Source organism: Enterobacter sp. MGH 37 (assembly GCF_000534515.1).
GTDB lineage: Bacteria > Pseudomonadota > Gammaproteobacteria > Enterobacterales > Enterobacteriaceae > Enterobacter > Enterobacter kobei.
On sequence record NZ_KI973205.1, the window covers coordinates 286,627 to 343,739 of the forward strand.

Here is a 57,113-nt window from a genome sequence, read left to right on the forward strand (position 1 = left end):
GCGACACATCCTGATGCACCTGCCAGCTCAGGGTCGAGTTTAGCGTGTACTCCGGAATGATCGACAGACGGTCGCCGGTCTCCTTGTTCTTACTCTGCAGCATGTAAGTGATGTTATTGGTCCAGTTGATCGTGTCGCTGACCGGCACGTTCAGGGAGCCTTCCAGCCCTTCAACCACCGCTTTCGGGACGTTTTCCCACTGGTAAATATCCGTCTGCACCTTACCGGAAGAGGTGTGGCCAATTGGCGCATAGCCCGCTTCAATCTTGTCGCGGTAGTCGTTGCGGAACCAGGTCACGCCCGCCAGCCAGCCGTCGCGTTTCCACTCCAGACCGATCTCTTTGTTGATGCTGGTTTCGGCTTTCAGATCGTCGTTGCCCATCATGTAGCAGCCGACGCCGTCGCCGCTTGCGTAGCAACCCTGGCCTTTACTGTAGAGCAGATAGTTCGGGTTGGTCTGATACAGGCTTGGCGCTTTGTAAGCCCGCGCAATACCCATCTTCAGCGTGAAGTCATCCCCCAGACCTTGCGACAGGTTAAGTGACGGGCTCCAGTTATTGCCGACGATGGTGTGGTGATCGAAGCGCAGGGCAGGGGTCAGCATGGTGCTGTCGGTCAGCTCCATGTTGTTCTCCGCAAACAGGGAGAAAATCTCCGCCGAGGTGTACGGACTACGGTCGTTGCTCATGCCCGGAATGGTGCCGCCCTGCTGGGTTTGCGTGAAGGAGGTCGAATCCTTCATGCGCTGCTGGTTCCACTCGGTGCCCAGGGTCAGATTCTGGTTAACGAGGAAATCAATCGGCAGATTGATTTCGCTGTGCAGCATCACGTCGGCCAGATCGGTGTCGGTGAATTTATCGCTGTTAAACAGACCTTCCGTCCCGCCAGCCAGCCCTTCGCCCAGGCGGGAGTTGCGGGTGTGTTCGTACTGCGCCCAGTTGCTGGTGGTAATGCCGTTATCCCAGCCGCCGTTCCAGGTCACCGCGAAGTTCTGGCGATAAATACGGTTGGTCTCTTTGCCGTAGTTTTTCTTCACCAGCGCGTTGTCGTTATTGGTGTTCTGCGTGTCGCCCGCATAAAGGTTGTTCTGGCGGCTATAGCCTGCTTCAAACTCCAGGGACTGCATGGGCGCGAAGTCCCAGCGCACGACGCCGTTGATGTCTTTATTCTCTACACCTTCACGACCTGCGGGCAGGGTGTTGGCGTAGGCGCCAGTACGGTCAGACTGATGGCCCTGGTTGATGTCCCACGCGTCGGCCTGGGTTTTGTCCAGGTTACCGAACATGCGGAAGCTGAAATCGCCGCCCAGCGGGCCGCTCAGGCTGAAGTTGGTGCGCTTAGTGGAACCTTCATCTTTATGTTCCGGCGCATTCAGGTAGGTGTTCCAGGAGCCGTGCCACTGGTCGTCGAATTTTTTGGTGATGATGTTGACCACGCCACCTGCCGCACCGTTGCCGTAGCGGGCGGCCGCCGGACCACGGATCACTTCGATGCGCTCGATCATCTCCGGCGGTACCCAGCCGGTATCGCCCCGGGTATCACGCTCGCCGCGCCAGCCCAGACGGATGGAGTTACGGCTGGTAACCGGTTTACCGTCGATCAGGATCAGGGTGTTTTCCGGGCCCATGCCGCGGATATCAATCTGACGGTTATTCCCGCGCTGGCCGCTGGTGGAGTTACCGGTGAGGTTCACGCCCGGCATGGTGCGGATGATTTCCGACACGTCGCGCGCGGGCGGGTTTTTACGGATCTCATCGGCGGTAATGGTCGACACGCCCGGCGCCTGCAAATTCTGCTCGGCGGCGGTGATCACCATCGTGTCTTCGTGCTGCGCGGAGGCGGCGTTGTCGTCTGCCATGGCGGGCAGCGCGACACCATAAATCCCTAAATTGACCAGCAAGGCCAGAGAGTGAATCTTCTTATTCATTGTACGTCCCGCTTTTATGGTTATTCATGAACGCGCTTCCCACAGCGCGGGCATTACGCTATTGCAAATGCAAATAGTTATCAATAATATTATCAATAAAATTTGTCCTGAAACAAAAAAGACTGTTAAACATGAGGTTATAAGGGTGACGGCGTTAATAACGGGCAGTGAAGCGTGGTGGCAGTCGAAAAGCGGGCCTGACTTGAAACCTGAAAACGGTAAATTTCGCGTCACGTTCTGGTGGCGCGATCCGAACGGAACGCAGACCTCGTCACCGATTAAACACGTCTGGCTCAATATCACCGGCGTGACCGATCACCATCAAAATGCCCGTCCGCAGTCCCTCAAACGCATCCCGGATACCGACGTCTGGCAGTGGCAGGGAGAGTTCAGCCCCGTGTGGCGGGGGAGCTACTGTTTTATCCCTTCCGTGAATGAAAACGATTTTGCCGACGCGGTGTTTGAAGGCGAGAGTCCGGACCGTAAGGCGCTGCGCGAAGGCTGGGGTAAACTGCTGCCGCACGCGGTTTCCGACCCGCTTAACCCGCAGAGCTGGCGCGGTGGTCGCGGTCATGCCGTTTCGGCGCTGGAAATGCCGGGCGCACCCGTTCAGCTAGGCTGGGATCGTCCTGATACGCCCCACCACGCGCCGGTCTGCATTGATTGGGAAAGCGCACGCCTGAAAAACCGCCGCCGAGTCTGGATTTTTACCACCGGGGAGGAAAACCCCGAGCGCCCGCTGGCGGTGCTGCTTGATGGCCAGTTCTGGGCCGAAAGCATGCCCGTCTGGCCCGCGCTGGCCGCGCTTACGCGTGAAGGCAAACTGCCCCCGGCGGTCTATGTCTTAATTGATGTGATTGATACCGCACACCGCAGCCGCGAGCTGCCCTGCAACCCCGATTTCTGGCTGGCGGTGCAGGAAGAACTCCTCCCACAGATACAACGCATTGCCCCCTTCAGCGACCGCGCCGACCGTACCGTGGCGGCGGGTCAGAGCTTCGGCGGCCTTTCCTCCCTTTATGCGGGCCTCAACTGGCCGCAGCGCTTTGGCTGCGTGCTCAGTCAGTCCGGTTCCTACTGGTGGCCGCACCGCGGCGCACAGCAGGAGGGGCTACTCATCGGGCAGCTTAAAGCGGGTGAAAAAACCGCACGCGGACTGCGCATCGTCCTTGAGGCCGGGCGCAACGAACCGCTTATCTTCCGCGTGAATCAGGCGATTTACGCCGAATTGCACGCGCAGCAGGTTTACTGGCGTCAGGTTGACGGCGGACACGACGCGCTTTGCTGGCGCGGTGGGCTGACGCAGGGGCTGATGACCCTCTGGCAGCCGCTTATTCAATAACGGAGTCTGTATGGAATTCAGCAATCCTTTCGATAATCCGCAGGGACAGTTTGTCATTTTGCAAAACGACCAGGGGCAGTACAGCCTGTGGCCGCAGCAGTGCGAATTGCCCGCTGGCTGGCGCGTGGTATGCGAAGCGCAGTCTCAGGACGTGTGCCAGCAGTGGCTGGCGGAACACTGGCAGACGCTTGAGCCGTCCTGTTTTGCGGGGGAAAACGCATGAGCCGTCTTCCGCTTGTCGCCGCCCAGCCGGGTATCTGGATGGCGGAGCAACTGTCCGCGCTGCCAAATGCCTGGAGCGTGGCGCACTACACTGAGCTAAAGGGCGATATCGACGCGCCGTTGCTGGCAAAAGCCATTGCTGAAGGCATGATGCAGGCCGATACCCTGCGGATGCGTTTTGCCGAAGATAACGGTGAGGTGTGGCAGTGGGTGGATGAAACCGTCATGCTGCCGGAACCGTCCATCGTTCGCGTGGACTCTCATGATGCCGCCGTGGCGCTGATGGAAGCCGATCTCAACCAGAACCTGCGCGTCGACAGCGGTCAACCGCTGGCGTTTCATCTGCTGATTCAGGTGGGGGAAGAACGCTGGTACTGGTATCAGCGTTATCATCACTTAGTGGTGGATGGCTTCAGTTTTCCGGCGATTACCCGCCAGATTACCGCCATTTATGCCGCATGGAAAAAGGGCGACCCCACGCCATCTTCTCCTTTTTCACCCTTCGCCGAGGTGGTGGAAGAGTATCAGCGCTATCGTGAAAGCGAGGCGTATGCACGCGACGGTGACTTCTGGGCAGCGCAGCGCAGAAAGCTTCCTCCTCCGGTCTCTCTTTCTTCCGTGCCGCTGCCAGGGCGCGCCGCGACAACTGACATCCTGCGCCTGAAAATCGTCGCCGACAGCAGCGCGTTTAGCCAGCTTGCGCAGGCTGCAGGGCAGGCTCAGCGTACCGATCTGGCGCTTGCGCTGGTCGCGCTGTGGCTGGGCCGCCTGACCGGGCGTCTGGACTACGCCGCCGGGTTTATCTTTATGCGCCGCATGGGCTCCGTCGCGCTGACCGCAACTGGACCGGTGCTCAACGTCCTGCCGCTTGCGGTGAATATCGATCCGCAGGAGAGCCTGCCTGGGCTGGCGCTGCGTCTGGCGAGCCAGCTGAAAAAAATGCGCCGCCATCAGCGCTACGACGCGGAGCAAATTCTCCGCGACAGCGGTAAGGCGGCGGGTGATGAAGCCCTGTTTGGCCCGGTGCTGAACGTTAAGGTGTTCGATTATCAACTGGAACTCGACGGCGTAGAGGCCATCACCCACACGCTGGCGACCGGACCGGTGAACGATCTCGAGCTGGCCTTGTTCCCGGACGAGCAGGGCGGATTAAGTATTGAAATTCTCGCCAGCAAACAGCGTTACGATGAAACAACGCTGAAGGGCCACGTCGCGCGCCTGAACGCGATGCTGGTGCAGTTTGCCGCTAACCCGGACCTGCGATGTGGGGAAGTGGAAACCGTGTCAGAGCAAGAGTACGCGCAGCTTGCGCGCATCAATGACACCGGGCTGGCGCTACCCTCCACCACGCTCGCGGAGCTGGTGGCGGAACAGGCGAGCAGGACGCCGGACGCCCCCGCGCTGGCGGATGCGCACATCGAGCTGAACTACCGCCAAATGCGCGAGCAGGTGGTCGCGCTGGCAAACCTGCTGCGTGCGCGCGGCGTGAAGCCGGGCGACAGCGTGGCGGTGGCCCTCCCGCGTTCGGTATTCCTGACGCTGGCCCTGCACGGCATTGTGGAAGCCGGCGCCGCGTGGTTACCGCTGGACACCGGTTACCCGGACGACCGCCTGCGGATGATGCTGGAGGACGCAAAGCCATCCCTGCTGATTACCACCGATGAGCAGCTTCCGCGCTTTAGCGAACTGCCCATAGCTTCGTTTAGTTACAACATGCTTTTGCCTGCTGCGGGTACTCAGCCTCTGCGCGTGGCGAAACCGGAGCAGACGGCGTACATCATTTTTACCTCGGGTTCAACCGGGCGTCCGAAAGGGGTGATGGTCGGTCATACCGCCATCGTTAACCGCCTGAAGTGGATGCAGAACCACTACCCGCTGACAGCGAATGACGTGGTGGCGCAGAAAACGCCGTGCAGCTTTGACGTCTCGGTCTGGGAGTTCTGGTGGCCGTTTATCGCCGGGGCGAAGCTGGTGATGGCCGAGCCGGACGCGCACCGGGACCCGCAGGCGATGCAGAGCTTCTTCGCCCGGTATGGCGTCACGACGACCCACTTTGTGCCGTCGATGCTGGCGGCGTTTGTCGCCTCGCTGACGCCGGAAAACGTCGACTGCTGCAGGACGCTTAAGCAGGTGTTCTGCAGCGGCGAAGCGCTGCCGACCGGGCTGTGCCGCGAGTGGGAACAGCTCACCCGTGCGCCGCTGCACAACCTCTACGGCCCGACCGAAGCGGCAGTGGACGTGAGCTGGTATCCGGCGTTTGGCCCTGAGCTGGCGGCCGTTGAAGGCAATAGCGTGCCGATTGGTTTCCCGGTGTGGAACACGGGGCTGCGCATTCTGGATGCACTGATGCGCCCGGTGCCGTTCGGCGTGGCGGGGGATCTGTATCTCACCGGCATTCAGCTGGCGCAGGGATATCTGGGGCGTCCGGATCTCACCGCCAGCCGCTTTATCGCCGACCCGTTCGCGCCGGGCGAGCGGATGTATCGCACCGGTGACGTCGCCCGCTGGCTGGATAACGGGGCGGTAGAATATCTGGGCCGCAGCGATGATCAGCTAAAAATTCGCGGCCAGCGTATTGAGCTGGGCGAAATCGACCGGGCGATGCTGTCGCTGCCGGACGTGGCGCAGGCCGTGGCGCATGCCTGCGTGTTCAACCAGGCGGCGGCAACGGGGGGCGATGCCCGCCAGCTGGTGGGATACGTTGTCTCCGAATCCGGTTTACCGCTGGATCGTGATGCGCTGCTGGAATCGCTGAAGGCGCAGCTTCCGCCGCATATGGTGCCGGTGGTGATGCTGCAACTCAGCGCGCTGCCGCTCAGCGCGAACGGCAAACTCGACCGCAAGGCGCTGCCGCTGCCGGAGTTGACCAGCAAAACCACCGGACGCGCGCCGGAAACGGACACCGAAATCGGCGTGGCGCAGGCGTTTGCCGCGCTGCTGGGTTGCGAGGTGAACGATATCGAAGCCGACTTCTTTGCCCTCGGCGGCCACTCGCTGCTGGCGATGCGGCTGGCGGCGCAGCTCAGCAGCACGTTCGCCCGCAAGGTCACGCCGGGGCAGATTATGGTCGCCTCGACGGTGAGCAAGCTCAGTGCGCTGCTGGACTTAAAAATGAACGACGAGCAGGCGCAGCGTCTGGGGTATGAAGCCGTTCTGCCGCTGCGTGAAAGCCATGGCCCGACGCTGTTCTGCTTCCATCCGGCGTCCGGTTTTGCCTGGCAGTTCAGCGTGCTGGCGCGCTACCTCAGCCCGCGCTGGTCTATCACCGGTATTCAATCTCCCCGACCGGAAGGGCCGATGCAGCAGTGTGCGGATCTGGATGGGGTGATTGATCATCACCTGAATACGCTGCGTAAGCAGCAGCCGCAGGGGCCGTATTATTTGTTCGGCTATTCCCTCGGCGGCACGCTGGCGCAGGCTATTGCCGCTCGTTTGCGCGCGCAGGGTGAAGCGGTGGCGTTCCTTGGCCTGCTGGATACCTGGCCACCGGAAACCCAGAACTGGGCGGAGAAAGAGGCCAACGGCCTCGACCCGGCAGCGCTGGCGGAAATTGAGCGCGAGCGGCAGGCGTTTATCGCCGCGCAGCAGGGGCAGGGCAGCAGCGAGCTGTTTGGCGCCATCGAGGGCAACTACGCCGATGCGGTGCGCCTGCTCACCACGGCGCACAGCGCGCGGTTTGACGGCAAAGCGACGCTGTTTGTCGCCGAGCGCACGCGCACGATGGATCCGCAGATCGCCTGGGCACCGTGGGTGGCGGAGCTTGAGGTGCATAGCCAGGATTGCGCCCACGTGGATATCATTTCGCCGCAGGCGTTTGAGAAGATTGGGCCGGTGTTGAAAGGGATATTGGGGTAACGTCAAAAGCGCCGGGTGGCGGCTACACCTTACCCGGCCTACGGATCCGTGGTTGATGTTTGTTGGGTTTGCTCCCTCTCCCTGTGGGAGAGGGCTGGGGTGAGGGCATCAAACCGCACGTTTTCCAAGCGGCACCACCAGCGGCGTTCCCGCCACCGGATCGTCAATAATCATGCAGCGCATACCGTAGATCTGCGCGATCAGATCCGGCGTCACAATCTCCTTCGGCGCGCCCTGCGCCACAATTTCACCGTCGCGCAAGGCAATCAGATGCGTCGCGTAGCGGCACGCCTGGTTCAAATCATGGAGCACCGCCGCCAGCGTAAATCCTTGGGTGCGGTTCAGCTCGCTCAGCAGCTCCAGCAGGTCAATTTGATGGCTGATATCCAGCCACGTTGTTGGCTCGTCCAGCAGCATGATGGAGGTTTCCTGCGCTAACACCATCGCAATCCACGCGCGCTGGCGCTGGCCCCCGGAAAGGGTATCGACGCTTTGTTGGGCGAGAGCGGTAATCCCCGTCGCCTGCATCGCGCGGTTTACCGCTTCATCGTCCTCTTTACGCCAGCGGGTAAACAGCGGCTGGTGCGGATAGCGCCCGCGCGAGACCAGTTCCTGCACCGTGATGTCCCCCGGCGTGGTGGCGTTTTGCGCCAGCAGCCCGATGCGCCTGGCCACCTCTTTGCTGGCGAAGCGCTGGATCTGCTCTCCGTCCAGAAACACGCTGCCCTCAACCGGGGTCATCAGGCGGCTCAGCGTGCGCAGCAAGGTTGATTTGCCGCAGCCGTTCGGGCCGATAATCGCCGTGAAGTGGCCGTCCGGAATAGCGACGGTTAAATCACGGGCAATGATTTTTTTGCCGTAGCCAAGGGTAAGGTTTTCGCCGCGCAAGCGGGTTGTTGTGTCTGTCATTTCTTGCGTGACTCCTGAACGAGCAAGACGATGAGGTAAATCCCGCCGAGGCTGACGGTTACCACGCCCACCGGCAGTTGATAAGGCATAAACAGCCGCTGGGCGCAGAGATCGGCGGCCAGCAGTAACAGCGATCCGCACAGCGCCGCCTGGGTTAATCCCCAGCGCGCGGTGCCGCTAAGACGCCGGGCGATGTGCGGGGCGACAAGCGCAATAAAGGATATCGGCCCGGCGATGGCGGTGGAGGCGGCGGTCAGTAATACGGCCACCAGCATCAGCATCAGGCGCGAGCGCTCAACGCTCACGCCCAGCGCGCAGGCGCTGTCGTCGCCCATCTCCAGCAGCCGCATGCGGCGCACCAGCAGCAGCGCGCCGATAAACATCAGCAAAATCAACGGTGCGGCGGGCCAGGTTTTGCCCCACGTCAGGCCGTTGAGTGAACCGGCATACCACAGCCCGGCGGAGATCGCGGTGTCCAGCGAGGCCTGCAGTAACAGCCAGGTGTTAAAGGCCATCAGCATGGCGCGCACGCCAATACCGATGATGATCAGGCGGAAGGTATCGATGCCGTTGCGCCAGGCAAGGAGCCAGATAACCAGCGACGTCAGAATACCGCCCGCCATCGCCGTAAAGGTGATGGCCGTCAGGTGCTGGCCGAACAGCACCATCGCCACCAGTACGCCACTCCAGGCTCCGGTATTCAGGCCCATTACGTCCGGGCTGCCGAGCGGGTTGCGCATCAGCGACTGGAAAATCGCGCCGCTGACCCCGAGCGCTGCGCCCACCAGAATCGCCATCGCCACCCGCGGCAGTCGCCATTCGGTGACCACCAGGGTGATATTGCGCGGGGCGCTGCCCGTGAGGGCGTGGAAGACCTGCACGAAATCGAGCGTGACCGCACCGCTTTGCAGGCTCCAGACCGCCAGCAGAACCGTGGCGATAACCAGCAGAGATACGCTGGTTATTAAACGACGGGACAGAACCCTCATGCGCCACCTCCGCGTCTGCGTCGTACCAGGACGATCAGCACCGGCGCGCCGATAAAGGCGCTGACCACCGAAACGCGCAGTTCGCCTGGCACCAGTAGACGGCCGAGCACATCGGCAAACAATAGCAGGGCCGGGGTGGCAAGCAAGGTGACCGGCAATGACCAGCGGTGATCGGCCCCCACCAGCCAGCGCGCCATGTGCGGCATCATCAGGCCGATAAAGGCAATCGGGCCGACCACGGCGGTCGCGCAGCCGCACAGGACGGTGATGGCGAGCAGGCCAACCAGCTGCGTGCGCGCCACGCGGTTGCCGAGTGAGGTCGCGGTGTCGCTGCCAAGACTGAGGCTGTTGAGCGCCCGGCTTAACAACAGCGCCACGGCGGCGGCGATAATGACCGGGAGCGCCACCACTTTCAGCGTGTCGAGAGTACGGATATCCAGCGAGCCGGCCTGCCAGAAGCGCAGCTGGTCGTAGACGTCCGGGTTGAGCAGGGCGATGCCGTTGGATAAGCCTTCCAGCACCGCTGCGAGCGCTACGCCAGCCAGCGTCAGGCGTACCGGGCTTAGCTGTCCGCCGCCCTGGCTGCCGGTAAACGCGACCACCAGCGAGGCGGCCAGCGCGCCGCAAAAGGCCATCACCAGTTGCTCAGAAGGTGACGTCAATCCGAACAGCGACGCGCCGAGCACGATGGCAAAGCTGGCGCCAGAGTTCACGCCGAGAATGCCGGGGTCCGCCAGCGGGTTACGGGTGAGGGTTTGCATCAGGGCCCCGGCAAGACCGAGGGCACCACCGGCCAGCAGTCCGGCGAGGGTTCGGGGCAGACGAGCGTCTAGCACGATAACGCAGTCGGCGCTCTGGCAGCTTCCGGAGAGCGCATCGACAATAACGGATGCGGGCAGGGACTTCGCGCCAACCAGCAGACTGAGTGCAATCGCAAGGATCAACAGCAGCAATAATACGGGCACGGCAATGGCGCGCACCGCAGAAGAGGAAAACGACATAGCAACATCCATGATTTGATAATGATAGTGATTATCGTTATCTATCTTATTTGGCTATGTTAGCATGTGCGCCCATGGAATGGGTAGAAATAGACTCAAGGCTTTGTCATGAATCAAAAATCCTGGCTGCTCAACCTCAGCCTGCTCAAAACGCACCCGGCGTATCGCGCCGTTTTTATCGCGCGCTTTATCTCCATTTTGTCCCTCGGGCTTCTCGGCGTGGCGGTGCCGGTCCAGATCCAGGCCATGACGCACTCCAGCTGGCTGGTGGGGTTATCGGTTACGTTAACCGGCAGCGCAATGTTTATCGGCCTGATGGTCGGCGGCGTGCTGGCGGACCGCTACGAGCGTAAAAAACTGATCCTGCTGGCGCGCGGCACCTGTGGCGTGGGCTTTATCGGGCTGTGTATTAACGCTTTGCTGCCGGAGCCGTCGCTGATGGCAATTTACGCCCTGGGGCTGTGGGACGGTTTTTTTGCCTCGCTAGGCGTGACGGCGCTGCTGGCGGCGACGCCTGCGCTGGTGGGGCGCGAGAATCTGATGCAGGCGGGGGCGATCACCATGCTCACCGTGCGCCTCGGCTCGGTGATTTCGCCGATGGTGGGTGGCCTGCTGCTGGCCACCGGCAACGTGGCGTGGAACTACGGGCTGGCGGCGGCGGGAACCTTCATTACCACGTTGACGCTGCTGCGCCTGCCGTTGCTGCCACCTCCGCCGCAGCCGCGTGAGCATCCGCTGAAGTCCCTGATGGCGGCCATTCGTTTTCTGTTCAGCAACCCGCTGATTGGCGGCATTGCGCTGCTCGGTGGCCTGCTGACCATGGCGAGCGCGGTGCGCGTGTTGTACCCGGCGCTGGCGGGCGAGTGGCAGATGAGCGCCTCGGAAATCGGTATTCTCTACGCCGCCATTCCGCTCGGCGCGGCGTGCGGCGCGTTGACCAGCGGTCATCTGGCGCAGAGCGGGCGTCCGGGGCTGATTATGCTGCTTGCTACGCTGGCCTCGTTTGTTGCCATTGGCTTCTTCAGCCTGATGCCGGTGTGGGCGCTCGGGGTGATGTGTCTGACGATCTTTGGCTGGCTGAGCGCCATCAGCTCGCTTTTACAGTACACCCTGATCCAGACCCAGACGCCGGAGGGGATGCTCGGGCGCATTAACGGTTTGTGGACCGCGCAGAACGTGACGGGGGATGCGATCGGTGCGGCGATCCTTGGCGGACTGGGAGCCGTCATGAGCCCGGTGGCCTCGGCGAGCAGCAGCGGGTTAGTGTTAGCCGTTGTTGGCGTGATTTTATTGGCGGTTTTGGTGGAGTTGCGTCGGTTCAGGCAGGAGAGTGCTCCGGTGTGATTTGCCGGGTGGCGCTTCGCTTACCGGGCCTACATTTTGCACCCGTAGGCCCGGTAAGCGAAGCGCCACCGGGCGCAGTTATTACCTGAAAATTGACTCTAAACGCTGTAACACCAACATCGCGCTGTAATAATCCAGGCGGAACGTCTCCGTTCCCAGCGCCCAGACGCGCTTGTTCTGCACAGCTGGCAGGTGCGCCAGCAGCGGGTTGGCGTAGATCGCATCCACGTCTTTCTGGTCGCCGGCAAAGACAAACAGCCCTTCGCCGTTTAGCCCCGTCGCCAGGTTTTCCCCGCCCAGCTGAATAATGTCGTGGCGTTTCCCCTGGCTTTTCGAGGTATGCAACCCGGCAGGCAGGTCCGCCAGCTTAAAGCCCAGCTGGTGCAGAAGCTTGCCCTGGGCCGATTCCGTGGTCCACAGGTTCGCCGTGTGTGCGGCGGCGGTATAGACGATGGCGTTCACTGGCTGCGGCGGCAGCGTCATCTGCTGCTTCACCTGGGCGAGCTGTTCATCAAATGCGGCAATGCGCTCGGTGGCCTGCTTTTCGTGTCCGGTCATCGTGCCCAGCTGCGTCAGCAGTTCCTGCCAGCTTTTGTCGTCGTAGTTGATGATAAGCGTGGGCGCGATGGCCGAGAGCTGATCGTACAGCGCCAGCGCCGAATCCCCGCCGGTGGCGCTGATCAAAATCAGATCCGGCATTTGGGCGGCTACCGCCTCTGCGCTGGGTTCACCAATATACAGCCGCGCAACCTTACGCTGTTTCGCAATGTCTCCCCACTGGCGCAGGAAACCCTGCGCATCCGCGACGCGGTTATTCGGCGTGGTCGCACCGCTGGCGATAACCGGCGCATCAATTGCCAGCAGGGAGCCGGTCAGGGTCACGCTGGTGGAGACAATCCGCGTCGGTTTGTGCTCAAGGGTATGAACGCCACGGCTGTCGGTGACCTGACGCGGCCAGTCGGCGGCGACCGCTGAGGTTAGTCCTAAAACAAAAAATCCTGTCAGAAGAAGGGCATTGCGGCATATGGCAAGGAGTTTCACAGAGCGGCATCCTGTTTTTATTGAAGATAATGCTTCTCATTTTCATGGTTGCCGGGGAGGGATGCAAGCGTTTGTCGAACAAGTTATTTGTCCGGCGGTTGACAGCGGGACGCTGTGGGATTAGGTTAGCCGACGAAAATATAAATGATAATCATTATTGCTTCTTTTATCGTTTGTGGAGGATGATATGGACACGTCCCTGGCTGAGGAAGTTCAGCACACCGCGACCACGCTGCCATCAGACAGCTTTTTCTTTATGTCGCCTTACCGCAATTTTACCACCTCCGGCTGTTTTGCCCGCTTCAGTGAACCCGCCGTCGGCGGCGACGATCCGGCAGGTCACTTCCAGCAAAAATTAGCCCAGGCTTTCCGGAATGCGAAAGCCAGCGGCATTGCCCATCCGGTGATGGTGGGGGCCATTCCCTTTGATACCCGCAAGCCGTCGTCGCTGTTTATTCCGCAACGCTGGCAGACCTTTTCCCGTCCTGCGCGTCAGCAATCCGCACGTTATTTCTCCGGTTCACAGGCGCTGAAGGTGCAACAACGCACCGAGATCCCTGCGCAGTCCGTGTTTGAAGAGATGGTCGCGCGTGCAGCGTTGCTCACCGCCACCCCGCGGGTGAACAAGGTGGTGTTGTCGCGCCTGATTGATATCGCGGCTGACAAAAAGCTGGACAGCGGTGCCCTGATGGAGCGCCTTATCGCCCAGAATCCGGCCAGTTTTAACTTCCACGTACCGCTGGAGGACGGGGGCGTGCTGCTCGGCGCCAGCCCGGAACTGCTGCTGCGCAAAGAGGGCGCGCACTTTAGCTCGCTGCCGCTGGCAGGCTCCGCGCGTCGTCAGCCGGACGATGTACTGGATCGCGAGGCGGGTAATAAGCTGCTGGCGTCCGAAAAAGATCGCCACGAGCACGACCTGGTCACCCAGGCGATGAAAGCGATTCTGGAACCGCGCAGCCATCACCTGACCATGCCGTCTTCTCCGCAGCTCATTACCACGCCAACGCTGTGGCACCTGGCAACGCCGGTGGAGGGCGAGGCGCGTGAAAACGAGAACGCCCTGACGCTGGCCTGCCTGCTGCACCCGACGCCTGCCCTGAGCGGCTTCCCGCATCAGGCGGCGAAAGCGCTGATTGCCGAGCTGGAACCGTTTGATCGCGAGCTGTTCGGCGGCATCGTCGGCTGGTGCGACAGCGAAGGGAACGGCGAGTGGGTGGTGACCATCCGCTGCGCGCGGCTGCATAACAATACCGTTCGCCTGTTTGCCGGCGCGGGCATTGTGCCTGCCTCCTCTCCGGTGGGCGAATGGCGTGAAACCGGTGTGAAGCTTTCCACCATGCTCAACGTGTTTGGTTTGCACTAAGGAAGACTGATGACCATTCCCTTTACCCGCTGGCCGGAGGATTTTGCCCGTCGCTACCGAGAAAAAGGCTACTGGCAGGATCTGCCGCTGACCCACATCCTGACGGACCATGCGGACAGCGATGCCGTGGCGATTATCGACGGCGATCGGCGCATCACCTATCGTCGCTTTAATCAGGCGGTGAACAACCTCGCGTCCGCACTTCAGGCGCAGGGGCTGCACCGTGGCGAGACCGCACTGGTACAGCTCGGCAACGTGGCCGAGTTCTACATGACCTTCTTTGCGCTGCTGCAAATCGGCGTCGCGCCGGTCAACGCGCTCTTTAGCCATCAGCGCAGCGAACTGAACGCCTACGCTATGCAGATCAAACCCGCCGTGCTGATTGCCGATCGCGATCACGCGTTGTTCGCGGGCGATGATTTCCTCAACACCTTCGTGGATGCGCATCGGTCGGTACGCGTCGTGCTCCTGCGCGGCGATAAGGGCGAACACGCCCTGGACGCGGCGATTGCCCGCCCGGCGGACCATTTCATCCCGAACCCGACGCCCGCCGATGAGGTGGCGTTCTTCCAGCTTTCCGGGGGGAGCACCGGCACGCCGAAACTGATCCCGCGCACGCACAACGATTACGACTACAGCATCCGCCGCAGCAACGAGATTTGCGGCATTACCGCGAAGACCCGTTATCTGAACGCGCTGCCCGCGGCGCACAACTACGCCATGAGTTCGCCGGGATCGTTAGGCGTTTTCACGGCGGGTGGCTGCGTGGTGTTAGCAAGCGACCCGAGCGCCACGCTCTGCTTCCCGTTAATTGAGCAACATCAGATCAACGTCACCTCGCTGGTGCCACCGGCGGTCAGCCTGTGGTTGCAGGCGATTGCCGACGGCGCGGGGAACGCACAGCTTAAATCTCTCAAGCTCCTGCAGGTGGGCGGTGCGCGCCTTTCCGCCACGCTTGCCGCGCGCATTCCGGCGGAAATCGGCTGTCAGCTTCAGCAGGTATTTGGCATGGCTGAAGGGCTGGTGAACTACACCGCGCTCGACGACGCCCCGGAACGCATCATCAATACCCAGGGCCGCCCGATGTGTCCGGACGACGAAGTGTGGGTGGCAGATGAACACGGCAATCCGCTGCCGCGCGGGGAAGTCGGGCGTCTGATGACGCGCGGGCCGTACACCTTCCGCGGCTATTTTAACAGCCCGGAACACAACGCCAGCGCTTTCGACGCTGAGGGTTTTTACTGCTCCGGCGATCTGATCGCCATCGACGAGCAGGGTTACATCACCGTGCAGGGGCGCGAGAAAGATCAGATCAACCGCGGCGGAGAGAAGATCGCCGCGGAAGAGATCGAAAACCTGCTGCTGCGCCATGAGTCGGTGATCCACGCCGCGCTGGTGAGCATGGAGGACAGCCTGCTGGGCGAAAAGAGCTGCGCGTATCTGGTGGTGAAAAAGCCCCTGCGCGCGGTCGAGGTGCGCCGCTTCCTTCGCGAGGAGGGCGTTGCCGAGTTTAAACTGCCGGACCGCGTGGAGAGCGTGGATGCGCTCCCGCTGACGCCGGTCGGCAAAGTCGATAAGAAACAGTTGCGCCTGTGGCTGGCTGAACGGGCACAGGGCTGAGGAACAGAGTATGGCCATTCCAAAATTAACCGCTTACGCGCTGCCGACCGCTGCAGAACTGCCAGCCAATAAAGTGAACTGGGCGTTCGAGCCAGAACGTGCCGCGCTGCTGATCCACGACATGCAGGAGTATTTCCTGAATTTCTGGGGCGAAAACAGCGCCATGATGCAACAGGTGGTGGCGAATATCGCCAGACTTCGCGCGTACTGCAAAGCGCACAATATTCCGGTGTACTACACCGCGCAGCCAAAAGAGCAGAGCGATGAGGACCGCGCCCTGCTGAACGACATGTGGGGGCCGGGCCTGACCCGCTCGCCGGACCAGCAGCGTATTGTGGCCGAACTGACGCCGGACGAAGCGGACACCGTGCTGGTGAAGTGGCGCTATAGCGCGTTCCATCGTTCGCCGCTGGAGCAGATGCTGAAAGAGACCGGCCGCAACCAGTTGCTGATTACCGGCGTGTACGCCCACATCGGCTGTATGACCACCGCGACCGATGCCTTTATGCGCGACATCAAGCCGTTCTTTATCGCCGACGCGCTGGCGGATTTCACCCGCGACGAGCACCTGATGTCCCTCAACTACGTTGCCGGGCGTTCAGGCCGCGTGGTGATGACCGACGAGCTGCTGCCGTCCATTCCGGCATCGAAAACGGCGCTGCGCGCGCTGATCCTGCCGCTGCTGGACGAGTCCGATGAGCCGATGGATGACGAAAACCTGATCGACTATGGTCTGGACTCGGTGCGCATGATGGCGCTGGCCGCCCGCTGGCGCAAAGTGCATGGCGATATCGACTTCGTGATGCTGGCCAAAAATCCTACCCTCGACGCCTGGTGGGCGCTGCTCTCCCGCGAGGTGAAGTGATGTCGGGATTTGATTTCAGCGGCAAAACCGTCTGGGTGACGGGCGCGGGGAAGGGGATTGGCTACGCGACGGCGCTGGCGTTTGTTGACGCGGGCGCGCAGGTGACCGGGTTCGATCTGGCCTTCCCGCAGGACGACTACCCCTTCGCGACTGAAACGCTGGACGTAGCAAATGCCGCGCAGGTGAGTGACGTGTGTGGCCGCGTGCTGGCTTCGCTTGAACGCCTGGACGTGCTGGTCAACGCGGCGGGTATTCTGCGTATGGGGGCGACGGACCAGCTCTCGCAGGAGGACTGGCAGCAGACCTTCGCGGTTAACGTTGGCGGCGCGTTCAACCTGTTCCAGCAGACGATGGGCCAGTTTCGCCGTCAGCAGGGCGGGGCGATCGTCACCGTCGCCTCTGACGCGGCACATACGCCGCGTATCGGGATGAGCGCCTACGGCGCCTCGAAAGCGGCACTGAAAAGCCTCGCCCTGACCGTCGGCCTGGAGCTGGCGGGCAGCGGCGTACGCTGTAACCTGGTGTCGCCGGGGTCAACGGACACCGATATGCAGCGCACCCTTTGGACAAACGACGATGAGGAGCAGCAGCGCATTCGCGGTTTTGGCGAGCAGTTCAAGCTTGGTATTCCGCTTGGCAAAATCGCCCGTCCGCAGGAGATTGCCAGTACCGTGCTGTTCCTTGCCTCCGATGCCGCCAGCCATATCACTCTGCAGGATATCGTGGTGGACGGCGGCTCCACGCTGGGGGCGTAAATGATCTGGAAACGTCATTTATCGCTCGACGAGCTGAACGCGACCAGCATGAACACCCTGGTGGCGCATCTGGGCATCGTCTATACCCGCCTCGGCGACGACACGCTCGAGGCCGAGATGCCGGTGGATGGGCGTACCCATCAGCCGTTTGGCCTGCTGCACGGCGGCGCCTCAGCCGCGCTGGCGGAAACGCTGGGGTCGATGGCCGGATTTCTGATGACCCGTGACGGGCAAAGCGTCGTGGGCACCGAACTGAACGCCACACACCACCGTGCCGTGGCGCAGGGGAAGGTGCGTGGGGTGTGCCAGCCGCTGCATCTGGGGAGAACCAACCAGAGCTGGGAAATCGTGGTTTTCGACGAGCAGGGACGACGATGCTGTACCTGCAGGTTGAGTACGATGGTGTTGGGGTAAGTCATTTAGCTGAAAGTGATCGGCTTAACACTGTGGTGTAAATCTCTGGTTTGACCACACATTATTGCGTTTCAGAGTTGTTAAATATTTGCCGTTGTTCTAGAAACAAAATGTAACATCTCACTGTTTCACAACAACGGATAACCACGATGAACAACTCAGGGAAATACCTTACATGGGCAGGGCTCTCCGTTGTGGGAGCTTTTGCCCTGGGCTATATCGCCCTCAACCGGGGGGAACAGATCAATGCGCTCTGGATCGTTGTCGCCTCCGTCTGCATTTATCTGATCGCGTATCGTTTTTATGGCCGCTATATCGCGAAAACCGTCCTGGGCGTTGATGCGACGCGCATGACGCCTGCCGTACGTCATAATGACGGTCTGGACTACGTCCCGACCGACAAAAAAGTGCTGTTCGGTCACCATTTTGCGGCGATTGCCGGGGCGGGCCCACTGGTGGGGCCGGTGCTGGCGGCCCAGATGGGCTACCTGCCCGGGATGATCTGGATCCTCGCGGGCGTGGTGCTGGCGGGCGCGGTGCAGGACTTTATGGTGCTGTTCGTCTCCACCCGCCGCGACGGCCGTTCGCTGGGCGAGCTGGTGAAAGAGGAGATGGGGGCAACCGCCGGGGTGATTGCCCTGGTGGCGACCTTTATGATCATGGTGATCATCCTCGCGGTGCTGGCGATGATTGTGGTGAAAGCGCTGACCCACAGCCCGTGGGGGACATACACCGTCGCGTTCACCATACCGCTGGCGCTGTTTATGGGAATTTATATTCGCTACCTGCGCCCGGGACGCATTGGTGAAGTGTCGGTGATTGGCCTGGTGTTCCTGGTGTTCGCCATTATTTCCGGCGGCTGGGTGGCGGAAAGCCCGACCTGGGCGCCGTTCTTCGACTTTACCGGTATACAGCTGACCTGGATGCTGGTGGGGTATGGCTTTGTGGCGGCGGTGCTGCCGGTGTGGCTGCTGTTGGCCCCGCGTGACTACCTCTCTACGTTCCTGAAAATCGGTACCATCGTCGGGCTGGCGATCGGCATTCTGATTATGCGTCCGACCCTGACCATGCCTGCGCTGACTAAGTTCATCGACGGTACCGGCCCGGTCTGGACCGGCAACCTGTTCCCGTTCCTGTTTATCACCATCGCCTGCGGTGCGGTGTCTGGTTTCCACGCGCTGATTGCCTCCGGGACCACGCCGAAGATGCTGGCGAATGAAAATCAGGCCTGCCTGATTGGCTACGGCGGCATGCTGATGGAATCCTTCGTCGCCATTATGGCGCTGGTTTCCGCCTGTATTATCGACCCGGGCGTCTACTTCGCGATGAACAGCCCGATGGCGGTACTGGCCCCGGCCGGGACCGTTGACGTCGTGGCGTCTGCTGCGCAGGTGGTCAGCGGCTGGGGCTTTGCGATTACCCCTGAAACGTTGACGCATATCGCTAATGAGGTGGGCGAGCAGTCAATTATCTCCCGTGCGGGTGGTGCGCCAACGCTGGCGGTGGGTATGGCCTACATTCTCCACGGTGCGCTGGGTGGGCTGATGGACGTGTCGTTCTGGTATCACTTCGCCATTCTGTTCGAGGCGCTGTTTATCCTGACGGCGGTGGATGCCGGTACGCGTGCGGCGCGCTTTATGCTGCAGGATCTGCTGGGGGTGATCTCCCCGAACCTGAAGCGTACCGATTCGCTCCCGGCAAACCTGCTGGCGACGGCACTGTGCGTGCTGGCGTGGGGCTACTTCCTGCATCAGGGCGTGGTGGATCCGCTCGGCGGCATTAACACGCTCTGGCCGCTGTTCGGTATTGCCAACCAGATGCTGGCAGGCATGGCGCTGATGCTCTGCGCGGTGGTGCTGTTCAAAATGAAGCGCCAGCGCTATGCGTGGGTGGCGCTGGTGCCGACCGCGTGGCTGCTGATCTGTACCCTGACGGCAGGCTGGCAGAAAGCCTTCAGCCCGGATAACAAAGTGGGCTTCCTGGCGATTGCCAACAAGTTCCAGGCGATGATCGACAGCGGCAAGATCCCGGCGCAGTACACCGAGTCTCAGCTGTCGCAGCTGGTATTTAATAACCGTCTGGATGCCGGGCTGACCATCTTCTTTATGGTGGTGGTCGTGGTGCTGGCGTTGTATTCTCTTAAAACCGCGCTGGCAGCATTGAAAGTGGATAAGCCAACGGCGAAAGAGACACCGTATGAGCCAATGCCTGAAAACCTGGAAGAGATTGTCACCCAGGCGAAAGGGGCGCATTAACCAGTGTGCCGGGTGGCGCTAGCGCTTACCCGGCCTACATTTTCTGTGAGACCAGAACGATGTTCGACACCCTCTCCAAAGCAGGTAAGTACCTGGGCCAGGCCGCCAAAATGATGATTGGTGTGCCGGACTACGACAACTACGTTGAACATATGCGCGTCAACCACCCGGACCAGACGCCCATGACCTACGAAGCCTTTTTCCGCGACCGCCAGGACGCCCGCTACGGCGGCAAGGGCGGGGCGAAGTGCTGTTAACCCTCTTTTGGTAAATAGAGGCTGATCTGCTCCTGCTTGCAGCCGTAAATTGCCGCCAGCTCCTGACGTGAACCGTCGAGAGCGCTCGAAAAGGCCTCTGCCGGACGACAGAGGCTTGCAGAAATATGCGATCAGGCGTTCAAACCGCCGTCCACGTCCAGACCGGTACCGGAGATCTGCCCGGCGGCCGGGCTGGCAAGGAAAGTGACTGCCGCCGCGATGTCTTCCGGCTGACCGTAATGGCCGACCGCAATCATCTGGCGCTGGGCTTCCGCCTGTTCACCGTCCTCCGGGTTCATATCGCTGTTGGTCGGACCGGGATGCACCAGGTTGACGGTGATGCCGCGCGGGCCGAGATCGCGCGCCAGGCCGCGGGTAAGAGAGTTGAGAGCCGACTTGGTCATGGAGTAAACGGCAATACCGGGCATGGCCACGCGGTTTGCCAGGCAACTGCCGATGTTAATGATGCGCCCGCCGTCAGACATGTGCACCAGCGCTTCCTGAATGGCGATCACCACGCCGCGGATGTTGACGTTGAGCAGGGCGTCAATGTCAGCCAGCGTCATGGACTCCAGCGGGCCACCGCGCGCGATCCCGGCGTTGTTGACCAGAATGTCCAGCCCGCCGAGCGCGCGCGCCGCATGGGTGACGGCATCCTGAATCGCCTGCGCGCTGGCGCTGTCAGCCTGTACGGCTTCACCGTATCGGCCAAGCGCTTTTATCTCATCGGCGACCGCCTGGGCTTTATCGGCTGATTTTTCATACGTTATAACCACATCGGCACCGGCGCGGGCCAGCTACAGGGCTATCGCACGGCCCAACCCACGGCTGGCGCCGGTAACCAGCGCTTTCTTACCTGTTAAATCGATCTGCATGATGACCTCGTTGCGAGAGAGTGGTGAGAATCATCATTAGGTATAGACGGTCGGCGCATTTAACGGGGGAATGTTTCCACCTTCTCAAACGCGGCGCGCAGAACGTCAGGGGTTAACTCAACGGGCAGATAATGAATCGACTCCACCGGACGCAGAGTGTGGGTAATAACCTTATCCAGCGCGTCGCGGTTATTAATATCAACGTCCAGTTCGCGTAGCCGGGTCGGCAGGTTAAAGCGTTGATAGGCCGCCACCAGCTGCGCCAGCACGTCGTCCTGGCCGAGCAGGGCGCTTTGCACCAGAATGCCGTAGGCCACCTTGGTGCCGTGCAGGTATTTTTCGGTCTGCGGCAGCACGGTTAAGCCGTTATGTACGGCATGCGCCGCTGCCACGCGGGTGTAGCGCTCGCCCAGACCGCCGACCATTCCACCGCCGGCAATGATCGCATCCACTACGTCCCGGAACGCCTGCGATAACTCGCCACGCTGTTGGTCTGCCAGCGCTTCCTCGCTGCGTTCCAGCAGCACGTCGCGGATCGCCAGCGCGCTGTTGATGCCCAGCCGCACGGTCAGGGGCAGGTTTTCCGGCTCAGGTGCCAACACAACCGCTTCGTACCACTTCGCCAGCGTGTCGCCGATGCCCGCCAGCAGGTATTCCGCCGGGGCATTGAGAACGATCTGCGGCTCCACCAGCACCAGGAAGTTCGCGTCGTCGAAAATCTCAAACTGCAGCGCCTGGCCTTCATCGTTATACCAGACGGAGAGCGGGGTCCACGCCGCGCAGGTCGCGGCGATGGTGGGGATGCCCACGAACGGTACACCTGAACGGCGCGCCACGGCTTTGACGGTATCCATCACCGCGCCGCCGCCGATGCCTATCACCACGCTGACGTCGCTGCCGGCTTCATTCACCAGGTGGCTGACGTCGCGCTCGCTGCAGTGGCCCTTAAACAGCAGGTGTTTTGCCCCCGTCGCGTCAAAGCTCGCTGGCAGGAAAGGGCGCGCGGCTTCGATGGCGCGCTCGCCGTAAATCCACACCGCGCGGGAAAGCTGCTCTGGCGTGAAGAAATCATTGAGATGCGCAAGGCTGCCTGGGTGGGAGAAGTAGTTCGCCGGGCCGGGCACGACGCGGATATCGGTATTGCTCATGGTGTTGTCCTTTTTTAGCACGCGCTAACCCGATGTTATGTCTGGACATCCGGATGGCTAATAATATTTCGCTTTATCTTATGCCTTTTCCGTCGTTGTCAGTCAACCGGCGCTGTGAAAAATTCGATAAATCAGAAGAGTAATGAAGGATTTACGCGGATGGTTTCCAGTCGCCTTGAGATGCGTGGTATCAGCCTGGCCTTTTCCGGCTTTCAGGCGCTGTCACGGGTGGACTTTACCCTGAGCGGCGGGTCGGTGCATGCGCTGACCGGCGCCAACGGCGCGGGGAAATCGACGCTGATGGCGGTGCTGTGCGGAACGCACGATCGCTATGAAGGCGAGATTTGCATTAACAACCAGTCGGTGACGATCCGCGAGCCGCTGGACGCCAAGCGGCTGGGCATTCACCTTGTGCAGCAGGAAGTGGACGTGGCGCTGATCCCGGGGCTGAGCATTGCCGAGAACATCATGCTCGACCAGCTTGCGCAGCCCGGGCACCGCTTCAGCTGGCGTGCGGTTCGTCACCAGGCGAGACAGGCGCTGGCGCAACTGGACGTGTCCATGGATGTTCGGCGATCGGTCGACAGCTGCACGCTTGCTGAAAAACAGCAGATTTTGCTGGCGCGGGCGCTGTCCCATCATTGCCGTTTTTTAATTCTGGATGAACCCACCGCACCGCTGGATGCACACGAAAGCGAGCGCCTGTTTGCGGTGGTGAGACGCCTGCAGCAGCAGGGCATCGGCGTAGTGTTTATCTCGCACCGTATTCACGAGCTGAAAGCCATCTGCGACACCCTGACGGTGCTGCGTGACGGCAAGCTGATTGAGTCCGGCCCGATGGCCGATCTCAGCGGCGAAGCGATCGTTGAGAAGATGCTTGGCCACGTGCTGAGCGATATTTACCCGCCTGCTCGCCCCCCGCACAGCGACGAAACGTTGCTGCGCGTAGAGGGCCTGCACGATGACGCGCTGCTGAAAGATATCTCCCTTCACCTGCGCAAAGGCGAAATTCTGGGCATTGCCGGGCTGGCGGGCGCGGGTAAAACCGAACTTTGTAAGGCGCTGTTTGGCGCCACGAAAAGCCGGGTGGCACAAGGCGAGTTGAATCATCAGCCCTGGAAACCGCGCGACCCGGCCGACTCGGTGCTGCGCGGGCTGGCACTGGTGCCGGAGGAGCGGCGCAAGGAGGGCATTTTTATCGACGAGCCCGTGAGCATGAACCTTGCCGTGTGCGCCGATAACAGCTTCTCGCGCTGGAGCCTGTTTGGTCATCGTCAGGCGTGGCGCTGGGCAGAAGAGGTGATTGACCGCGTCGGCGTGCGTGCGCGGGGGCCGGGGCAGGTGCTGCGCCGTTTGTCCGGCGGCAACCAGCAGAAGGTCGCCATCGGTAAATGGCTGCGTAATGATGCCAGCGTGCTGATTTTCGATGAGCCGACGAAGGGCGTGGACGTGAAAGCCAAAACCGATCTGTTCCAGCTGATTGACGGCCTGGCGCGCGAGGGCAAAGGGGTGATTTATGCCTCGGGTGAATTTGCCGAGCTGGTCGGGCTGTGCGACCGCATCTGCGTGCTGTGGGACGGACGTATCGTGGCGGAAATCGCCGGGGCCGAGGCCCGTGAAGAGACACTACTTTATTATTCAACCGGAGGATCGGCGTCGTGAGTAAGGCCCTTTCAGTGACTGCGGCGGCGTCAGGCCGTCAGCATATTTTCGATTTTCTCTACAAGTGGGGCATGCTGCTGACCGTCGTCGCGCTGGTGGCGGTGTTTGGCCTGGCCTCGGACAACTTCCTCGATCCGAACAACATCATCAACATATTGCGCGCGATCGCCATCGTAACGGTGATTGCCATTGGCGTATCGATTTCGCTGACCGTCGGCGGGTTCGACCTCTCCGTGGGATCCACTGCGTCGCTGGCAAACGCGCTGGTGATATCGCTTTTCGTCTGGCACGGCTTCGGCACTACCGAGTCGATTCTGATTACCCTTGCGCTCTGCACGCTGGTGGGGCTGTTCAACGCGTTTCTGATCGTCATCCTGCGTATTCCGGACATGCTCGCGACCCTCGCCAGCCTGTTTGTGATCCAGGGCGTGGCGATGACTTACAGCTATGGCGGGTCGATTACCGAAAACATGGTGCTGCCGAGCGGTGATATGGCGGAAGGGACCATTCCGGCGGCGTTCAGCCTGCTGGGGCAGGTGCCGACCATCGTCATCATCATGCTGGTGGTGACGGTTCTCGCGCAGCTGGGATTGTCCCTCACCACGCATGGCCGACGCATGTACGCCATCGGCGGCAACCCGGAAGCCGCGCGCCTCTCCGGTATTCGCACCACGCGCTACAAGGTGGCAGCTTACGTGATCGCCTCGCTGCTGGCGGGGCTGGGCGGGATTTTGCTGGCCTCGCGCATTGGCTCGTCGCAGGTGAATGCCGGGGGCGGTTATCTGATGGATGCGGTGGCCGCGGCGTGGATCGGCTTCTCGCTGGCGGGTTCCGGCAAGCCGAACGCGCTGGGGACGCTGGTTGGGGCAGTTATTCTCGGCGTGCTGTCGAACGGGCTGGTGATGCTCTCCGTGCCGTATTACGCCATGGACATTATAAAAGGGCTGGTGCTCGCGGTGGCGCTGGCGATGACCTACATACAAAAACGCTGATAACACAACAGGATAAAAAATGAAAAAAATTGCACGCTCATTGGTAGCACTTGGATTATTGACTGCGCTGCCAGGCTTTGCGGCCACGCCCGCACCGGTGCCGGCTGCCATTGCGAACCACGAGGGTCCGATCCGCATCGCGGTGATCCGCAACCTCGGCTCCGACGACAACACCACGCAGTTTGTGGCGGGGGCGATTCAGGAAGGGAAGAAACTCGGCTTTAAGGTCAGCACTTTTTTAAGCAACGGGGACGATGCCAAATTCCAGGACTTCGTGAACCAGGCAATCAGCCAGAAGTACGACGGGATTATCCTGTCTCAGGGGCGCGATCCGTACTCCACCGCGCTGCTGAAGAAGGCGGTGGATGCCGGGATTAAAGTCGCCGTGTTTGATACGGCGGTGAACGGCGAGATCCCGGGCGTGACCGTTACTCAGCAGGATGATGCTTCGCTGACGAACCTCTCCTTCGGCCAGCTGGCGAAAGATTTCAACGGCAAGGCCAATATCGTCAAGCTGTGGGTGGCGGGCTTCCCGCCGATGGAGCGTCGTCAGGCGGCGTACAAGGAACTGCAAAAACAGTATCCGGAGATCAAAGAGCTGGAATCCATTGGCGCGGTCTCCTCTGACGTGCAGGGGGATACCGCCAACAAGGTGGGCGCTATCCTGGCGAAATACCCGAAAGGAAAAATCGACGCTATCTGGGGCACCTGGGATGCCTTCAGCCAGGGCGCGTATAAGGCGCTGAAAGAGAACGGGCGCACCGAGATCAAACTCTACAGCATCGATATATCTAACCAGGATCTGCAGCTGATGCGCGAGCCGGGTAGCCCGTGGAAGGTAAGCGTGGCGGTGGATCCGAAGTTGATTGGCGCAACCAACGTGCGTTTGATCGCCAATAAGATTGCCGGAGAAGCGACCCCGGCAACCTATGACTTTAAAGCCGCTGCCATTCCGCAGGCGCTGCTGACCGCCCAGCCGGGTGGGGTGAACGTGGCGTCGCTTGGGAAAATCATTCCGGGCTGGGGCCAGACGGACGATTTTATCGCGCCGTGGTTTGCGACGCTGGAAGCTAAAAATAAATGAGTGTGCTCCCTACGCCCGAATACAGCCGCAATATGCGGCTGATTGGCCATAGCGACCAGGGCGGTCGCCCGGACGGCGTGCAGCTGATGGTGCATCACGGTTTCGCGTATATCGGTCATATGGTGTCGCAGGGTTTTTCCATCGTCGATGTGCGCGACCCGAAAAACCCGAAAGCGGCAGGTTATGTTCCCGCGCCGCACGGCACCTGGAACGTGCATTTGCAGGCGCATGACGATCTGTTGCTGGTGATCAACGCCCGGGATCTGTTTGCCGATGCCCGCTTTGCCGATGAGAAGGTTTACTACACCCGTCAGGTGGGGGAGACCGTCAGCGACGTGCGGGACAAAGGCTGGAGCGCCGGGCTGCGGGTGTTTGATATCTCTACCCCGGACAAGCCGCGTGAAATCGGCTTTCTTTCGCTGAACGGCATCGGGATCCACCGCATCTGGTACGTCGGCGGGCGCTGGGCGTACGTGTCGGCGCTGATTGACGGCTTTACCGATTATATCTTTCTGACCATCGACCTGGCCGACCCGCGCAAGCCTGAAGTGGCGGGGCGCTGGTGGCTGCCCGGGATGAACCAGGCCGAAGGGGAAAAGCCCAGTTGGCCCGAAGGGAAGCGCTACGCGCTGCACCACGCGATTATCGCCGGCGATACCGCCTATGGGAGCTGGCGCGACGGTGGCCTGACGCTGCTGGACGTGAAAGACCGCACTCAACCAAAGCTGATTAGCCATCGCAACTGGAGCCCGCCGTTTGGTGGCGGGACGCATACCGCGCTGCCGCTGCCGGACCGTTCCCTGCTGGTGGTGCTCGACGAAGCGGTGCTGGATAACCAGGAGGATGGGGAGAAGCTGATCTGGCTGTTTGATATCCGCGAGCCGTCGAACCCGGTGAGTATCTCGACTTTCCCGCAGCCGGATGAAACCGACTACGTGGCGAAAGGGGCGCACTTTGGGCCGCACAACCTGCACGAGAACCGGCCGGGGAGTTTTGTCAGCTCGACGCTGATTTTTGCCACTTACCAGAACGCGGGCGTACGCGCGTATGACATTTCCAACCCGTATCGCCCGGTGGAGACCGGTGCGCTGGTGCCAGCTGCGCCGGAAAGAATGATGGATACGCGGCCGAATCGCCCGCAGGTGATCCAGTCCTGCGACGTGTTTGTGGATGCTCAGGGGATTATCTACAGCACGGATTATAACGGTGGGTTGTCGGTGATTGAGTATTTAGGGTGAGTGCGGTTTGGTGCCCTCACCCCGACCCTCTCCCACGGGGAGAGGGAGAAAACCAGAAGCACTCAGCTGTACTGCCGCACGCGTGCCACCAGCTCTTCCGCGCTGTCGATGCGCTCGGCAATGACAATCAACGCCTTGCCGAGGGTAATCGCATGGCGCAGGCATTCGTGGCGCATGGCGTCATCCTGAATGGTGTCGATATCCGCGACGTGGGAAAGCCCGACGCTGCGGCGAATCAGTTCGGTGCCGCAGAAACCAATGGCGTCATGCCAGACCTTTTTCAGAAACGCGGAAGCATAGCCCGGCGCACTGAGCGCGGCGTCTCGCGTTTTTTCGTTTGCTAATGCCTGGAAGCGCTCCGCGAAGGTGTTCCACAGCGCCTGAATGTCGATCAGGCGCTGCTCGCGGGCGGCGTCGGCATCGCGAATACCCAGATGCCCCGGCAGGCCGCAGAAGTTGAGCAGCAGGTTGCCAATGGCAGTGCCGACGTCAAAGCCAATCGGGCCAACGTAGCCGAACTCGGCGTCAATGGCCTTCAGGCTGCCGTCCGCCACAAAAATGGAGCCGCTGTGAATATCCCCGTGCAGCAGCGCTTCAGCGTGTGAGAAAAAGCGATGCTTCAGGGAGGCCACGGCAATTTTCAACTGGGCATCGTCGCGCAGGGCGGCGACGTCATTTTCCAGCTCGACCGGGTAGTTGTTGCGTTCGTGGATCTGGTACGGATCGTTGAAGAACAGATCTTCGGTGATCTCACACATCTCCGGGTTGATGAATTTCGCTACCTGCGCTTTTTTCGCGTGCGGATGCAGGTAGAAATCGCTGGTGTGGAACAGCGTGTATGCGAGGTATTCACCCAGCTGACGCGCGGCATGAGGATAGTGATTGTTTTTAATCAGCTCGCCGCGCCAGATGCGATGGCTGGAGAGATCCTCCATCACCATCACCGCCAGTTCCGGGTCAAAGTGGTGGATTTTCACGGTGTGCTGCGGGCTGTGCTGGTAATGCTCGACCAGGGTTTGCGCCTCCAGACGGGCGCGGTCCAGCGTCAGCGGCCAGGACTCGCCGACGCAGCGCACGTAGGGCAGCGCCTGTTTGACGATGACGCGGCTTGTGCCCTGGGCATCGAAAATTTTGAAGACCAGATTGAGGTTGCCGTCGCCCACTTCCTGCGCCTCCACCAGCGAGGAAGGATCGTCGAGTCCACCAAACTGCCTGGCATACTCCACGGCGTCCTGAGCGGTAAAGGTACGGTATTGCGACATGGCCTGCTCCTCACGAGTTTGCTAATAAAGACATGTAGACGTCTATACATCTGGATTTCATCCTGACACAATGTGCTACAACAACGCAACAGGGAATTAATGACATGCAGACATTACAGACGACCAGCCTGCGGGTGGCGGATAATCAGCTCTTTATTCTCGACCAGCAGGCGCTTCCGCAGGAGAAACGCTGGCTTGAGGCCTCCACGGTAGAGACGCTGGTCGGGCATATCCATGCTCTGCGCGTGCGCGGTGCGCCGCTGATTGGTCTCTCTGCAAGCCTGCTGCTGGCATTGCTGGCGGAAAGCGGCAAAAGCCGTGATGAACTCGCCGTGGCGCTGGAAACCCTGCGCGCGTCCCGCCCGACGGCGGTGAACCTGATGAACAACCTTGACCGTATGAAGCTGGCGCTCTGGCAGGAGGATTTCGTTTCGGCGCTGGTGTCTGAAGCGCTGCGCCTGATTTCTGAAGACAGGCAGTTGTGCGACGCTATCGCCCGCGCGGGCAGCGCGCTGGTGACGCCCGGTAGCCGCCTGCTGACCCACTGCAACACCGGCGGGCTGGCAACGGCGGGCGTGGGCACGGCGCTGGGCGTGATTGCCCGCGCCTATCAGGAAGGAAATGTCAGCAACGTCTGGGTGGATGAAACCCGTCCGCTGCTGCAGGGGGGCAGGTTGACCGCGTGGGAGCTGGGCGAGCTGGGCGTGCCGTATCGGCTGATTACCGACTCCATGGCGGCAAGCCTGATGGCCAAAGGACAGGTCGACGCCGTGTGGGTAGGGGCCGATCGCATTGCCGCTAACGGCGACGTGGCGAACAAAATCGGTACCTATTCCCTTGCGGTGCTGGCGAAATTCCACGGCATTCCGTTCTACGTGGCTGCCCCGCAAACAACCCTCGACCCGGAGTGCCCGAACGGAGATGCGATCCCGATTGAGCAGCGCGCCGTCAGTGAGGTGACGGGCGTTGCGGGAAGTTTTGGGGCGGTGCAGTGGGCGCCGGAAAACGCCCTGGTCTATAACCCGGCGTTTGACGTTACGCCTGCCTCGCTGATTAGCGGCTGGGTGCTGGATACGGGCGTAGTGACGCCGGAAGAGGTGGCAAACGGGAAATTCGCCTGAGTCCGGCTATCCTTTAAGGGGTTCCCTTTAGAGGACGATATCGTGACGCTTGATCCTGATACTGACTTAAAACTGGAGCGCGTGGTGGATGCACCGCGCGACCTGCTGTGGCTCTGCTGGACCACGCCCGAGCACATCAAAAACTTCTTCATTCCTGCTCCCCATAAAGTGACCGAATGCGACCTCGACCTGCGTGTGGGCGGTCGGTTCAATACCGTATTTGAGGTGGACGGACAGCGGATGGATAACCGGGGTGTGTTTCTTGAAATCGACCCGGGAAAAAAACTGGTCTTAACCGACGGTTATACGGAAGGCTGGAAACCGGCCGAGAAGCCGTTTATGACGGCGATTTTGCTGCTGGAGGAGGTGGGCGAGGGCAAAACCCGCTATATGGCAATTGCGCGCCACCCGACGAAGGAAATTCGTGAGCAGCATGAACAGATGGGCTTCCACGAAGGGTGGGGGATTGTGCTGGATCAGCTGGTGGGGTATGTGAAGTCTCTTCAACCCCCTCTCCCTTGAGGGAGAGGGTTGGGGTGAGGGGGAGAAATCATTGATCAAGTCGAAGAAAGGTTTCTCTTTTTGGTATTCCTCATCTGACGAAATATTGGCTCTCCCTTTTCATCAAAATATCTTTCCGGCCATATCACATCGGGCGGAATGTCTAGCGCCTGTGCGATAAGCAATTCACCTTTGGGCCATGGTCGGGTAAGCGCGTTTGCCAGTGTGGATGAGGAAAGGCCAGCCTTTCTGGACAACGCAGCCAGGCTTGTTCCATGTTTCTTTAGTGCGGCGATGATATCGGCAGGATGCCAGTTCTGATGACGCATTGTGTCCTCCTTACATGTGTTTGTTACGCGCTGGATTATCCTGTTTTGGGATAAAAACGCAATGAGAGGATATTCGATTTCAGGATATTTGTATGGAATCGGAACAATGGCCTCAGTCTATTCAGAAGAATACCAGCGTGTTATCAATGCGTTGAAGAAAGCTCGTAAGGAGAAGGGGATTACTCAGGCACAGCTTGCGGAAGCGCTGGGCAAACCGCAGTCGTTTATCGCTAAAGTGGAAAGCGGTGAACGCAGGTTAGATGTGGTGGAATTTGTGCATCTGGCGAGGTTGGTGGGGTTAGAACCAGCTTATGTGATAGATTCTATTTAATAATTTAGGGTATTTTTATGTTTGATAAAGCTTCGGAATTATTAGAGCAGTTTATAGCAATTGAGAGTCGTGAAGTTAGTAAAATGGACATGCCTCATATGCCAACATTAGGTTCTGCTTATGAAGAGATTACCAAACAAGGAATCGATCAGGAATTTATCATTCCTAAAGGGCTTAATCTTAAAGTCGTTTCAGGTTTCATTTCTATAGGAGATAAGTTATTAAAACAACAAATAGATGGAATGCTGGTTCACGGCGAAGGGAAGCAATATGGAAGAACATCTGAGTATATTTATTCTATAGATCAAGTTCTTTGTATTTTTGAAGTCAAGAAGACGCTAAATAAAAGTGATTACATCGATGCTTTTGATCATCTTCGGATAATTAGGAGTGAGTATTCAGAGTATTTTGAATCAAAATTTCAAGATCCAGATTTTGAACCCGATATCAGTGTTGCAAGTAAACATTTTTCTCAAATAACAGGTAGGAATGCTCCTACATGTTATAGTGATATTCACTCTTTATCAAAATCAGATGGCATTTTGTTTTACTCGTTAGTACAAGAAACTCTTGCTCCTTGTAGTATTATCCATGGGTATGGTGGATATACAACTGAAGCAGGAATGAGAAACGCATTTCTTGATATATTAACTGATAAGGGCGAAGTTTCTGGAAATGGGCTTGGTGTACCAAGCCTGCCAACTTTGGTGATTTCTAATCATATAAGCATAGTTAAAGCTAATGGTATGCCTTTTTTAGGTATCAGCCATGATAGACAATGGGCAGCACTTGTCTCTATGAGAGCAAATTCTGCTAGAATTATGTTAGAGATCATTTGGTCAAAAATATCTATGTTTTTTGACGTGAAAATGCCGTGGGGTGATGATTCCAAAATTGAGAATATGGCTCCTTTATTGTATGCAATTCCATTAGAAAAAGAAAATGAAGTTGGTTGGCTTTATAAGTCTGTAGAGTTGAAAGAAAGTGAATTAAAAGTCAGAGAAGTTGTTAAAGAATGGCAGCCTGAACGCATTGATAAAGATATACAGACTGTGTTTTATAGAATGATGTTCAATGGAGGAATCCTGGATATCAATGCTCTTGCAGGTATTGCGGCGGATAATGATGAAGAAGAAAGTGTTTTATTATTAAAGCTTGAGAAAACATTTTTATTTAAAAGGGATGAGGAATATATTAGACCAATAACACCTCTTTTAATAATGGTTGAGGATGATAATGAAAATTGTTATCTGTCGTCAAGTCGGGAGCATCTTGATGTTTGGTGTGATAAATATGATATTTCAAAAAACTATATGCAATTGATGATAATGGAATAAAAGTATACCTAATCCAGTCACCCTCATAATTTGTAAGTGGTGACTGGATTACTAATTCAATTCTCAACTCAATTTCGGATACGCATCCGCGATCGCATCGCCCGTAAACTGCGCAACCCAGCCTTCCGGGTTATCGAAAATACGAATCGCCGTAAAGTTCGGCTCTGAACCCATATCAAACCAGTGCGGCGTACCCGCGGGTACGGAGATCAGATCGTTTTTCTCGCACAATACCTGATAGACCTCATCGCCAATGTGCAGGCAGAACAATCCCGCGCCTTCCACGAAGAAGCGCACTTCGTCTTCGCCGTGAGTATGTTCGTTCAGGAACTTTGCGCGCAGCGCGTCTTTTTGTGGGTTATCGGCCCGCAGGCTGATGACGTCCCAGCTCTGATAACCTTTCTCTGCCACCAGTTTGTCGATCGCATGCTGGTAAGCCTCAATCACCGCCTCCGGGGCGGGATCCTGACCTAAATCGCGGTCCGCGTCCCAGCGTTCAAAACGTACGCCTTTGAAGTTGAGCTGCCGGGCGATCTCGGCGGCGTCGGTGCTGTGCCACTTTGGTTGACTGGCGTCTTTATCAGAATAGACAGTTAATGCACTCATGAAGGGATCTGCTCCGGGTTTATCTCGTCAAACTGGTGGACCTGATGGTGATGGCTTGCCCCGTCATCATCGCCGCGAATCAGCTGCAGGGTACGAAAGCCTGCCTGTTCAGCCGCGTCCAGCTCCTGATGAATATCTGACAGGAACAGGATCTGCGACGGCGCGATGCCCGTTTGGGCCGCAATGTTCTGGTAAGACGCCACCTCGCGCTTGGCGCCGATGTGGGTATCAAAATAGCCGCTGAACAGATGAGTAATATCACCTTCGTCGCTGTAGCCAAATAACAGTTTCTGTGCGGCGACAGATCCCGAGGAATAAACATAGAGATCAATCCCTTGCGCTTTCCATTTTTCCAGCGCAGGCAGGACGTCCGGGTAGAGGTGGCCGGTAAAGTCGCCATTCACGTAGCCATCGTGCCAGATGATCCCCTGCAGCGCTTTGAGCGCCGTGGATTTACGGTCTTCATCCATAAAGGCAAAGAGGGCGTCAATAAGCTCGCTGACGCTGGCGTGCGGGTTACCGATTTCATCGCGCAGATTGTCCAGAATGGATTTGACCGGCTCGGCGTACTGCTGCGCGGTGACGAACGCCGCCAGCCGCTCACGCGCGTAGGGGAACAAAACATCGTGGACAAAACGGATATCGCTGGTGGTCCCTTCAATATCCGTCACAATTGCGCGAATCATACTCTCTCCAGTTGTCGTAAACGCATTTCGCATTCAAAAAGAAATTCCAGTCCCTCCAGATGACGGCGGGCCTCGGCCACATCGCGTCCCCAGCAGGTTAAGCCATGACCGCGCAGAAGAAAACCATAATTAAGCGGGCGTTCCTGCGCGTAATGGGCGATTCGCGAGGCGAGGGCGTCGATATCCTGGTCATTATCAAACACCGGGATGGAGACGGTATCCAGATGGGTGGCCTGTCCGGTAAGCGATTTTTGCATCTCAAAGCCGCTGATGTTCAGCTCGGTTTCCCTGACCAGACGTGACAGCACCGTCGCGTTGACGGTGTGAACGTGCAGGACAGCGTTGGCCTCGGGGAACAGGCGATAAATGAGGGTGTGTAGCCCGGTCTCTGCCGACGGCTTGCGGCCTGACGGCGCACGGTTTGTGGCGATCTCGACCTGCAGAAAATCCGCCGTGGTCAGGCTGCCTTTGTCTTTACCGGATTCGCTCAACCAGCAGAGGTGTTCATCCTGTCGCACAGACATGTTGCCACCGGTGGCGGGTGCCCAGCCTTTGGCGCCAATCCAGCGGCAGGCGTCGACAAGTTGTGTGAGTTGCTGGTTGTCTGCCATTGCCTTTTACCTCTCGACCAGGAATATTGATATGGTATAGACGTCTAAGCGTCTTGATTGCCAAATGGTAACATCGTGTTATAGTGGCAGCAACATAAGTATTACATGCAGGCACCGCATAATGAGTAATAACGCATTGATTCCTCAGAGTAAACTTCCTAATCTCGGCACCACCATCTTTACGCAGATGAGCGCTCTGGCACAGCAGCACAACGCCATTAATCTCTCTCAGGGATTCCCGGATTTTGACGGACCGGCCTGGCTGCAGGAACGACTGGCGTACCACGTTGCGCAGGGAGCAAATCAGTATGCGCCGATGACGGGCGTGCAGGCGCTGCGGGAAGCCATTGCGGATAAAACGGCGGAATTGTATGGCCATAAACCGGATGCGAATAGCGACATCACGGTGACGGCAGGGGCGACCGAAGCGCTGTATGCGGCCATCACCGCGCTGGTGCGCGCGGGCGATGAGGCCATCTGTTTTGACCCCAGTTACGACAGCTACGCGCCTGCGGTTGAACTCTCTGGCGGCGTGGTGAAACGCGTGGCGCTGCAGCCGCCGCATTTCCGCCCGGACTGGCGGGCGTTCGCTGCGCTGCTGAGCGATAAAACGCGGCTGGTGATCCTGAATACGCCCCATAACCCGTCTGCGAGCGTGTGGCAGAAAGCCGATTTTGCCGCGCTGTGGCAGGCCATTGCCGAACGTGAAATTTATGTCCTGAGCGACGAGGTGTATGAGCACATCTGTTTTACTAAAGAAGGGCACGCCAGCGTGCTGGCCCATCCGCAGCTTCGTGAACGTGCCGTGACCGTGTCGTCATTTGGCAAAACGTACCATATGACCGGCTGGAAGGTGGGGTATTGTGTGGCACCTGCCGCCATCAGCGCTGAATTACGTAAGGTACACCAGTACCTGACGTTTGCGGTGAATACCCCGGCTCAGCTGGCGCTGGCGGACATGCTACGCGATGAACCACAGCATTATCGCGACCTGCCGGATTTTTACCGTGCACGCCGGGATCTGTTTGTGACCGCACTGGCTCAAAGCCGCCTGGAAATTTTGCCTTCCGAGGGGACGTACTTCCTGTTGGCTGACTACAGCGCCATTTCCGATCTGGATGATGTCAGTTTCTGCCAGTGGCTGACAAAAGAAGTCGGCGTGGCCGCTATTCCATTGTCGGTGTTCTGCGCCGATCCTTTTCCGCATAAACTGATTCGTCTCTGCTTTGCGAAGCAGGAATCGACGCTACTGGCCGCGGCAGAGCGTTTGAACACGCTCTGATTATTTCACCGTCCAGGCTTCTGAGTAACGACGGTCTGCAAACAGTTCCAGCAGGCCGTTGATTTGTTTGAGACGCAGCACCTCGTCACCATCCATACCGAGCTCTTCGCTAATTCTTTCATTGCTCCAGCCAAGCTGCGCAAGTTCTCGAACGATTTCAGACATCGCGTTGATTTGATGCCGCCCGCGTGCGCGGTTGTGTCGGATGGTCGAGGCCATGCGGTCATATTTACCGAGTCGTTCCTGACGCAGGCACGTGACAGGCAGGTAACCCTTCAGCTTGCGCTTTAACGCAGCCCGACTTTTGCCAATCTCATGACGATGAAAACCATCCACAATTTCATAATGTTGTGGTTCGTTTTCTGTTACAACAATAGGCTGGGTGAATCCATCAAGTTCCAGCGACTTAATGAGCAACCGTTTTTCCGGTGGGGCCACATTATTGGGGTTGTAATCGTTAGCCGTGATAGCGTCCTGTTCGATCCACAATACGCAGTCGATGGGTTGATCGTTAAACGGGCTATATTTATGCAGTGCCTGGCGAAAGGCATTAATGGCGTTAATTTGGTCCTCTTCAGGAAGTGACTGAAGGTACGTTTCGATTTCGTTGATTATTCTTTGTCGCATAAAATGCCCCACTCCTTGCGTTTTGCCTTCACTCTGTCGCTGTAGCGCTGATAATGTTTGGGTTTGTTTGGGCTGAAAGACAGCGCTCTGCACCAGTAGTCGTTATTAAGTAAAACCTTACAAACGCGGCGCCATGAAGGGATGTCTTTGGCACCGATATCGCCCTCCTGGGTATCGGGAATATCCTCCATGCCCCTCTTCTGGTACCAGTGCAGATATATGGCGATTTTATTGCGGTAATGCTCGGCCGTATTCTGCGGCATGCTATCGAGAAGCAGCAGGGCATATTCCCGCCAGCAAAGATGGTCCGGCTTGAGTATTTTGCGGTGACCGTAAAAATGGTTGTCGTGCCCGGCGTAAATTCCGCCGCTGCGCGCGCCGCTGACACGTGCGCACATGGTCGCCCAGCGTTCGGGCTCTACAACATGATAGAGCCATAAGCCCTGACGCTGTTCCGGGCCAAAAGGTTCGCAGATGCGCATATAGCGCGGTGGTACGCCGGCCTGATACATAAGGTCATAGAGTGTGTTATAGCTATTGCCGGTTTTTGCAAACCAGGTCCAGATATCCGCGGTTTTCCAGTCGTAGAGAGGATAGATATACCAGGCATGCCCACCCGGGGCGACGGTCGTCCAGGGTTTATCATCGGCAAAGCGTTGTTTACGCGCTGATGCGATAGCCAGAAAACGGTTGTATGACTCATCGGCGCGTATCCCGACCATGACGGCGGCCGGGCGGTTGAGAGAGAACCAGTCCGAGAAACTGCGCACAAAGGTCTCAAAAGACATTCCCCCCTGGTAAAAGGGGAAAAAGGCGGGATCTGTTATGGCATCGTCAGGCGGTTGCCGTACCCACTCGGTATTGGGTTCCCAGCATTGCCACTCTGGCTGGAATTGCGACAGGGAATTTTGCGTGGTCAGGGGAAGCGCTACCCACCAGAAACGATCGATGACATCGCTGTATAAGGCGCGCATATGTTCGACATGATTAATGGTGTAAGTAAATTGCGCTTCCCAGTCTATAAAGAGAACGTCTATTTTGCGTTTCATTTTACGGGCGCATAATGCCGTCAGATGTAACATGACGGTGGAATCTTTTCCCCCTGAAAAAGAGACGCACACCCTGGATAAATTCTCCAGGGTCCATTTTATTCTCTCTTGCGTGGCATCGACTACGTTTTGATTCAATGGAAATTTGTAAAGTGACATATCAATCCATTACTGAGTGATAATGATCAGATGGCGCATGAATAATGGGGATGATACTCTTAGAAAGAAGATAATTATAGGTAAAAATTAATCATATAATTACGCTAAATACATTTCCCTTGTGAATATATAAAAAGGACTGACTGCTGAAAACAGTCAGTTATAATTATTGGGGTAAGTTTAAGTCATCAATAAAATTGGAGAAGGAAGCATTATTCAGTGCTGAGCGATTGTACATCATATAAACCGGGACTGTCGGGAAGGTAATGTCAGTCTCAATCTTACGGAGATTTAATGCCGGACCATACTGCTCATAGGCTGGCGTAGGGGCTAATCCAATCAGATCGGAATTGCCTATCATCGACAGCAGTGAGATAAACGAGTCGCTGCGGAACAGGATATTTCGTTCGGGAAGCAGTTGCTCAGTATGCTCCTGAAAATTCTTTACGCTCAACTCATCACTCAGGTAGGCCGTAAATTTTTCCTGAAGAATTTCGTCACGCGTCGCCTGTAAACCCAGGCGGGGGTGATCCTGACGGCAAACCAGCGTAAAAGACATCTGCTGGAACAAGCAGCAGGCCGTTGAACGGCTATTCAGCGGGGCGAAAGAGAAGACAAGGTCCGCTTTTCGGTATGCCAGCAGGTCTTCTGCTGAGTCCGGGGCAAGGAAGACATCATGCAGCTCAACCTGATAGTTATACTTTTCTATCAGGATTTTCATCGGATCCAGCATGATTTTAGGCGTCATAAACTGCGGACCGTAAATGACAAAGCTCTTCTTCAACCCGTTGCTGTGCATCATATTGATGGTTTGCTCAAGCTGATTGAGGTTTTGTTCAAGATGATGATGAAGGTTGACGCCAACCGTAGTGGGGGTGATGCCCTTACCTGAACGGATAAACAAGGGATCGTTGAGTTGTCCGCGCAGACGCTGCAATGACTGACTCACTGCAGAAGGGGTAATATAGAGCGTCTCAGCCGCTTTACTGATACTCAAATGTTGATAGATACATTCAAAAATGACTAGCAGGTTGAGATCAAATTTTTTAAGATCGTAGAGATTTGCCATGTGTCGTCCTGATGATGTCGTGTTTGCATGAGTTATCACATCACTGATAACTATAGTTTGAAGTTAACCATTTACAATCCTTTCGGTTAACTCTCTTAATTTTAAATTAAACGTGCCTTAATATATCACGACATCAGATTATTAAAATAGTACTTCAAAGATTATTAAGATAATTTTATCTCACTGAGAGGCACTTTAATTGACAATTGTCATTTATATATTAAGTTATTTTTATAATAAAAATTAATTTATAACATCCCGTCATTATGATCGAGACTGCCTATCACAGCCATAGGCAGGAATGCCTCTTCCGTGGATTGCTCAAGCCTGGCACGGGTGGTGTAATTAAACGGCTGTTACCACCTTGATGTTAAGGGCGTAGAGCGCAACGCAACGCCAGCTTTAGCTGGCACTGAATTTACCTGCGGGGAATTCAGGTAAAAGGGCCGCCCGTAGAGGCGGCCTTTTTACTTTTGGCGTTTCCTTTAAAAGGTTCACCTTACTGTCTTGTTGATGTTGTTAGGTATGGCTGATTGATTTGATAAAGCAAACGCATTAGCCCCGATGAGCAAAGTTAGTTACCTTACATCTCAACGAAAACACGGAGGAAGTACAGATGTCTTTGATTAATACCAAAATTAAACCTTTCAAAAACCAGGCGTTCAAAAACGGTGAGTTCATTGAAGTCACTGAGAAAGATACTGAAGGTCGCTGGAGCGTGTTCTTCTTCTATCCGGCTGACTTTACCTTCGTTTGCCCGACCGAACTGGGTGACGTGGCTGACCACTATGAAGAACTGCAGAAGCTGGGCGTAGACGTTTACTCTGTCTCTACCGATACCCACTTCACCCACAAAGCGTGGCACAGCAGCTCTGAAACCATCGCGAAAATTAAATACGCGATGATCGGCGACCCGACTGGCGCCCTGACCCGTAACTTCGACAATATGCGTGAAGATGAAGGTCTGGCCGACCGCGCGACCTTCGTTGTTGACCCGCAGGGCATTATCCAGGCTATCGAAGTTACCGCTGAAGGTATCGGCCGTGATGCGTCTGACCTGCTGCGTAAAGTGAAAGCTGCTCAGTACGTGGCTTCCCACCCAGGCGAAGTGTGCCCGGCGAAATGGAAAGAAGGCGAAGCGACGCTGGCTCCATCTTTAGACCTGGTCGGCAAGATCTAAGTCTGCAAAGCCTGGCGGCGCCGCGTTTGCACAGGCCTACAGTATCGTAGGCCGGGTAAACGAAGTGCCACCCGGCAATCCATGGGCGCGCCCGCGCCCATTTCATTAGCACCATGATGCAAGTTGCATTCAGGCCGCCCCTATAAGGCAGCTTGCATGATGACGTCTTAAGAGAGGGAAGAACAATGCTCGACGCGAATATGAAAACCCAGCTCAAGGCCTACCTTGAGAAACTGACCAAACCTGTTGAGCTGATTGCCACGCTGGATGACAGCGCGAAATCGGCAGAGATCAAGGAACTGCTGGCAGAGATCGCTGAACTGTCACCGAAAGTGACCTTCAAAGAAGACAATACGCTTGCTGTCCGTAAGCCTTCTTTCCTGATCGCCAACCCGGGCTCTGATCAGGGGCCGCGCTTTGCCGGCTCTCCGCTGGGGCATGAATTTACCTCACTGGTGCTGGCGCTGCTGTGGACCGGTGGGCATCCGTCTAAAGAAGCGCAGGCTCTGCTGGAGCAGATCCGCGACATCGACGGTGATTTCGAGTTTGAAACCTATTACTCACTCTCCTGTCACAACTGCCCGGACGTGGTGCAGGCGCTGAACCTGATGTCGGTGCTGAACCCGCGCATTAAACACACGGCGATTGACGGCGGTACGTTCCAGAATGAGATCACCGAGCGTAACGTAATGGGCGTGCCGGCGGTCTATCTGAATGGTCAGGAGTTTGGTCAGGGCCGCATGACGCTGACGGAAATTGTTGCCAAAGTGGATACCGGCGCTGAAAAACGCGCAGCAGAAGCGCTGAACAAACGTGATGCCTACGATGTGCTGATCGTCGGTTCCGGCCCGGCGGGCGCGGCAGCGGCGGTTTACTCCGCGCGTAAAGGGATTCGAACCGGTCTGATGGGTGAACGCTTTGGTGGTCAGGTACTGGATACCGTGGACATCGAAAACTACATTTCCGTGCCGAAAACCGAAGGCCAGAAACTGGCTGGCGCACTTAAAGCGCACGTCAGCGACTATGACGTGGATGTCATCGACAGCCAGAGCGCCAGCAAGCTGGTTCCTGCTGCGGTCGAAGGCGGTTTACACCAGATTGAAACGGCATCCGGCGCGGTGCTGAAAGCGCGTAGCATTATCATTGCCACCGGCGCGAAATGGCGCAACATGAACGTTCCGGGTGAAGATCAGTACCGCACCAAAGGTGTGACCTACTGCCCGCACTGTGACGGTCCGCTGTTTAAAGGTAAACGCGTAGCGGTGATCGGCGGCGGTAACTCCGGCGTGGAAGCGGCCATCGACCTGGCGGGGATTGTGGAACATGTGACCCTGCTGGAGTTCGCGCCAGAGATGAAGGCCGACCAGGTTCTGCAGGATAAAGTTCGCAGCCTGAAAAACGTCGACATCATCCTGAACGCGCAGACCACGGAAGTGAAGGGCGACGGCAGCAAAGTGACCGGCCTGGAATACCGTGACCGCATCAGCGGCGACGTGCACAGCGTTCAGCTTTCGGGGATTTTCGTGCAGATTGGTCTGCTGCCAAACACCACCTGGCTGGAAGGCGCGATTGAGCGCAACCGTATGGGCGAGATCATCATTGATGCGAAATGTGAAACCAGCGTAAAAGGCGTCTTCGCCGCAGGTGACTGTACGACCGTGCCGTACAAACAGATCATCATTGCCACGGGCGAAGGTGCGAAAGCGTCCCTGAGTTCGTTTGATTATCTGATTCGCACCAAAACAGCATAAAAAAAAGTAAGACGATACCTGCAGTAGCCACCTCATCATGGGGTGGCTTTTTTATTGGTTTTTTTTATTCTCAATTATTGTCGTGATTGAACGCTTCATGCGTTAACTACCTGCTTCGATCAAAGAAATTAATAAGCCTGCTGATAATATCTCGTCGTTTTCTGTTGATAAATATTTATATTTAACATGAATGATAAAGATATATTCACACCTTCAATATATGAGGCGTTAACACCCTTTGAAATAAAGGGGTTGATGTTTCGTGATTTCTTCAACGCGGCGGATATGACCTCGCGATGCGCCTCGTTACGCTATTTTTTCCCTGAGAGTGAGTCCTGGCCGCAGGATGAGGCGTTAAATGTCGAGTATGACTTTAATGCGCTGTTTGTCGGCCCGGCGACGCTGCTGGCGCCACCTTATGCCTCGGTTTATCTGGACGACGAGCCTCTGCTGATGGGGGCGACGACGCTGAGCGTGCGCGAATTCCTGCAGAGCATTGGGCTCTCCGTCACCGCGGAAAATAGCGTCCCCGACGACCATATCAGCTATGAAATTGAACTGGCCGTGATGCTATTAGTGCATGCCAGACATTCACCGCAATATCATGAAGCACTTACCCGTTTTGTCCGCGCGCATCTCGAATTATGGCTCCCGGCATTTATCGAAAAAATAAAGGATTGTGCGAAAACAGCCGTAATTAAATGCCTCGCCGTGCTACTGACTAATTGGTTTGATGAATTAAAAACGAGAGTAATATTATGACTATTGATAAAGGGCAGCTTAACCGGCGCTCCTTTTTAAAAGGACTGATTGCGCTAGGTACCGTCGCCGCATTACCCGGCGGATTATTATCCTCCCGATGTGCCATGGCACAACCGCCCATTCCGTTTAACCCGAAAACCTACAAAATCTTCCGTAACGCCTGTCCGCGTAACTGCTATGACACCTGCAGCTTAAAAACGTGGGTGAAAGATGACGTGATTACCTTCGTCGAGGGGGCAAGTGAATCCACCTTTACCCACGGTGCGCCGTGCGTGAAAGGGCTGACCTACCCGCGCCGGGTCTACTCGCCGGACCGTATAAAATACCCGATGATTCAGGACGGACGCGGCAGCGGCAAATGGCGACGCATCTCCTGGGATGAGGCCATGCAGCGGATCGCCAGCAAGATGCTGGAGATCAAAAAGAAAGATGGCTCCCTGCTTGGCCTGGCGCTGACCAAATATTCCGGCAACCTGGGGGTGATGAGCTATGCCGTGGAGGGGATGATGTCCTCGCTCGGCTACACCACGCGTTTTGCCGGTACGCCGTGCTGGCCTGCGGGCATTGACGCACAGCACTACGACATGGGCGACATGTGGTGTAACGACCCGGAAGATCTGGTTAAAGCCAAATACATTATCCTCTGGGGGGCGAACCCGGCCTGGTGCTCCATGCACACCATGAAGTACATCTATCAGGCCCGCGAGAAAGGGGCGAAAGTGGTGGTTATCGATCCGCTGTTCTCGCAAACTGCCGCGAAAGCCGACCTCTATCTGCGCGTGCGTTCAGGTTCAGACGGTGCGCTGGCGCTGGGTATGGCGCGCCATCTGGTGGACACCGGCCGCGTGGACCAGGAGTTCGTCAATCATTTCGCGCACGGGTATCCGGAGTTTGAGCAGTACTTGCTCAACAACATCACGGTAGAGTGGGCATCGGAAATTTGTGGTCTGGCGCCGGATGTGATTCGCCAGCTTGCTGAGGAGTTCACGGCGGTTAAGCCCTCCACCGTCTGGATTGGCTACGGTATGCAGCGCCACGTGAACGGCGGTGCGAACGTGCGTGCGATTGATGCCTTTGTCGCCATGACCGGCAATATCGGCGTAGAAGGCGGTGGCGCTCGCTACGGCCATCTGCAGACCTGGGGCTATAACTACCATGCAATGACGCAGACACCCCCGGTGGGTTCTGTAGGGATGGAAGGGGTATCAGGCCCGGTGGGCGAGTTTGTCAGCGATAGCGGCGAAAAGCGCAAGTACTCTGACCGCGCGCTCAACCTGAACCAGACTGCGCAAAGCATTCTGGACGCCAACGATCCCCCTATCCGCATGCTGTGGGTGGCCTGTAAGAACCCGTTTGCCCAGGACTTCGACCGCAACAAGATGAAAAAAGCGTTCGACAAGCTGGAAATGGTGGTGTGCGTGGATCAGTTCTTTAACGAGACGGTTCAGCATGCGGATATCGTTCTGCCTGTCACCACCACCTTCGAGCACTGGAGCGCCTCTTCGTCTTACTGGCACTACTGGCTGACGGTAAACGAACCTGCCATCAAGCCGATGTACGAATGCAAGAGCGACCTGGATATTGCCGTGTTGCTCTCCCGTACCATCAACAAAATGGAACCGGGCTCTTGCACCTTCCCACAGGATGTTGACCAGAAAAAATGGCTGGATCTGGAATTCAACGACGGGCTGGCGAAGCAGTTTGGCATCAGCTCCTGGGACGATCTGCTGAAGGGGCCGGTGAAGGCCAAAATGCCGAGCAGCGCAGCCTGGCACGATCGGAAGTTCAAAACGCCGTCAGGCAAGTATGAGTTTTTATCCGCGCGCTGCGAAGAGAACGGCCATAAAGCACTGCCGGAATATCTGCCAGCCGCAGAAGGTAAACTGCCGTTCCAGCTCTTTACGCCGCACCTGCAGTACGGCCTGCATTCGCAGTTCGTTAACCTTGACTGGATGCAGGTCTTCTGGCCGGAGCCCTTTGTCTATATCCACCCGGTTGCCGCGAAGAAAAAGGGGATCCGTGACCTGGCGACAGTGCGGGTATTCAACGAGATCGGCGAGGTTCAACTGCGTGCCAAAGTGACCACCAACGTACCGGAAGATTTCCTGGTCATGTACGAATCCTGGTTCAACAAGCTCAGCTATAACGTGCAGAACGTGGTGAAAGATACCCCGGCCGATATGGGTAAAATGGCCACCGGTGCACCGGGCGCGGCTATTCACGATCAGTTTGTCGATATTGTCCTCATTGCCAATGAAGGAGCGGACGCATGAGACGCGCATTTTTAGTGAACAGTGATAAATGTATTGGCTGCCGCGGATGCGCCATGGCCTGTAAGAGCTTCAACCAGCTCGAACCCGAACGTTTCTGGCGCTATGTCTACCCGCTGGATAAAGAAATTTACCCGCATGAGGAGCGTGCGTTCTTTTCGCTGGCCTGTAACCACTGTGAAAACCCCGCTTGTCTGGCGGCGTGCCCGGTGGAAGCCTACACCAAACGTGATGATGGCGTGGTGGTGCATAACCCTGAGCGCTGCATCGGCTGTAAAAACTGTATCCGCAATTGTCCGTATGGCGCTCCGCGCTTCAATGAGGAAACGCAGAAGGCCGAGAAGTGCAGCATGTGCTATGAGCGTCTGGATATCGGCTTGAATCCTGCCTGCGTTAACGCCTGTCCGGTTGGGGCGCTGACCCTGATCGATCTGGATGCCGATCCGCTGCCAAATAATGCCGTGCAGTATCCGCCGGGCTTCCCAAAAATGCCGCAGCTTAATCCGGGTACGCGCTTCATTCTGGCACGCCAGCCGAAACAGCCGGGGGACAAATAATGGAAAAGTACGAACTGCCGTTGGTGATTTTTACCGTGCTGAGCCAGATGTCCGTTGGGATGACGCTGCTGTTGAGCTGGCGCACGCTGCGTGGCGAAGTGCAGGGCAACCGTCTTCACTGGCTGATCACGGGGCTGATCCTGGGGGTTGCCTCCATCGCCGCGGTATTGCATCTGGCGCACCCGGAACACGCTTATAATGCGTTAATCAACCTGAAACATGCCTGGCTGAGCCGTGAGATTCTCGGCGCGACGCTTTATGGCGGCACAATTGGCCTGGCTTTCCTTACGAAAGGCAATAAAGGCGCAGCGCTGCTGGCGTCCCTGTTCGGGATACTGCTGGTGGTGGTGCAGGGGATGACCTACGCCGCGCCGGCGATGCAGGCCATTGCCAACGGCATCACCATGATGCTGTTCTTTGCCACCGTCTGGGTGCTGGGCTGTGCAGCCACGCCGCTGCTCGGGATGAAAGCGTCAGCTGTCGCACTGCGTCAGGGCATTATCGCCCTGATGGCGCTGCTGATTGCCGCTCCGGTACTCTGGCTCAGCGGCGGCACCATCATGAAAATGACCGCTCACGCCTGGTTAAGCTCGCCGCTCTATCTGGGCAGCCTGCTGTGCTGCGTCGTGGGGTTCACGTTGTCGCTAAGGCGCCATCCGATGCAGAAAGCCGTATTTGTTATCCTGCTGGTGGGCGTGGTGCTCAGCCGCCTGACCTTCTTCGGTGATACCGTCAGTACCATCGTCAATATTGGTCATCTGTACTGATAAACAAAACCCCGCGCAAGCGGGGTTTTTTATGGGCAGTTAACGGACCACCATCACCGGAATGTGGGTATGGCGGATCACGCTGGAGGCGTTTGACCCCAGCAGGTGAGTGGTGATGGAAGGATTGCGTGAACCGATCACCACCACGTCTGCATTCAGCTCCGCGGCCAGTTCATTGACGGCATCGCGTACGCTACCGAACCGGACGTGGGTTTTGATGCGCGACGGGTCGATGCTGAAATGCCCGACCATGGTTTGCAGGCGCGTCTCGGCTTCGTGCTGTAAGTGCTCTTCGAAGCGACGCACATCGGCGGCAAAGCGGTGCAGACTCAGGCTGGCGGAGCCCGGCAAGACATGTAAAAGGTGAATAATACCGTCCTGCTGTGCGAGAAATTCCGCGTGACGCACTGCTTTGTCACTCAGTTCCATTTCAAAAACATCAACCGGCATAATGATTCTCTGATACATACCCGTTTCTCCTTGTTTATAAACGCTGAAATCATTCAACCACAAAATAGTTATGGATTCTGTAATCACTCCGTCAATTTTGATGACGATCGTGATGCCGCGAAAAAAATCATTGCGCAGCGTGCGGGGCAGAGCGGTGACGTGAGCGTTCACCAGTGGCGTTCAAGGTAAAGCACAGCCGAGACGATGATAGCCACAAAAAGTAAAAAAATGAATGTGATCACCACTATCTCACCCATGACCGTCCCCACGGCACCAAAACAGATTAAGCGTGTATTAAGGGGGATAAGGGTGATATAGGAAAATCAGGTGAATTTGCGGAAAGAGGATGCGGGTGCATCCTCTGTGCAAAGCGAGTGGGCGCTTGTTCAGAAGGGATTAACGCAGGTAATCGCCCGCAGCTTCTGGCTGGTAGAGCAGCTCCAGCACTTCCAGATGAGTGGAGGCCCCGCCCGGTAAATCCCAGTGGATGGTATCTCCTGTGCGCAGTCCCAGCAGTGCGGCGCCGACAGGGGCAAGAACCGAAAGCTGCGCGCTGCTGTCAGTCATCTGAGCCGGGTAAACCAGCGTGCGGGTCAGCTCTTCACCGGTGGTCAGGTTGCGGAATTTTACCCGGCTGTTCATGGTGACCACGTCATGCGGCATTGACTCAGGTGTGCACATCTGCGCGCGGTCAAGTTCCTCATTCAGGGCATCGGCCACCGGAAGTGAGGCGAATTCGGCTTTTTCCAGCAATCGGTCGATACGTTCTGCGTCGAGTTCATTGATGATAATGGTGGGTCTGGACATTTTTTACTCCATGTCGTTAATGCTGCGTCTAACGCAGAAACCAATCCAAAAGAAAACCCTCGCCGTCTGGCAGCGAGGGTTTAACTTACCCGATGATACTGGCTGAACGCTCAAGTTTGAAGTGATGAAGGTCACATTCATGTCCCATATGAATTTTCGCTGAAATTTATTCAGTCTTAATTCCAGGCGGATTGCGTTACGCTGAGTATCCTGAACCCGGGTGTTGCGCGAAGCATTATGCGTGTCTGCCCCATCAACGAGAGAGCACTATGTATTTCTATCAACCGTCTCAGGGGCACGGCCTGCCGCATGACCCGCTGAACGCCATTATTGGTCCCCGTCCGATTGGCTGGATCTCCTCTTGCGATCGGGCCGGTCAGTTGAATCTCGCGCCGTATAGCTTCTTTAACTGTTTTAACTATCGCCCGCCGATCATCGGCTTTTCCAGCAACGGCTGGAAAGACAGCGTGCGAAATATTCACGAGACAAAGGAGTTTGTCTGGAATCTGGCGACGTGCGATCTCGCACATGCCATGAATCAAACCTCGGCTACGCTTCCTCACGATCGGGATGAATTTACCTTTGCAGGATTAACCCCCGCCGCAAGCCAACTGGTGAGTGCTCCCCGAGTGGCGGAAAGCCCGGTCAATTTTGAGTGCCGCCTTTCTCAGTGTATTCAGCTTACCGGAGCCGATGGCACCCCGGTTGATACCTGGCTGGTGCTGGGTGAAGTGGTGGGGATTCATATAGCGGAAACGCTACTGGAAGAGGGGATATACCAGACGGCGAAAGCGCAGCCCATCCTGCGAGCGGGTGGGCCGACGGCGTACTATGGGATCAGTGATGAACACCGGTTCGATATGGTGCGCCCGGTGGTGGGTCAGTAACCGGCTTTATCAATGACAAATTGTTTTCCGCAGTTACCAGGATGTGGCTGCGGGGCAAAGGACGTTGCGGAAAGCGGTTGGTTAATGGTGTCTGCTTTCAGCGAAATCTGCATCTCAGTGAGATACGCCGGGTTGCCATTGCAGGTCAGCTTAAAGGCTTTGATGTTTTCTTTGCCCCAGCTTTTGGCAATGGCGTTGTCAAAATCACGACGACTGACGGCTTTACCGTAGTTAGCCGCGAGGAATTGACCGACGGCACTGTTTTTCATTTCCTGATTCATTCTCACCATGGTGCCGAAATAGGCATCGGGATCAAAACCAAAACAGACGCCATGCTTGGCGTATTCGTACCGTTCCAGGCAGGAGTTTCCGCCCGCGCCCGGCATCACCTCGTTAAGTTTTGCCGCACCGGAAAGCGACAGCCCGGTTTCGGCAGCAGCACATTTGCGGCTGGCCTTTGCTTCCGGCATATTCGGGATGGGACGCGTGGCACAACCAAATCGCATCCATCGACGTTCATCCACGCCTCGTGCCGCTATCGATTTCGGCAGACCAGGCCATAACCCGTGGACGGTCAGAAAATCGGCTTTATTTTCGCTCTCTTTTTGCAGACGACATTCATCCGGTTCATTGCGGTTACGCTCAACCATGCTTTGACAAAACCCGGTTTGCCAGGACAGCGCCAGTACATAGCGATCGAAATCGCCATATTGCGTAGCGTTGAGCGGTTCTGCCTGTGCGGAGAAGACACTGAGTGCAAGCGCAAATGCGCCAGACGAGATAACGATATCCTTCCTGAACATGTGATTTCCTGATTGGTTGTGCTCGATTAATTTTTGGGAGTTATTAAAGCACAAAAAGCGCCAGCAGGCGCTTTTTGGAAATCAGGAATTTTACTTAGGCAGCGCCGGGAACCAGCACTTCGGTAGCAATAATGACGATGATCAGGCCAACCAGCACCGGGACTGACGTGCGTTTGACGACCTCAAACGGAGAGATTTTTGCCATACCCGCAACCGCAACGACCACGCCTGAAACAGGAGAGATGGTGCGACCCAGGTTTGAGGCCTGAAGCATCGGAATAGACAGGTAAGCCGGGTTGATGCCAGAGGAGTGAGCCAGCTTAGGGATCATCTCAACGAAAGCGTAAAACGGCGCGTTACCAGAACCGGTGGTCATCGCCGCCAGCATGGTCAGAACGACCAGCACCAGCATCAGGATAATACTGGCTGAGCCGAACGACGTGGCGATGGAGATCAGGCTCTGGATAAAGCCAATCGTGCTCAGACCCTGGGCAAACAAGCCTGCCGCAACCAACAGCATCACCACGCCCGCGAAGGCATCCGCCATTCCACGATACGCTACTTCCAGGCCGGAGAAGACTTTTTGCGTGTTGAAACCGCGCACGAATTCCAGCAAGGCAGCCAGCAGCATACAGATGACCAGAATAGTAATAATGTGCAGTTGTGGACCCCATTTGCCGTCAAAAATCAGCACGCCGATAATCGGTGTGAACGGCAGAATGGCGTAGAACGCTGGAGCGGTGGTGGTGATTTCGCTTACATCCATCATCTCATGGCTGATGTTCTCTTTTTTATCGAGATAGCGCTGCCAGAAGAAATGCGCGACCCCCATTCCCACAATGGCGACAATCGAGATCGGCAGCGTGGTCTTAAAGGCGAAGTCGATCAGCGACATCTCGGCTGCTTTGGCGGCCAGCACAACGTCGCCAGAGGTTGGGGAAAGAATAATGGCGGCCGGTGATGCGCAAATGGCTGCCGCTGCACCGCGGCTGATGCCCACGTTCACCATCACCGGGAACAGCGTGGCCATTAACAGTACGCCAAGACCGGTGGCCGATGAAACGGCCAGCGACATCAGACAAGCGAGGAAATAGGCGGCAACCATTAACAGATACGGGGAGTTAATATACTGCAGGGGTTTCGAGGCAAGCTTAACCACCATGTCATTAGCGCCGATATGGGTCATGTAGGCGGCAAAACCGCACAGCATCATGATCATCATACCGAGATCGCCGCCACGGCTCATGAGCAGTATTTTAATATATTCAACAATATCCGTGGCAGTATAACCCGTGCTGGCTGCGCTGGCAGGTAATACCTGATGCCCCATTAATGCGCTGACAATCAGGAGAGTTAAGCCGCCAACAAATAAAACGCCCGTGGCTGAGTACCCTTTAATGATGTAGCGGGCTACACCGACAATGACGACGACCCCAATAAGGAGTTCGATAAACGTAAGCATGATTTCCCCTGTATCCTGTGCCCTGAGGTAGAAAAAAATTAATAAAATAAGAAGGATGAAAATGTGCCGAATTAATGGCCTGCCCTTGCTGATTAAAATCAATAAACAGACGACTAAAGAACAGTATCACAGCGTTTTTGCCATGGCCCAGGCATTTATGTCATCAGGAAGTTGACCGCCAGAAACAGCGTAACATGTCTCTTTAATGATAACAAAATGTTAAAAATATGTGTTTTCCGGCCTGTTAATCGGGATGGATAAAAATGTTATAGTCATACATATTGTGGGTTTATTTTGGCCAGCCTGAACGCTGCCTTAAGAATATTCCCGAAAAGAGGCCTGATATTTAGGAGTAGTGCTGATGCCGTTAAGACGTGGTTCAACTATTGTGTGGTAAACTTTGCTTCGAATATTAAGAATGGTAATTGCATTGTGAGCTTACGTAATACTTTTTTCTCTCTTTTATTGTTTATTTTTGGTCAGTTAACGTTTTCATCTGTTGCACAGGCAGAAGACAACGCGACGAATAAAGGCTGGTTCTCTACTTTTACGGATAATGTTTCGCAGACCTGGTCAGCACCTGAACATTATGATCTCTATGTACCGGCAATAACGTGGCATGCGCGCTTTGCTTATGACAAAGAGAAAACAGATAAATACAACGAGCGCCCGTGGGGGGCTGGTTTTGGTCAGTCACGCTGGGATGAGAAAGGAAACTGGCACGGCATCTATCTGATGGCCTTTAAAGACTCGTTTAATAAATGGGAACCGATTGGGGGTTACGGCTGGGAGAAAACGTGGCGCCCGCTGGCGGACGAGAATTTCCACGTCGGGTTAGGCTATACCGCAGGAGTGACGGCGCGTGATAACTGGAACTACATTCCGATCCCCGTGCTGCTGCCTTTGGCCTCGATTGGCTATGGCCCGGCAACGTTCCAGATGACCTACATCCCCGGGACGTACAACAACGGTAACGTTTACTTCGCCTGGATGCGTTTTCAGTTTTGACTGAAAAAAGGTTACCAGCTGGTGAAAAAACGCGCAGGCATTGATTCCTAAGCGATAAAAATCTGCCAGTGAAAATTAACGCGACTTTAGTCACTTTTTGTCAAAGATCCGCTGGACAAAAGGTCCCACAATTGTTGTACTGGTAACCGACACAGCATTTGTGTCGTTTTTTAATGTAAAGGTAATTTTGATGTCTAAGATTAAAGGTAACGTTAAGTGGTTTAATGAGTCCAAAGGATTCGGTTTCATTACTCCTGAAGATGGCAGCAAAGATGTGTTCGTACACTTCTCTGCAATCCAGTCTAATGGTTTCAAAACTCTGGCTGAAGGTCAGCGCGTAGAGTTCGAAATCACTAACGGTGCCAAAGGCCCTTCTGCTGCTAACGTAATCGCTCTGTAATTCAGACGCGTCAGCAAGAATTTCAAAACCCGCTCATTGAGCGGGTTTTTTTCGTTATGAATCAGCCAAGCAGGTACATTTTCAGGAAGCTGGCAACGATCAGTACGCTCAACAACACCATTCCTGCGCTCATCAGATTCTGTTTCATTCTGTCACCCTCGTTCAGTATGGCCTCCAGAGTGACAGAGAAAAATTAAGCCAACATTAACGCCCCGACGGTTAATGCGTGCTTACTGAGGAAAATAGCCAAAATGCGATCCCCGTCATCGCGAAGGATCCAAGCATGTTGATCGCGATATTCACCAGCGCCCAGCCGATACGGCCTTCCTGAAAGAGAAAAACCGTTTCCGCAGAAAAGGTTGAGAAAGTCGTTAAACCGCCACAGAACCCGGTGGTAATCAGGACCTTCCACATGGGATCGATGTGCGTCATCCGGTTAAACCAGGCCAGCCCCATACCAATGATAAAAGCACCAATCAGGTTGGCAGCCAGTGTCCCCATGGGAATCGCCTGGTGCAGGGGGTTAAACCGCATACTCAGGAACCATCTCGCAACGCTCCCTGTGCCTCCACCAATAAAAACAGCCAAAAGGAGTTGTAACACGCTAAATACCTGCTATTTGATGTGTAAGAGTAGCGAGTTTAACGCTGTTTATGATGAGGGGACAAATATGTATGTGGCGGTAGGGCAGTTTGCAGTCACGCCTGACTGGCAGGTTAATGCACTACAATGCGTGAACCTGATGACACAGGCCCGGCAGAAGGGCGCGTCGCTGTTGGTTCTCCCGGAAGCACTGCTGGCAAGGGATGATAATGACCCGGATCTGTCCGTGAAGTCCGCGCAGCCGCTTGATGGCGACTTTTTACAGCCGTTGCTCACCGAGAGCGTGGGTAACGCGATGACGTCCATCTTTACAGTGCACGTTCCTTCAGCGCCGGGGCGCGCCGTAAATACGCTGGTGGCTATCCGTGATGGCGTGATTATCGCGCGCTATGCCAAGCTTCATCTCTATGATGCGTTCAGCATTCAGGAGTCACGGCGTGTTGACCCTGGAGACCGTGTTGCGCCGTTAATTGATATTGACGGGTTTAAGGTTGGGTTAATGACTTGCTACGACCTGCGTTTTCCTGAGATGGCATTGCATCTGGCCCTGCAAGGGGCAGACGTGCTGGTATTGCCTGCTGCATGGGTTAAGGGACCGCTGAAAGAGCAGCATTGGGCAACGCTGCTTGCGGCGCGCGCGCTGGACACGACCTGCTATGTCGTTGCTTCCGGGGAGTGTGGCAATAAAAATATCGGGCAGAGCAGGGTGGTTGATCCACTGGGAGTCACGGTTGTCGCAGCAGCGGAAGCGCCGGTGCTGCTGATGACGGAGATATTTTTAGAAAGAATTGCGCTTGCGCGTCAGCAATTACCTGTTCTTCGTAACCGACGCTTTGCGCCACCGCAATTAATGTGATGTTTTTTTCAACAATGCTTGATTCACCTTGTTACAGATTGCTATTGTGTGCACGCGCCAAATGACCGTTAATACAGTCAGGTTTTGGCGCTGAATGCAGCCTGTTTTATGTAAAGAAGGTATCTATGGGTGAGATTAGTATTACCAAACTGCTGGTGGTTGCCGCACTGGTCGTCCTGCTGTTTGGTACCAAGAAGTTACGCACGCTGGGTGGTGACCTGGGGGCTGCCATCAAAGGCTTTAAGAAAGCGATGAACGACGATGATGCCGCCGCGAAGAAAAGCGCTGAGGACATCCCGGCAGAGAAGCTTTCTCACAAAGAGTAATAGCAATGCCTGAGGGCTTGCGAAAAAAAACCGGCTCATCAGGCCGGTTTTTTTGCATTACTGTAAATGGATATTACAGCACTATTTGACTTCTTCACCTTTTGCCTGCATGTCAGCATGGTAAGAAGAGCGAACAAACGGACCGCATGCTGCGTGGGTAAAGCCCATCGCCAGCGCTTCGGCTTTCATCTCATCAAACTCATCCGGGCTGACGTAGCGCTGTACCGGCAGATGGTGACGGCTTGGCTGCAGATACTGGCCCAGCGTCAGCATGGTCACACCGTGGCGGCGCAGATCGCGCATCACTTCGATGATTTCGTCATTAGTTTCACCCAGACCGACCATCAGACCTGACTTGGTAGGGATATGCGGATGGGCTTCTTTAAAGCGCTCCAGCAGCTTCAGAGACCAGTTGTAATCCGCACCCGGTCGTACCTGACGATAAAGACGCGGCACGTTCTCCAGGTTGTGGTTAAACACATCTGGCGGCGTTGCGGTCAGGATGTCCAGCGCACGGTCCATACGGCCGCGGAAGTCAGGAACCAGCGTCTCGATTTTAATGTTCGGGCTTTTCTCGCGAATAGCAGTAATGCAGTCAGCGAAGTGCTGAGCTCCACCATCGCGCAGATCGTCACGGTCAACGGATGTGATGACCACATAACGCAGCGCCATGTCAGCGATGGTTTGCGCCAGTTTTTGCGGCTCGTTAGCATCGGGCGCGACCGGGCGGCCATGAGCAACGTCACAGAATGGGCAGCGGCGGGTACAGATGGCACCCAGAATCATAAACGTCGCGGTGCCGTGATTGAAACATTCAGCAAGGTTAGGGCAAGACGCTTCTTCACAGACGGAGTGAAGGCCATTCTTGCGCATCGCCGCTTTGATCCCCTGGATACGCGAAGAGTCAGCCGGAAGTTTGATTTTCATCCATTCCGGTTTTCTTAACAGCGCCTCGCGCTCGGTAGCCACGTTTTTAACCGGGATAAGGGCCATTTTATCGGCATCGCGGTATTTAACACCGCGTTCCATCACAATGGGTTTACTCATAGCGTGCGTGTTCCAGTTGCGAATATCGAAGGAAAGCGTTTCAATTCAAGGGAATGTTGTATTTATCAACTATTTTTGAACGAACGACAGGCAGTATATCATTGAAACGGCCATGAAAGCAGCCTGCCACGTCGCCAATTTGTAAAATAGTTGTTGTTTTGTGCCTTTCGCCCTGCTTGTGGCAGGGGCTTGTGCTGACACTCGCTGTCAGAAGGCCTGACGGATAATGCGGATGACGTTTTCCAGTACCGGATCGCGCAAACTGAGTTTGTTGTAATGCAGTGAAATCTCGATAGATTCCGCATTGAGCTGGCTGAGCGGAATACTCTCCAGCGACCAGCATTTCCGCAGCAGGTGATACAGGCGTGAAGGCATGATGCACAGCATATCGCTGCTGCCAATCAGGGAGGCGGTGGTAAACATATTGTAACTGCTGAAACTGATCTGACGTTCCGGGAAAATTTCATCAATGCGCTGGCGCAGACCATGGTTGGACTGCCCTTCGGTCATGAAAGACGAGTGGTCGTAATTGCGCAGGTTCTCAATGGTTAACGGCTCGCTGAGCGCGGGATGCTGCTGGCGGCAAACCAAAACCAGATTATCGGCATAAAGCACGTTTTGCCCCAGCGCTCTGGCGCTGAAGCTGCCGCTCTCAATAACCAGATCCGTCTGGAACTGGGCAAGCTGAACGTCAGGTTCGTTGAGTGGCACATTGCGCAACAGAAGCTGGGGAGCATGCTCTTTCACGGCCTGGTAGATGGCGGGCATGACCAGCACGCCCACTGAAGGAGAGCAGCCGATGGTGATCGTTCTTTGTTTGTCATAGCTCCCGGTTAAATCCAGCGCACCCAGAATCGACTCCAGCCCCTGGCTGATGTATTCGTGGAGGTGGGTCGCATAGGCCGTCGGCGTGACGCCCTGGCCTTTACGGATAAATAACGGGTCAGGAAATATAGCGCGTAGCTTTTGAATCGACTGACTTATTGCCGATGGCGTGAGATTAAGAATTTTCGCAGCGTTAACGATACCCTTATGGACATATACTGCCTCAAAAATAGTCAGTAAATTGAGATCAATATTACGTAAAGTCCGAAAAATTTGTGGCTTGTCTTCGCCACCGGGTTCATTCAGTCGTTTGGCTGGTAAATTAGTAGACTCCACGCTTTCACTCCGTATACATTCACAACATGAATGATAGTTGAATTTATTTATTATGCTTGTAGAGATTCGTAAAGTGTTGGTTTTGTTTCACTTGTTTATCAAAAACAAACAGTTGTGTGATTATCACTCACGTTACTTAGCCTGTGTATGCCGTGCTGTCCGGAGGCTAAATAATATGTAACGGCAATATTCGGGCGCTTCGAAAATATAGAATCTGCGGATTATTGTAAAGCGTAAAAGCGGTAAATAAATAGTTGCCCGTCAAATTAACGGGCTCCCCTGTATGATATATTAAGCAGGGATATATTCATGCGGTGGATTGTTAAGTAGCGCTAACACATTCTTCAGAAGAACAGGGCGTATATTATCTGGCGTGGCGGTATCTACCCACTGGCGCATCTGCGTCATTTCCATACCGGCGTAGCCGCAGGGATTTATGCGCTGGAAAGGCGTCAGATCCATATTAATATTCAACGCCAGACCATGGAAGGAACAGCCTTTACGAATACGTAGCCCCAGCGAGCAGATCTTCATTTCGCCAACGTAGACGCCTGGTGCATCAGCCCGCGGATGCGCGTCAATACCATATTCCGCCAGCGTGTTGACGACGGTTTGTTCCAGCAACGTCACCAGCTCACGCACGCCAAGCTTTCTGCGCTTCAGATTAAGCAGGACGTACATCACCTGCTGGCCCGGGCCGTGATAAGTCACTTGTCCACCCCGATCGCTCTGGATCACCGGGATATCGCCCGTCATTAATAAATGTTCCGCTTTACCGGCCTGACCCTGGGTAAATACCGGCAAGTGTTCAACCAGCCAAATTTCATCAGGGGTCGTGTCATCGCGTGAATCGGTGAAGTCATGCATAGCCTGGGAGACAGGCTCATAAGGTTGCAGCCCGAGATGACGGACCAGAATTTTATCCTGATACAAAACAGCGTCTCCGAAGACGAGGAACCAATGATGAGGGGGAGTATATCACAGCGGGGGAGAGGGGTTACCCGGTAAGCCGGGTAACCGCAAAGGGACTACAGCACCATACGCACAATTTCGATATTGCCGAGTTCTTCGTAGAGCGTCTCAACCTGTTCGATATGGGTCGCGGTGATAGTAATAGAAACCGAGTGGTAGTTGCCCTTGCTGCTTGGTTTTACTGACGGAGAGTAATCACCGGGCGCATGGCGCTGTACCACTTCAACCACCTGATCAACCAGCTCAGGTTTCGCCAGACCCATTACTTTGTAGGTAAATGGGGTAGGGAATTCAAGCAGTTCGTTAAGTTTGGTTTTCATGTCAGCTCCGGCGTAACGTCAAAAAGAATAACTCCCACGTCAGGTGGGAGTTATCAGGATACTTAGTATATGGGGATCAAAATCACACTTTCAAGTGTTCGATTTTTAGCCAAACCAGTGATGGAACATCAATTTAATGTAATCAATGATTTTGCCGAAGAAATTGCCTTCAGGAATTTCCTGCAGAACAACCAGCGGACGCTGATCGATAGTCTTGCCATCCAGCTGGAAGTTGATGGTACCCACGACCTGATTTTTCTGCAGCGGGGCATGCAGTTCGGTGCTGTTCAGGACGTAGCTGGCCTTCAGATCCTTCATACGACCGCGTGGAATGGTCAGGTACAGATCTTTATCCACGCCGAGGGAAGCACGGTCGTTGTCGCCGAACCACACTGGCTCAGACGCGAACTCTTTGCCTGCTTTCAGCGGATTCACGGTTTCGAAGAAACGGAAGCCCCAGGTCAGCAGTTTCTTGCTTTCGGTTTCACGACCTTTAAAGGTACGACCGCCCATCACGGCAGAGATCAGACGCATCTGGCCTTCAGTGGCAGAGGCCACCAGGTTGTAACCGGCTTTATCGGTATGACCTGTTTTGA

General features: G+C 56.3%; 57 protein-coding genes and 1 pseudogene (2 of these 58 only partly in view). 31 read left to right on the plus strand and 27 right to left on the minus strand.

Annotated elements, in window-relative coordinates; translation table 11 throughout:
- Positions 1–1,927, minus strand: the 5' portion of a protein-coding gene (locus L383_RS22285) for a TonB-dependent siderophore receptor (protein ID WP_023332349.1). 314 nt of this gene lie to the left of the window's left edge; only the first 1,927 of its 2,241 coding nucleotides appear in the window; its start codon is at positions 1,925–1,927; its stop codon lies off the left edge, out of view.
- 145 nt (positions 1,928–2,072) lie between these two features.
- Here L383_RS22285 and fes point away from each other — a divergent pair, with 145 nt between their 5' ends.
- Genes fes through entF form a run of 3 tightly spaced genes read left to right on the plus strand, consistent with a single transcriptional unit; the run spans position 2,073 to position 7,346 of the window.
- Positions 2,073–3,269: an enterochelin esterase gene (gene fes, locus L383_RS22280; RefSeq protein ID WP_023332350.1), complete on the plus strand. Its 1,197-nt coding sequence runs from the start codon at positions 2,073–2,075 to the stop codon at positions 3,267–3,269.
- 10 nt (positions 3,270–3,279) lie between these two features.
- On the plus strand, positions 3,280–3,492 hold the full coding sequence (locus L383_RS22275) for an MbtH family protein (protein ID WP_023332351.1): 213 nt from the start codon (positions 3,280–3,282) through the stop codon (positions 3,490–3,492).
- On the plus strand, positions 3,489–7,346 hold the full coding sequence (gene entF, locus L383_RS22270) for an enterobactin non-ribosomal peptide synthetase EntF (protein WP_023332352.1): 3,858 nt from the start codon (positions 3,489–3,491) through the stop codon (positions 7,344–7,346). Before L383_RS22275 ends, entF begins: the two co-directional genes overlap by 4 nt.
- A 108-nt stretch (positions 7,347–7,454) precedes the next feature.
- Here the strand turns inward: entF and fepC are convergent, their stop codons facing one another.
- From fepC to fepD, 3 genes are read right to left on the minus strand one after another with little or no spacing between them, the layout of a single operon-like run.
- A complete protein-coding gene (gene fepC / locus L383_RS22265) occupies positions 7,455–8,255 on the minus strand; it encodes an iron-enterobactin ABC transporter ATP-binding protein (protein ID WP_023332353.1) in 801 nt (266 codons plus the stop codon).
- Entirely contained in the window at positions 8,252–9,244 is a 993-nt protein-coding gene (fepG, locus tag L383_RS22260) for an iron-enterobactin ABC transporter permease (RefSeq protein WP_023332354.1), read from the minus strand. Before fepG ends, fepC begins: the two co-directional genes overlap by 4 nt.
- Entirely contained in the window at positions 9,241–10,245 is a 1,005-nt protein-coding gene (fepD, locus tag L383_RS22255) for a Fe(3+)-siderophore ABC transporter permease (protein ID WP_023332355.1), read from the minus strand. The genes fepG and fepD overlap by 4 nt, the downstream gene beginning before the upstream one ends.
- A 108-nt stretch (positions 10,246–10,353) precedes the next feature.
- On the opposite strand from fepD, the gene entS reads away from it, so the two are divergent.
- The gene (gene entS, locus L383_RS22250; RefSeq protein ID WP_023332356.1) at positions 10,354–11,589 is read left to right on the plus strand and encodes an enterobactin transporter EntS; all 1,236 of its coding nucleotides are present in this window, start codon (positions 10,354–10,356) and stop codon (positions 11,587–11,589) included.
- Positions 11,590–11,670: 81 nt separating this feature from the next.
- Here entS and fepB read toward each other — a convergent pair whose 3' ends face one another.
- Positions 11,671–12,630, minus strand: coding sequence for a Fe2+-enterobactin ABC transporter substrate-binding protein (gene fepB / locus L383_RS22245; protein WP_023332357.1), 960 nt, complete (start codon positions 12,628–12,630; stop codon positions 11,671–11,673).
- 187 nt (positions 12,631–12,817) lie between these two features.
- On the opposite strand from fepB, the gene entC reads away from it, so the two are divergent.
- The 7 genes from entC (at position 12,818) to L383_RS22210 (ending at position 20,159) form a co-directional block, all read left to right on the plus strand.
- Positions 12,818–13,993 (plus strand): isochorismate synthase EntC, encoded by a 1,176-nt coding sequence (entC, locus tag L383_RS22240; RefSeq protein WP_023332358.1) that lies wholly within the window; start codon positions 12,818–12,820, stop codon positions 13,991–13,993.
- A 9-nt stretch (positions 13,994–14,002) separates the two neighbouring features.
- Positions 14,003–15,613 carry a (2,3-dihydroxybenzoyl)adenylate synthase EntE gene (gene entE / locus L383_RS22235; protein ID WP_023332359.1) on the plus strand — a complete coding sequence of 537 codons (1,611 nt, stop codon included), beginning with the start codon at positions 14,003–14,005 and terminating at the stop codon, positions 15,611–15,613.
- A gap of 10 nt (positions 15,614–15,623) precedes the next feature.
- Complete coding sequence (locus L383_RS22230) at positions 15,624–16,478, plus strand: isochorismatase (protein ID WP_014882952.1); 855 nt, start codon at positions 15,624–15,626, stop codon at positions 16,476–16,478.
- Entirely contained in the window at positions 16,478–17,233 is a 756-nt protein-coding gene (gene entA / locus L383_RS22225; RefSeq protein WP_023332360.1) for a 2,3-dihydro-2,3-dihydroxybenzoate dehydrogenase EntA, read from the plus strand. The genes L383_RS22230 and entA overlap by 1 nt, the downstream gene beginning before the upstream one ends.
- Positions 17,234–17,647, plus strand: coding sequence for a proofreading thioesterase EntH (gene entH, locus L383_RS22220; protein ID WP_023332361.1), 414 nt, complete (start codon positions 17,234–17,236; stop codon positions 17,645–17,647).
- A 149-nt stretch (positions 17,648–17,796) separates the two neighbouring features.
- Positions 17,797–19,902, plus strand: coding sequence for a pyruvate/proton symporter CstA (cstA, locus tag L383_RS22215; RefSeq protein ID WP_023332362.1), 2,106 nt, complete (start codon positions 17,797–17,799; stop codon positions 19,900–19,902).
- A gap of 59 nt (positions 19,903–19,961) precedes the next feature.
- Entirely contained in the window at positions 19,962–20,159 is a 198-nt protein-coding gene (locus L383_RS22210) for a YbdD/YjiX family protein (protein WP_014169079.1), read from the plus strand.
- Here L383_RS22210 and L383_RS26505 read toward each other — a convergent pair.
- The 3 genes and pseudogenes from L383_RS26505 to L383_RS22200 form a co-directional block, all read right to left on the minus strand.
- Positions 20,156–20,284, minus strand: a pseudogene (locus L383_RS26505) (transcriptional regulator); the annotation flags it as partial. The gene L383_RS22210 and the pseudogene L383_RS26505 overlap by 4 nt on opposite strands.
- A 6-nt stretch (positions 20,285–20,290) precedes the next feature.
- A complete protein-coding gene (locus tag L383_RS22205) occupies positions 20,291–20,956 on the minus strand; it encodes an SDR family NAD(P)-dependent oxidoreductase (RefSeq protein ID WP_226882738.1) in 666 nt (221 codons plus the stop codon).
- Positions 20,957–21,093: 137 nt separating this feature from the next.
- Positions 21,094–22,182, minus strand: coding sequence for an oxidoreductase (locus tag L383_RS22200; RefSeq protein WP_023332364.1), 1,089 nt, complete (start codon positions 22,180–22,182; stop codon positions 21,094–21,096).
- A gap of 159 nt (positions 22,183–22,341) precedes the next feature.
- Between L383_RS22200 and L383_RS22195 the strand changes: the two genes are divergently transcribed.
- From L383_RS22195 to L383_RS22180, 4 genes are read left to right on the plus strand one after another with little or no spacing between them, the layout of a single operon-like run.
- Entirely contained in the window at positions 22,342–23,844 is a 1,503-nt protein-coding gene (locus tag L383_RS22195; protein WP_023332365.1) for a sugar ABC transporter ATP-binding protein, read from the plus strand.
- Entirely contained in the window at positions 23,841–24,836 is a 996-nt protein-coding gene (locus L383_RS22190) for an ABC transporter permease (RefSeq protein ID WP_023332366.1), read from the plus strand. Before L383_RS22195 ends, L383_RS22190 begins: the two co-directional genes overlap by 4 nt.
- A 19-nt stretch (positions 24,837–24,855) precedes the next feature.
- Positions 24,856–25,920, plus strand: coding sequence for a sugar ABC transporter substrate-binding protein (locus L383_RS22185; protein ID WP_023332367.1), 1,065 nt, complete (start codon positions 24,856–24,858; stop codon positions 25,918–25,920).
- Positions 25,917–27,158, plus strand: a complete 1,242-nt coding sequence (locus tag L383_RS22180; protein ID WP_023332368.1) for an LVIVD repeat-containing protein — start codon at positions 25,917–25,919, stop codon at positions 27,156–27,158. The genes L383_RS22185 and L383_RS22180 overlap by 4 nt, the downstream gene beginning before the upstream one ends.
- Positions 27,159–27,220: 62 nt before the next feature.
- On the opposite strand, the gene mtnK is transcribed toward L383_RS22180, so the two are convergent.
- Positions 27,221–28,420 carry an S-methyl-5-thioribose kinase gene (mtnK, locus tag L383_RS22175; RefSeq protein ID WP_023332369.1) on the minus strand — a complete coding sequence of 400 codons (1,200 nt, stop codon included), beginning with the start codon at positions 28,418–28,420 and terminating at the stop codon, positions 27,221–27,223.
- A gap of 104 nt (positions 28,421–28,524) precedes the next feature.
- Between mtnK and mtnA the strand changes: the two genes are divergently transcribed.
- Together mtnA and L383_RS22165 are read left to right on the plus strand one after the other, a co-directional pair.
- Positions 28,525–29,541 (plus strand): S-methyl-5-thioribose-1-phosphate isomerase, encoded by a 1,017-nt coding sequence (gene mtnA, locus L383_RS22170; RefSeq protein ID WP_023332370.1) that lies wholly within the window; start codon positions 28,525–28,527, stop codon positions 29,539–29,541.
- Positions 29,542–29,583: 42 nt separating this feature from the next.
- The gene (locus tag L383_RS22165) at positions 29,584–30,063 is read left to right on the plus strand and encodes an SRPBCC family protein (RefSeq protein ID WP_023332371.1); all 480 of its coding nucleotides are present in this window, start codon (positions 29,584–29,586) and stop codon (positions 30,061–30,063) included.
- Positions 30,064–30,098: 35 nt separating this feature from the next.
- Here L383_RS22165 and L383_RS22160 read toward each other — a convergent pair whose 3' ends face one another.
- Positions 30,099–30,371: a helix-turn-helix domain-containing protein gene (locus tag L383_RS22160; protein WP_023332372.1), complete on the minus strand. Its 273-nt coding sequence runs from the start codon at positions 30,369–30,371 to the stop codon at positions 30,099–30,101.
- 106 nt (positions 30,372–30,477) lie between these two features.
- Here L383_RS22160 and L383_RS22155 point away from each other — a divergent pair, with 106 nt between their 5' ends.
- Positions 30,478–30,702: a helix-turn-helix domain-containing protein gene (locus L383_RS22155; protein ID WP_023332373.1), complete on the plus strand. Its 225-nt coding sequence runs from the start codon at positions 30,478–30,480 to the stop codon at positions 30,700–30,702.
- A 17-nt stretch (positions 30,703–30,719) separates the two neighbouring features.
- Complete coding sequence (locus L383_RS22150; RefSeq protein WP_023332374.1) at positions 30,720–32,039, plus strand: DUF6602 domain-containing protein; 1,320 nt, start codon at positions 30,720–30,722, stop codon at positions 32,037–32,039.
- 63 nt (positions 32,040–32,102) lie between these two features.
- On the opposite strand, the gene L383_RS22145 is transcribed toward L383_RS22150, so the two are convergent.
- The 3 genes from L383_RS22145 to L383_RS22135 are packed head-to-tail and all read right to left on the minus strand — an operon-like array spanning position 32,103 to position 33,942.
- Positions 32,103–32,645 carry a 1,2-dihydroxy-3-keto-5-methylthiopentene dioxygenase gene (locus L383_RS22145; RefSeq protein WP_023332375.1) on the minus strand — a complete coding sequence of 181 codons (543 nt, stop codon included), beginning with the start codon at positions 32,643–32,645 and terminating at the stop codon, positions 32,103–32,105.
- Positions 32,642–33,331 (minus strand): acireductone synthase, encoded by a 690-nt coding sequence (gene mtnC, locus L383_RS22140; protein WP_014882968.1) that lies wholly within the window; start codon positions 33,329–33,331, stop codon positions 32,642–32,644. Before mtnC ends, L383_RS22145 begins: the two co-directional genes overlap by 4 nt.
- Entirely contained in the window at positions 33,328–33,942 is a 615-nt protein-coding gene (locus L383_RS22135; protein WP_023332376.1) for a methylthioribulose 1-phosphate dehydratase, read from the minus strand. Before L383_RS22135 ends, mtnC begins: the two co-directional genes overlap by 4 nt.
- 121 nt (positions 33,943–34,063) lie before the next feature.
- On the opposite strand from L383_RS22135, the gene L383_RS22130 reads away from it, so the two are divergent.
- Positions 34,064–35,224, plus strand: coding sequence for a pyridoxal phosphate-dependent aminotransferase (locus tag L383_RS22130; protein ID WP_023332377.1), 1,161 nt, complete (start codon positions 34,064–34,066; stop codon positions 35,222–35,224).
- Here the strand turns inward: L383_RS22130 and L383_RS22125 are convergent, their stop codons facing one another.
- The 3 genes from L383_RS22125 to L383_RS22115 form a co-directional block, all read right to left on the minus strand.
- A complete protein-coding gene (locus L383_RS22125) occupies positions 35,225–35,851 on the minus strand; it encodes an IbrB-like domain-containing protein (RefSeq protein ID WP_023332378.1) in 627 nt (208 codons plus the stop codon). It lies immediately after the preceding gene.
- Positions 35,836–37,059, minus strand: a complete 1,224-nt coding sequence (locus L383_RS22120) for a phosphoadenosine phosphosulfate reductase (protein WP_023332379.1) — start codon at positions 37,057–37,059, stop codon at positions 35,836–35,838. Before L383_RS22120 ends, L383_RS22125 begins: the two co-directional genes overlap by 16 nt.
- Before the next feature lie 166 nt (positions 37,060–37,225).
- Positions 37,226–38,128, minus strand: coding sequence for a DNA-binding transcriptional repressor CitR (locus L383_RS22115; RefSeq protein ID WP_023332380.1), 903 nt, complete (start codon positions 38,126–38,128; stop codon positions 37,226–37,228).
- A 616-nt stretch (positions 38,129–38,744) separates the two neighbouring features.
- Here L383_RS22115 and ahpC point away from each other — a divergent pair.
- The 6 genes from ahpC to L383_RS22085 all read left to right on the plus strand — a co-directional run bounded on the left by ahpC (position 38,745) and on the right by L383_RS22085 (position 45,415).
- The gene (gene ahpC, locus L383_RS22110; protein WP_014882974.1) at positions 38,745–39,308 is read left to right on the plus strand and encodes an alkyl hydroperoxide reductase subunit C; all 564 of its coding nucleotides are present in this window, start codon (positions 38,745–38,747) and stop codon (positions 39,306–39,308) included.
- Positions 39,309–39,493: 185 nt separating this feature from the next.
- Entirely contained in the window at positions 39,494–41,059 is a 1,566-nt protein-coding gene (gene ahpF, locus L383_RS22105) for an alkyl hydroperoxide reductase subunit F (RefSeq protein WP_014882975.1), read from the plus strand.
- A 186-nt stretch (positions 41,060–41,245) separates the two neighbouring features.
- Positions 41,246–41,821, plus strand: a complete 576-nt coding sequence (locus L383_RS22100) for a TorD/DmsD family molecular chaperone (protein WP_032628762.1) — start codon at positions 41,246–41,248, stop codon at positions 41,819–41,821.
- Entirely contained in the window at positions 41,818–44,094 is a 2,277-nt protein-coding gene (locus tag L383_RS22095) for a molybdopterin-dependent oxidoreductase (RefSeq protein ID WP_023332382.1), read from the plus strand. Before L383_RS22100 ends, L383_RS22095 begins: the two co-directional genes overlap by 4 nt.
- The gene (locus L383_RS22090; protein WP_014882978.1) at positions 44,091–44,648 is read left to right on the plus strand and encodes a 4Fe-4S dicluster domain-containing protein; all 558 of its coding nucleotides are present in this window, start codon (positions 44,091–44,093) and stop codon (positions 44,646–44,648) included. The genes L383_RS22095 and L383_RS22090 overlap by 4 nt, the downstream gene beginning before the upstream one ends.
- Positions 44,648–45,415: a dimethyl sulfoxide reductase anchor subunit family protein gene (locus L383_RS22085; RefSeq protein ID WP_023332383.1), complete on the plus strand. Its 768-nt coding sequence runs from the start codon at positions 44,648–44,650 to the stop codon at positions 45,413–45,415. The genes L383_RS22090 and L383_RS22085 overlap by 1 nt, the downstream gene beginning before the upstream one ends.
- Positions 45,416–45,454: 39 nt before the next feature.
- Here the strand turns inward: L383_RS22085 and uspG are convergent, their stop codons facing one another.
- The 3 genes from uspG to rnk form a co-directional block, all read right to left on the minus strand.
- The gene (uspG, locus tag L383_RS22080; RefSeq protein ID WP_014882980.1) at positions 45,455–45,883 is read right to left on the minus strand and encodes a universal stress protein UspG; all 429 of its coding nucleotides are present in this window, start codon (positions 45,881–45,883) and stop codon (positions 45,455–45,457) included.
- Between the two features lie 149 nt (positions 45,884–46,032).
- A complete protein-coding gene (yldA, locus tag L383_RS26510; RefSeq protein WP_350028918.1) occupies positions 46,033–46,122 on the minus strand; it encodes a small membrane protein YldA in 90 nt (29 codons plus the stop codon).
- Positions 46,123–46,261: 139 nt separating this feature from the next.
- Entirely contained in the window at positions 46,262–46,672 is a 411-nt protein-coding gene (gene rnk / locus L383_RS22075; RefSeq protein ID WP_014882981.1) for a nucleoside diphosphate kinase regulator, read from the minus strand.
- A 269-nt stretch (positions 46,673–46,941) separates the two neighbouring features.
- Between rnk and L383_RS22070 the strand changes: the two genes are divergently transcribed.
- Positions 46,942–47,559 carry a flavin reductase family protein gene (locus tag L383_RS22070; protein ID WP_023332384.1) on the plus strand — a complete coding sequence of 206 codons (618 nt, stop codon included), beginning with the start codon at positions 46,942–46,944 and terminating at the stop codon, positions 47,557–47,559.
- Here the strand turns inward: L383_RS22070 and rna are convergent.
- Together rna and dcuC are read right to left on the minus strand one after the other, a co-directional pair.
- Positions 47,553–48,362, minus strand: coding sequence for a ribonuclease I (gene rna / locus L383_RS22065; RefSeq protein ID WP_023332385.1), 810 nt, complete (start codon positions 48,360–48,362; stop codon positions 47,553–47,555). The genes L383_RS22070 and rna overlap by 7 nt on opposite strands.
- 94 nt (positions 48,363–48,456) lie before the next feature.
- Positions 48,457–49,824, minus strand: coding sequence for an anaerobic C4-dicarboxylate transporter DcuC (gene dcuC, locus L383_RS22060; RefSeq protein ID WP_023332386.1), 1,368 nt, complete (start codon positions 49,822–49,824; stop codon positions 48,457–48,459).
- A gap of 432 nt (positions 49,825–50,256) precedes the next feature.
- Between dcuC and pagP the strand changes: the two genes are divergently transcribed.
- Positions 50,257–50,832: a lipid IV(A) palmitoyltransferase PagP gene (gene pagP / locus L383_RS22055; RefSeq protein ID WP_014882985.1), complete on the plus strand. Its 576-nt coding sequence runs from the start codon at positions 50,257–50,259 to the stop codon at positions 50,830–50,832.
- Between the two features lie 190 nt (positions 50,833–51,022).
- The gene (gene cspE / locus L383_RS22050) at positions 51,023–51,232 is read left to right on the plus strand and encodes a transcription antiterminator/RNA stability regulator CspE (protein WP_002439184.1); all 210 of its coding nucleotides are present in this window, start codon (positions 51,023–51,025) and stop codon (positions 51,230–51,232) included.
- 219 nt (positions 51,233–51,451) lie between these two features.
- Here cspE and crcB read toward each other — a convergent pair whose 3' ends face one another.
- Complete coding sequence (gene crcB, locus L383_RS22045; RefSeq protein ID WP_014882986.1) at positions 51,452–51,835, minus strand: fluoride efflux transporter CrcB; 384 nt, start codon at positions 51,833–51,835, stop codon at positions 51,452–51,454.
- A gap of 67 nt (positions 51,836–51,902) precedes the next feature.
- On the opposite strand from crcB, the gene L383_RS22040 reads away from it, so the two are divergent.
- Both L383_RS22040 and tatE read left to right on the plus strand, forming a co-directional pair.
- The gene (locus L383_RS22040) at positions 51,903–52,691 is read left to right on the plus strand and encodes a deaminated glutathione amidase (protein ID WP_023332389.1); all 789 of its coding nucleotides are present in this window, start codon (positions 51,903–51,905) and stop codon (positions 52,689–52,691) included.
- 125 nt (positions 52,692–52,816) lie between these two features.
- Positions 52,817–53,017 (plus strand): twin-arginine translocase subunit TatE, encoded by a 201-nt coding sequence (gene tatE, locus L383_RS22035; RefSeq protein ID WP_014882988.1) that lies wholly within the window; start codon positions 52,817–52,819, stop codon positions 53,015–53,017.
- Positions 53,018–53,098: 81 nt separating this feature from the next.
- Here the strand turns inward: tatE and lipA are convergent, their stop codons facing one another.
- The 5 genes from lipA to dacA all read right to left on the minus strand — a co-directional run.
- Positions 53,099–54,064: a lipoyl synthase gene (gene lipA / locus L383_RS22030; RefSeq protein ID WP_008501032.1), complete on the minus strand. Its 966-nt coding sequence runs from the start codon at positions 54,062–54,064 to the stop codon at positions 53,099–53,101.
- A gap of 207 nt (positions 54,065–54,271) precedes the next feature.
- Positions 54,272–55,225, minus strand: a complete 954-nt coding sequence (locus L383_RS22025) for a YbeF family transcriptional regulator (RefSeq protein ID WP_014882989.1) — start codon at positions 55,223–55,225, stop codon at positions 54,272–54,274.
- A 291-nt stretch (positions 55,226–55,516) separates the two neighbouring features.
- Positions 55,517–56,158 (minus strand): lipoyl(octanoyl) transferase LipB, encoded by a 642-nt coding sequence (gene lipB / locus L383_RS22020; protein WP_014882990.1) that lies wholly within the window; start codon positions 56,156–56,158, stop codon positions 55,517–55,519.
- 95 nt (positions 56,159–56,253) lie between these two features.
- Positions 56,254–56,517, minus strand: coding sequence for a DUF493 family protein YbeD (ybeD, locus tag L383_RS22015; RefSeq protein WP_003858718.1), 264 nt, complete (start codon positions 56,515–56,517; stop codon positions 56,254–56,256).
- Between the two features lie 105 nt (positions 56,518–56,622).
- Positions 56,623–57,113: the 3' portion of a D-alanyl-D-alanine carboxypeptidase DacA gene (gene dacA, locus L383_RS22010; RefSeq protein WP_014882991.1), read on the minus strand. Its footprint extends 721 nt past the window's final position; the window shows 491 of its 1,212 coding nt (coding positions 722–1,212); its start codon lies beyond the right edge, outside the window; its stop codon occupies positions 56,623–56,625.

Coding starts and splice junctions, on each gene's coding strand:
- L383_RS22275 (WP_023332351.1), top strand. CDS start 3,280: ATGGAATTCAGCAATCCTTTCGATAATCCGCAGGGACAGTTTGTCATT.
- entF (WP_023332352.1), top strand. CDS start 3,489: ATGAGCCGTCTTCCGCTTGTCGCCGCCCAGCCGGGTATCTGGATGGCG.
- fepC (WP_023332353.1), bottom strand. CDS start 8,255: ATGACAGACACAACAACCCGCTTGCGCGGCGAAAACCTTACCCTTGGC.
- fepG (WP_023332354.1), bottom strand. CDS start 9,244: ATGAGGGTTCTGTCCCGTCGTTTAATAACCAGCGTATCTCTGCTGGTT.
- fepD (WP_023332355.1), bottom strand. CDS start 10,245: ATGTCGTTTTCCTCTTCTGCGGTGCGCGCCATTGCCGTGCCCGTATTA.
- entS (WP_023332356.1), top strand. CDS start 10,354: ATGAATCAAAAATCCTGGCTGCTCAACCTCAGCCTGCTCAAAACGCAC.
- entC (WP_023332358.1), top strand. CDS start 12,818: ATGGACACGTCCCTGGCTGAGGAAGTTCAGCACACCGCGACCACGCTG.
- entE (WP_023332359.1), top strand. CDS start 14,003: ATGACCATTCCCTTTACCCGCTGGCCGGAGGATTTTGCCCGTCGCTAC.
- L383_RS22230 (WP_014882952.1), top strand. CDS start 15,624: ATGGCCATTCCAAAATTAACCGCTTACGCGCTGCCGACCGCTGCAGAA.
- entA (WP_023332360.1), top strand. CDS start 16,478: ATGTCGGGATTTGATTTCAGCGGCAAAACCGTCTGGGTGACGGGCGCG.
- entH (WP_023332361.1), top strand. CDS start 17,234: ATGATCTGGAAACGTCATTTATCGCTCGACGAGCTGAACGCGACCAGC.
- cstA (WP_023332362.1), top strand. CDS start 17,797: ATGAACAACTCAGGGAAATACCTTACATGGGCAGGGCTCTCCGTTGTG.
- L383_RS22210 (WP_014169079.1), top strand. CDS start 19,962: ATGTTCGACACCCTCTCCAAAGCAGGTAAGTACCTGGGCCAGGCCGCC.
- L383_RS22200 (WP_023332364.1), bottom strand. CDS start 22,182: ATGAGCAATACCGATATCCGCGTCGTGCCCGGCCCGGCGAACTACTTC.
- L383_RS22195 (WP_023332365.1), top strand. CDS start 22,342: ATGGTTTCCAGTCGCCTTGAGATGCGTGGTATCAGCCTGGCCTTTTCC.
- L383_RS22185 (WP_023332367.1), top strand. CDS start 24,856: ATGAAAAAAATTGCACGCTCATTGGTAGCACTTGGATTATTGACTGCG.
- L383_RS22180 (WP_023332368.1), top strand. CDS start 25,917: ATGAGTGTGCTCCCTACGCCCGAATACAGCCGCAATATGCGGCTGATT.
- mtnK (WP_023332369.1), bottom strand. CDS start 28,420: ATGTCGCAATACCGTACCTTTACCGCTCAGGACGCCGTGGAGTATGCC.
- mtnA (WP_023332370.1), top strand. CDS start 28,525: ATGCAGACATTACAGACGACCAGCCTGCGGGTGGCGGATAATCAGCTC.
- L383_RS22160 (WP_023332372.1), bottom strand. CDS start 30,371: ATGCGTCATCAGAACTGGCATCCTGCCGATATCATCGCCGCACTAAAG.
- L383_RS22155 (WP_023332373.1), top strand. CDS start 30,478: ATGGCCTCAGTCTATTCAGAAGAATACCAGCGTGTTATCAATGCGTTG.
- L383_RS22150 (WP_023332374.1), top strand. CDS start 30,720: ATGTTTGATAAAGCTTCGGAATTATTAGAGCAGTTTATAGCAATTGAG.
- L383_RS22145 (WP_023332375.1), bottom strand. CDS start 32,645: ATGAGTGCATTAACTGTCTATTCTGATAAAGACGCCAGTCAACCAAAG.
- mtnC (WP_014882968.1), bottom strand. CDS start 33,331: ATGATTCGCGCAATTGTGACGGATATTGAAGGGACCACCAGCGATATC.
- L383_RS22135 (WP_023332376.1), bottom strand. CDS start 33,942: ATGGCAGACAACCAGCAACTCACACAACTTGTCGACGCCTGCCGCTGG.
- L383_RS22130 (WP_023332377.1), top strand. CDS start 34,064: ATGAGTAATAACGCATTGATTCCTCAGAGTAAACTTCCTAATCTCGGC.
- L383_RS22125 (WP_023332378.1), bottom strand. CDS start 35,851: ATGCGACAAAGAATAATCAACGAAATCGAAACGTACCTTCAGTCACTT.
- L383_RS22120 (WP_023332379.1), bottom strand. CDS start 37,059: ATGTCACTTTACAAATTTCCATTGAATCAAAACGTAGTCGATGCCACG.
- L383_RS22115 (WP_023332380.1), bottom strand. CDS start 38,128: ATGGCAAATCTCTACGATCTTAAAAAATTTGATCTCAACCTGCTAGTC.
- ahpC (WP_014882974.1), top strand. CDS start 38,745: ATGTCTTTGATTAATACCAAAATTAAACCTTTCAAAAACCAGGCGTTC.
- ahpF (WP_014882975.1), top strand. CDS start 39,494: ATGCTCGACGCGAATATGAAAACCCAGCTCAAGGCCTACCTTGAGAAA.
- L383_RS22100 (WP_032628762.1), top strand. CDS start 41,246: ATGAATGATAAAGATATATTCACACCTTCAATATATGAGGCGTTAACA.
- L383_RS22095 (WP_023332382.1), top strand. CDS start 41,818: ATGACTATTGATAAAGGGCAGCTTAACCGGCGCTCCTTTTTAAAAGGA.
- L383_RS22090 (WP_014882978.1), top strand. CDS start 44,091: ATGAGACGCGCATTTTTAGTGAACAGTGATAAATGTATTGGCTGCCGC.
- L383_RS22085 (WP_023332383.1), top strand. CDS start 44,648: ATGGAAAAGTACGAACTGCCGTTGGTGATTTTTACCGTGCTGAGCCAG.
- uspG (WP_014882980.1), bottom strand. CDS start 45,883: ATGTATCAGAGAATCATTATGCCGGTTGATGTTTTTGAAATGGAACTG.
- yldA (WP_350028918.1), bottom strand. CDS start 46,122: ATGGGTGAGATAGTGGTGATCACATTCATTTTTTTACTTTTTGTGGCT.
- rnk (WP_014882981.1), bottom strand. CDS start 46,672: ATGTCCAGACCCACCATTATCATCAATGAACTCGACGCAGAACGTATC.
- L383_RS22070 (WP_023332384.1), top strand. CDS start 46,942: ATGTATTTCTATCAACCGTCTCAGGGGCACGGCCTGCCGCATGACCCG.
- rna (WP_023332385.1), bottom strand. CDS start 48,362: ATGTTCAGGAAGGATATCGTTATCTCGTCTGGCGCATTTGCGCTTGCA.
- dcuC (WP_023332386.1), bottom strand. CDS start 49,824: ATGCTTACGTTTATCGAACTCCTTATTGGGGTCGTCGTCATTGTCGGT.
- cspE (WP_002439184.1), top strand. CDS start 51,023: ATGTCTAAGATTAAAGGTAACGTTAAGTGGTTTAATGAGTCCAAAGGA.
- L383_RS22040 (WP_023332389.1), top strand. CDS start 51,903: ATGTATGTGGCGGTAGGGCAGTTTGCAGTCACGCCTGACTGGCAGGTT.
- tatE (WP_014882988.1), top strand. CDS start 52,817: ATGGGTGAGATTAGTATTACCAAACTGCTGGTGGTTGCCGCACTGGTC.
- lipA (WP_008501032.1), bottom strand. CDS start 54,064: ATGAGTAAACCCATTGTGATGGAACGCGGTGTTAAATACCGCGATGCC.
- ybeD (WP_003858718.1), bottom strand. CDS start 56,517: ATGAAAACCAAACTTAACGAACTGCTTGAATTCCCTACCCCATTTACC.